The sequence below is a fragment of the Helicobacter muridarum genome (genome assembly GCF_000765805.2).
Taxonomy (GTDB): Bacteria; Campylobacterota; Campylobacteria; order Campylobacterales; family Helicobacteraceae; genus Helicobacter_A; species Helicobacter_A muridarum.
In genome coordinates this window covers 57,672-103,742 of the sequence record NZ_JRPD02000005.1, presented here as the reverse complement: position 1 = coordinate 103,742, position 46,071 = coordinate 57,672, and the positions used below count along the sequence as shown (strand labels likewise).

42 protein-coding genes and 1 pseudogene (1 of these 43 cut by a window edge) are annotated in these 46,071 nt (G+C 31.8%); 33 read left to right on the top strand and 10 right to left on the bottom strand.

Annotation, left to right across the window (positions count from 1 at the left end):
- Nucleotides 1-281: 281 nt before the first annotated feature.
- Complete coding sequence (gene rnhA, locus LS73_RS03945) at nucleotides 282-734, bottom strand: ribonuclease HI (RefSeq protein ID WP_034556787.1); 453 nt, start codon at nucleotides 732-734, stop codon at nucleotides 282-284.
- A gap of 248 nt (nucleotides 735-982) precedes the next feature.
- Here rnhA and LS73_RS03940 point away from each other — a divergent pair, with 248 nt between their 5' ends.
- From LS73_RS03940 to LS73_RS03890, 11 genes and pseudogenes are all read left to right on the top strand, one after another.
- Nucleotides 983-1,579 (top strand): DedA family protein, encoded by a 597-nt coding sequence (locus LS73_RS03940; protein WP_172458493.1) that lies wholly within the window; start codon nucleotides 983-985, stop codon nucleotides 1,577-1,579.
- 18 nt (nucleotides 1,580-1,597) lie between these two features.
- The gene (locus tag LS73_RS03935) at nucleotides 1,598-3,109 is read left to right on the top strand and encodes a leucyl aminopeptidase (RefSeq protein WP_081955479.1); all 1,512 of its coding nucleotides are present in this window, start codon (nucleotides 1,598-1,600) and stop codon (nucleotides 3,107-3,109) included.
- Nucleotides 3,110-3,141: 32 nt separating this feature from the next.
- Nucleotides 3,142-3,666: an adenylyl-sulfate kinase gene (locus LS73_RS03930; protein WP_034557367.1), complete on the top strand. Its 525-nt coding sequence runs from the start codon at nucleotides 3,142-3,144 to the stop codon at nucleotides 3,664-3,666.
- Between the two features lie 48 nt (nucleotides 3,667-3,714).
- The gene (locus LS73_RS03925) at nucleotides 3,715-5,169 is read left to right on the top strand and encodes a DUF2972 domain-containing protein (RefSeq protein ID WP_104692242.1); all 1,455 of its coding nucleotides are present in this window, start codon (nucleotides 3,715-3,717) and stop codon (nucleotides 5,167-5,169) included.
- The gene (locus tag LS73_RS03920; RefSeq protein ID WP_034557974.1) at nucleotides 5,166-5,936 is read left to right on the top strand and encodes a class I SAM-dependent methyltransferase; all 771 of its coding nucleotides are present in this window, start codon (nucleotides 5,166-5,168) and stop codon (nucleotides 5,934-5,936) included. The genes LS73_RS03925 and LS73_RS03920 overlap by 4 nt, the downstream gene beginning before the upstream one ends.
- Nucleotides 5,937-6,134: 198 nt before the next feature.
- A pseudogene (locus LS73_RS03915) lies at nucleotides 6,135-6,963 on the top strand (class I SAM-dependent methyltransferase).
- A 179-nt stretch (nucleotides 6,964-7,142) separates the two neighbouring features.
- Entirely contained in the window at nucleotides 7,143-9,434 is a 2,292-nt protein-coding gene (locus LS73_RS03910; protein WP_114985960.1) for a hypothetical protein, read from the top strand.
- Between the two features lie 88 nt (nucleotides 9,435-9,522).
- A complete protein-coding gene (gene lepB / locus LS73_RS03905; RefSeq protein WP_034556685.1) occupies nucleotides 9,523-10,449 on the top strand; it encodes a signal peptidase I in 927 nt (308 codons plus the stop codon).
- A gap of 18 nt (nucleotides 10,450-10,467) precedes the next feature.
- Nucleotides 10,468-10,851: a DMT family transporter gene (locus LS73_RS03900; protein WP_034556687.1), complete on the top strand. Its 384-nt coding sequence runs from the start codon at nucleotides 10,468-10,470 to the stop codon at nucleotides 10,849-10,851.
- Nucleotides 10,852-10,924: 73 nt separating this feature from the next.
- Complete coding sequence (locus LS73_RS03895; protein WP_034556689.1) at nucleotides 10,925-11,239, top strand: DMT family transporter; 315 nt, start codon at nucleotides 10,925-10,927, stop codon at nucleotides 11,237-11,239.
- Between the two features lie 81 nt (nucleotides 11,240-11,320).
- Nucleotides 11,321-12,862: a DUF6056 family protein gene (locus tag LS73_RS03890; protein ID WP_138069983.1), complete on the top strand. Its 1,542-nt coding sequence runs from the start codon at nucleotides 11,321-11,323 to the stop codon at nucleotides 12,860-12,862.
- 403 nt (nucleotides 12,863-13,265) lie between these two features.
- Here the strand turns inward: LS73_RS03890 and flhA are convergent, their stop codons facing one another.
- Nucleotides 13,266-15,506, bottom strand: coding sequence for a flagellar biosynthesis protein FlhA (gene flhA / locus LS73_RS03885; RefSeq protein WP_034557028.1), 2,241 nt, complete (start codon nucleotides 15,504-15,506; stop codon nucleotides 13,266-13,268).
- Between the two features lie 118 nt (nucleotides 15,507-15,624).
- On the opposite strand from flhA, the gene rpsO reads away from it, so the two are divergent.
- The 12 genes from rpsO (at nucleotide 15,625) to LS73_RS03825 (ending at nucleotide 25,434) form a co-directional block, all read left to right on the top strand.
- Nucleotides 15,625-15,900: a 30S ribosomal protein S15 gene (gene rpsO / locus LS73_RS03880; protein ID WP_034557030.1), complete on the top strand. Its 276-nt coding sequence runs from the start codon at nucleotides 15,625-15,627 to the stop codon at nucleotides 15,898-15,900.
- A 124-nt stretch (nucleotides 15,901-16,024) separates the two neighbouring features.
- Nucleotides 16,025-17,248 (top strand): A24 family peptidase, encoded by a 1,224-nt coding sequence (locus LS73_RS03875; RefSeq protein WP_034557032.1) that lies wholly within the window; start codon nucleotides 16,025-16,027, stop codon nucleotides 17,246-17,248.
- The gene (locus LS73_RS03870; protein WP_052089486.1) at nucleotides 17,238-18,257 is read left to right on the top strand and encodes an LptF/LptG family permease; all 1,020 of its coding nucleotides are present in this window, start codon (nucleotides 17,238-17,240) and stop codon (nucleotides 18,255-18,257) included. The genes LS73_RS03875 and LS73_RS03870 overlap by 11 nt, the downstream gene beginning before the upstream one ends.
- Before the next feature lie 8 nt (nucleotides 18,258-18,265).
- The gene (gene truA / locus LS73_RS03865; RefSeq protein ID WP_052089487.1) at nucleotides 18,266-19,045 is read left to right on the top strand and encodes a tRNA pseudouridine(38-40) synthase TruA; all 780 of its coding nucleotides are present in this window, start codon (nucleotides 18,266-18,268) and stop codon (nucleotides 19,043-19,045) included.
- A gap of 16 nt (nucleotides 19,046-19,061) precedes the next feature.
- Nucleotides 19,062-19,592 carry a hypothetical protein gene (locus LS73_RS03860; protein ID WP_034557033.1) on the top strand — a complete coding sequence of 177 codons (531 nt, stop codon included), beginning with the start codon at nucleotides 19,062-19,064 and terminating at the stop codon, nucleotides 19,590-19,592.
- 10 nt (nucleotides 19,593-19,602) lie between these two features.
- Complete coding sequence (locus LS73_RS09985) at nucleotides 19,603-20,430, top strand: hypothetical protein (protein ID WP_174887589.1); 828 nt, start codon at nucleotides 19,603-19,605, stop codon at nucleotides 20,428-20,430.
- Between the two features lie 186 nt (nucleotides 20,431-20,616).
- A complete protein-coding gene (gene fliQ / locus LS73_RS03850) occupies nucleotides 20,617-20,883 on the top strand; it encodes a flagellar biosynthesis protein FliQ (protein WP_034557034.1) in 267 nt (88 codons plus the stop codon).
- Nucleotides 20,884-20,905: 22 nt separating this feature from the next.
- Nucleotides 20,906-21,886, top strand: coding sequence for a UDP-N-acetylmuramate dehydrogenase (locus tag LS73_RS03845; protein ID WP_034557035.1), 981 nt, complete (start codon nucleotides 20,906-20,908; stop codon nucleotides 21,884-21,886).
- Nucleotides 21,877-22,737, top strand: coding sequence for an rRNA maturation RNase YbeY (ybeY, locus tag LS73_RS03840; protein ID WP_034557036.1), 861 nt, complete (start codon nucleotides 21,877-21,879; stop codon nucleotides 22,735-22,737). Before LS73_RS03845 ends, ybeY begins: the two co-directional genes overlap by 10 nt.
- A 272-nt stretch (nucleotides 22,738-23,009) precedes the next feature.
- On the top strand, nucleotides 23,010-23,558 hold the full coding sequence (gene hslV, locus LS73_RS03835) for an ATP-dependent protease subunit HslV (protein WP_034557037.1): 549 nt from the start codon (nucleotides 23,010-23,012) through the stop codon (nucleotides 23,556-23,558).
- Nucleotides 23,555-24,892 (top strand): HslU--HslV peptidase ATPase subunit, encoded by a 1,338-nt coding sequence (gene hslU / locus LS73_RS03830; protein WP_034557039.1) that lies wholly within the window; start codon nucleotides 23,555-23,557, stop codon nucleotides 24,890-24,892. The genes hslV and hslU overlap by 4 nt, the downstream gene beginning before the upstream one ends.
- 20 nt (nucleotides 24,893-24,912) lie before the next feature.
- Nucleotides 24,913-25,434, top strand: coding sequence for a hypothetical protein (locus LS73_RS03825; RefSeq protein ID WP_034557041.1), 522 nt, complete (start codon nucleotides 24,913-24,915; stop codon nucleotides 25,432-25,434).
- A gap of 199 nt (nucleotides 25,435-25,633) precedes the next feature.
- On the opposite strand, the gene mrdA is transcribed toward LS73_RS03825, so the two are convergent.
- The 7 genes from mrdA to LS73_RS03790 form a co-directional block, all read right to left on the bottom strand.
- Nucleotides 25,634-27,424 carry a penicillin-binding protein 2 gene (mrdA, locus tag LS73_RS03820; protein WP_034557042.1) on the bottom strand — a complete coding sequence of 597 codons (1,791 nt, stop codon included), beginning with the start codon at nucleotides 27,422-27,424 and terminating at the stop codon, nucleotides 25,634-25,636.
- 3 nt (nucleotides 27,425-27,427) lie between these two features.
- Nucleotides 27,428-27,901 (bottom strand): hypothetical protein, encoded by a 474-nt coding sequence (locus tag LS73_RS03815; RefSeq protein WP_052089488.1) that lies wholly within the window; start codon nucleotides 27,899-27,901, stop codon nucleotides 27,428-27,430.
- 673 nt (nucleotides 27,902-28,574) lie between these two features.
- Complete coding sequence (locus LS73_RS03810) at nucleotides 28,575-29,303, bottom strand: FkbM family methyltransferase (RefSeq protein WP_104692165.1); 729 nt, start codon at nucleotides 29,301-29,303, stop codon at nucleotides 28,575-28,577.
- 413 nt (nucleotides 29,304-29,716) lie between these two features.
- Complete coding sequence (locus LS73_RS03805) at nucleotides 29,717-30,043, bottom strand: hypothetical protein (protein ID WP_034556666.1); 327 nt, start codon at nucleotides 30,041-30,043, stop codon at nucleotides 29,717-29,719.
- Between the two features lie 141 nt (nucleotides 30,044-30,184).
- On the bottom strand, nucleotides 30,185-30,880 hold the full coding sequence (locus tag LS73_RS03800; protein WP_034557324.1) for a gamma-glutamyl-CDP-amidate hydrolase: 696 nt from the start codon (nucleotides 30,878-30,880) through the stop codon (nucleotides 30,185-30,187).
- 222 nt (nucleotides 30,881-31,102) lie between these two features.
- Nucleotides 31,103-31,855 carry a HugZ family heme oxygenase gene (locus LS73_RS03795; RefSeq protein ID WP_034556663.1) on the bottom strand — a complete coding sequence of 251 codons (753 nt, stop codon included), beginning with the start codon at nucleotides 31,853-31,855 and terminating at the stop codon, nucleotides 31,103-31,105.
- Between the two features lie 317 nt (nucleotides 31,856-32,172).
- Entirely contained in the window at nucleotides 32,173-35,157 is a 2,985-nt protein-coding gene (locus LS73_RS03790) for a Kae1-like domain-containing protein (protein WP_052089429.1), read from the bottom strand.
- A 148-nt stretch (nucleotides 35,158-35,305) separates the two neighbouring features.
- Here LS73_RS03790 and LS73_RS03785 point away from each other — a divergent pair, with 148 nt between their 5' ends.
- From LS73_RS03785 to nspC, 10 genes are all read left to right on the top strand, one after another.
- The gene (locus LS73_RS03785; RefSeq protein WP_052089428.1) at nucleotides 35,306-36,112 is read left to right on the top strand and encodes a DUF5644 domain-containing protein; all 807 of its coding nucleotides are present in this window, start codon (nucleotides 35,306-35,308) and stop codon (nucleotides 36,110-36,112) included.
- A 40-nt stretch (nucleotides 36,113-36,152) separates the two neighbouring features.
- Entirely contained in the window at nucleotides 36,153-37,115 is a 963-nt protein-coding gene (locus tag LS73_RS03780; RefSeq protein WP_034556662.1) for an HdrB C-terminal domain-containing protein, read from the top strand.
- A gap of 23 nt (nucleotides 37,116-37,138) precedes the next feature.
- On the top strand, nucleotides 37,139-37,447 hold the full coding sequence (locus tag LS73_RS03775) for a hypothetical protein (RefSeq protein ID WP_034556661.1): 309 nt from the start codon (nucleotides 37,139-37,141) through the stop codon (nucleotides 37,445-37,447).
- 11 nt (nucleotides 37,448-37,458) lie between these two features.
- Nucleotides 37,459-38,307, top strand: coding sequence for a TerB family tellurite resistance protein (locus LS73_RS03770; protein WP_081955472.1), 849 nt, complete (start codon nucleotides 37,459-37,461; stop codon nucleotides 38,305-38,307).
- Nucleotides 38,308-38,334: 27 nt separating this feature from the next.
- Nucleotides 38,335-38,928, top strand: a complete 594-nt coding sequence (locus LS73_RS03765; protein ID WP_052089427.1) for a tRNA (cytidine(34)-2'-O)-methyltransferase — start codon at nucleotides 38,335-38,337, stop codon at nucleotides 38,926-38,928.
- A 113-nt stretch (nucleotides 38,929-39,041) separates the two neighbouring features.
- On the top strand, nucleotides 39,042-39,608 hold the full coding sequence (gene dcd, locus LS73_RS03760) for a dCTP deaminase (RefSeq protein WP_034556659.1): 567 nt from the start codon (nucleotides 39,042-39,044) through the stop codon (nucleotides 39,606-39,608).
- A gap of 326 nt (nucleotides 39,609-39,934) precedes the next feature.
- The gene (locus LS73_RS03755) at nucleotides 39,935-41,326 is read left to right on the top strand and encodes a hypothetical protein (protein ID WP_052089426.1); all 1,392 of its coding nucleotides are present in this window, start codon (nucleotides 39,935-39,937) and stop codon (nucleotides 41,324-41,326) included.
- 8 nt (nucleotides 41,327-41,334) lie between these two features.
- Nucleotides 41,335-41,706, top strand: coding sequence for a dihydroneopterin aldolase (locus tag LS73_RS03750; protein ID WP_034556657.1), 372 nt, complete (start codon nucleotides 41,335-41,337; stop codon nucleotides 41,704-41,706).
- Nucleotides 41,707-41,770: 64 nt separating this feature from the next.
- Complete coding sequence (locus tag LS73_RS03745; protein ID WP_034556656.1) at nucleotides 41,771-42,724, top strand: chemotaxis protein; 954 nt, start codon at nucleotides 41,771-41,773, stop codon at nucleotides 42,722-42,724.
- A gap of 29 nt (nucleotides 42,725-42,753) precedes the next feature.
- Nucleotides 42,754-44,325, top strand: coding sequence for a carboxynorspermidine decarboxylase (gene nspC, locus LS73_RS03740; protein WP_233708788.1), 1,572 nt, complete (start codon nucleotides 42,754-42,756; stop codon nucleotides 44,323-44,325).
- A gap of 489 nt (nucleotides 44,326-44,814) precedes the next feature.
- Here the strand turns inward: nspC and murA are convergent, their stop codons facing one another.
- Nucleotides 44,815-46,071: the 3' portion of a UDP-N-acetylglucosamine 1-carboxyvinyltransferase gene (gene murA / locus LS73_RS03735; RefSeq protein WP_034556655.1), read on the bottom strand. 30 nt of this gene lie beyond the right edge of the window; only the last 1,257 of its 1,287 coding nucleotides appear in the window; its start codon lies beyond the right edge, outside the window; it ends in the stop codon at nucleotides 44,815-44,817.

Sequence of the window (46,071 nt, the reverse complement as noted above, 5' to 3'; positions counted from 1 at the left end):
TTTTACTAAAGAAACTTCGTTTTACTAAAGAAACTTCGTTTTACTAAAGAAACTTCGTTTTACTAAAGAAACTTCGTTTTACTAAAGAAACTTCGTTTTGTATTAAGTGGAATATTTAAGTGTAGATAGTGAAACATACATATAATTTAATAAAACTTGAGTAAGCATAGATGATATTTTTAGCTTTATAATCTAAAGCTTTGTTGTGTTAAGAAAAACTGATTATCGCTTATAATGATAAAATATTATATTTGCTAGTTTTGATGTTTTTAAATGGTGCATTAATGATCATTTTCTTGTTTGCTATATTGTTTGGCATTTTCCCTAGCAATTTTATCACAATGTTCATTTTGAGAATGACCGTTATGTGCCTTTACCCATTGCACTTCGATTTCGTGTGATTGGCTTAAATGAACATATTCCCCCCATAAATCAGTGTGTTTTACATCTTTGAATCCTTTATTTAGCCAATTTGGTAAATGGGTTGTTATGGAATCGCAAATATATTTTGAATCACTAATAATAACTACCTCACAAGGCTCTTTTAGCATTTTTAGCCCCTCAATTACTGCTTTAAGCTCCATGCGACCATTTGTGCTATATGGCTCACCGCCACTTACTTGCTTATATAATAATTTTGAATCTTTTGTAGTATATTCTAATAATGCGCAATACCCAGATGGACCAGGATTTCCTAGACTTGAGCCATCTGTGTATAGCTTTATTTTTTTCATTGCCGCTCCCGTATAATTTTAAAAATTTTATCTAAAAATAATAAAAATCTCAAATTATTAATAAAAATTAATTACGATATGAAAATATTTTAGCTTGTATAATTCTAGTTGTCATGTTATTTATTTGTTTATCTAAGGGCAGAGTCATGTATTTAATACGTAACAATTTCAAGACTGTATTTACTGTTGGCTTGATTGTTTTGCTATTTGGTGCATTTTTATTTTATATATCCAAATCTGATTTCTCATTGGAAAATTTTATTATGAATCTTTGGGATACATATGTGGAAGATTGGGGCTATATCATATTATTTTGCTGGAGCATCTTAGAAGGCGAATGGGGCTTATTGCTATCAGGTATAGCTGCACATCAGGGATATTTGAATGTTTATTGGTGTATATTTATTGCTGGGCTTGGCGGTTTTACAGGAGATCAAATCTACTTTTATATTGGTAGGCTAAATAAGGGTTATGTTCAGATAAAATTTAAGAGTCAAAGACGTAAATTTGCCCTTGCAAGCAGCCTTATGAAGAAGTATGGTTGGCCTATTATATTTATCCAACGTTATATGTATGGACTACGAACCATTATTCCAATTAGCATTGGGCTAACGCGTTATTCATCTGTGAAATTTGCAATAATAAATCTTATTTCTGCATGGATATGGGCAGCTGTTACTATTATTCCTGCTTGGTATTTTGGACAAGAGATTTTGGATTTTTTGGCAAGCTTTTCATCAAAAGTCAAAAAAAATCCTCTCGTATTCCTAGCTTTATTTGTTATAATTATGCTCATTATAACCCTTGTTTATTTTTGGGTTAAGAAAAATCAAAAACATACATAATTATAAGGACCAGCAATAATGAGCAATCAACTTTGGGAGGGACACAATATAGATATTAATGTGTTTGATAATAGATATGGCACAGCTGTTGCTTTTGTTAAGAAGAGTATTTTTTCAAGCAATTCTTCTCTCGATGTAGAAGAGGATTTTAAATCCATTAGAGATTTTGAGTTGCTCAAAAGACTAGGTTATAAAGGCAAGGGAACTTTTTACGCTCAAGTTAGCAATATACTTTATGTTGGGTTAGAGGATTTGGATTTGCATGGTTATGCTAATTCTTCTTGTATTGCAATAAAGGCTTTGAAGTCCTTGAATATTAAAGATGCTTATTTTGATTTGGTTGGTTTAGATTCTACATTGCAATGGCATGTAGTAAGAGCAATATTGCTAGGCGAATATGAATATAAGGGGTTTAAAAGAGATGATAACAAGGATTCTAGTTCTAGTATAGATAAACCTAATACAGCAGAAAAACTTAAAATTTCGCTTATTGGTGTTGATGATTCTATTCTCCAAAGAGCTAAGATTATCTGCTCTCGTGTAAATTTCGTTCGTGATATTGTCAATACTCCGCCAAATATTGCAAATTCTATATTTCTATCTAATTTAGCGCAAAATGAAACTATAGCTGTTGCTAAGAGACAAAAAGAGCATGAAATAAAAGCTATTTTGCGTAGTAACTCCTATATGGAAGAGCAAAAAATGGGAGCTTTTCTAGCTGTGAATCAAACTTCTAATTTTCCCGCATTTCTTGCGCATTTAAGCTATAAGCCAAAGCATGCTGGTAGTAGCACAAAAAGGATAGCACTAGTTGGCAAGGGCTTGGTATATGATACAGGTGGGTTAAGTCTGAAGCCTGCAGATTACATGACTACCATGAAAGCCGACAAAAGTGGGGCATGTGCAGTTTTAGGTATTTTTTTAGCTGTGGCAGAGCTTGGATTAGATGTTGAATTGCATGCTATTATGGGTATAACTGATAATGCTATTGGAAGCAATGCTTATAGACCAGATGATGTATTAATCTCTAGAGAGAAAAAGAGCATAGAGGTAAAAAATACAGATGCTGAAGGGCGTTTAGTATTAGTTGATTGTTTAAGTTATGCTCAAGATTTGGAGCCTGATTTGATTGTTGATTTTGCTACTTTGACTGGAGCTTGCGTTGTTGCTCTTGGTGAATATACTAGCGGTGTTATGGGGTATAATGATAGTCTTAAACAGCAATTTGTAGATAGTGCTTTGCGCTCTGGAGAGTTAGCGCATACCTTGCCTTTTAATCCGCATTTAAAAAAGCTTATAGAATCAAAAATAGCAGATGTTAGCAATACTTCTAGTTCTCGCTATGGTGGAGCTATTACAGCGGGTATGTTTTTAGGTGAATTTATACGCGATGAATATAAAGACAAGTGGTTGCATATAGATATAGCTGGACCTGCATTTGTAGAAAAAGAATGGGGAGTAAATCCATATGGTGCAAGTGGAGCTGGTGTATTAGCTTTCATTGAGTTTTTAAGTAGCATTATTAAGTAATAGTAATATAATTGATGTATAAAATTGATTTAATGAAAGAAGGATTTGGACTTGTCATATGGATAACAGGTCTTTCAGGAAGTGGCAAAAGCACAATAGGCAAAGCCCTTTATGCTAGGCTTGCTGGCTGTATAAAAAATGTAATATATCTAGATGGTGATTCCTTACGTGATATTTTGGGGTGTTCTGCCTATGATAGAGCAGGTCGCATTGATATGGCTATGCGAAGAGCAAATTTAGCATATTATCTTTCAAGTCAAGGTATGGTGGTTATTGTTACTACTATTTCTATGTTTAATGAGGTGTATGAATATAATTCTAAGCTTTTTTCACATTATATACAAGTTTATATAGAGTGTAGTATGTCAGAGCTTATTAATAGAAATCAAAAGGATTTATACAAAGGTTTTATAGAAGGTAGAGTAAATCAAGTAGTAGGCATGGATATAGCCTATGATGAGCCTATAATAGATAAGTCAAGTATTATTATTAATAATGATATTTGTGAATGCTTAGACAAAAAAGTTGATTCTATACTTTCGCGTATTGCTGTGTAATTATGAATATTAATAAATTTGATAGTTTAGATTGTATTGGAGATTGCTGTGTCAACCAAGAAACGAGATAGAGAATCAAAGGGTTTGTCAATATTAAAACAACAAGGCTTTGTAGCTTTTTGTAGATACAGAGTTAGAAAGATTATCGATAAATGCCACAATAAGTTTGAAACATATATTTTTTATAACGAGGGTTTGCTTGCATATTACAAATATTTGTATTGGAGATTTATAGTAAAGAGAATATTCTTATGTTTTAGATTTGTTTATATTCCTAAAAATTTTGGCTTTGCTGTATGTGGTGCACATGGTGTTGGGCTTCATTCCTTGTTATACTTTATAAGTAAGTTACATGCTAGGAAAATAAGCCCTACCTCACTATCTACTAGAATAAAAGCTAGATTGCTTAGCTTTTTCTTGCCTAATACCTGTGCTATTTCTAATATATGTAGACATACGGGGGGGGGGGTATTACCACTTGGAATGTTTGCTATGCGCAAAGATGTAACAAAGGACATAGCGTTGCAGGTAAATTATGAACTAAGTCGTAATACAGATTTCTCTATTTGGGGCATTACTCTAGACGGCAGAACAGAAGGTAAGGAAGATTTGTTGTATTATATTGCCCCAGAGCATAAAGTCCCTGTTATATGTATTGTTAGAGATCCAATATTAGCTCTTATATCAGCTGCTAATATTGGGCTAAACTACTGCTGTATAGCTAAAAAAATTACTCCATCTAGCTCTGTTGAAGAAATTAATGCAGCCATTGAAGAGGTAATGTCTGAAAGAATAGAATCATTATACGAAATACAAGCCTTTAACTCTGCTTATACTACTATACTTGATTGGTATTCTAATCTATCTCAAATGTTCCCTTATGCTAGCGAGATTCTCTATATTGATACCTCTGATTTGATTGGATCAAAAACAAAACAACCATACAAAAAATTGCTACATTTATTGCAAATAATCATCAAAAACTTTGACTTGAAAGTGCCAGACAATTTTGATTTTGATTTAAAAGTCAATGATTTTTTAACGCATAATCTTCCCTTAGAATTTGAATTTATGAATCATAAAATTTGTGTTTCTGCATTTAAAGGAGCATTTAAAATAGGGCTTAGACAATGTTATCATTATAGCGATAAGAAGTTTTACATTGATATGGACTACCACTCCAGCTTTTTTCCTAGTAGGAGGCTATTTATTAGCACTAGCTCTAAAAGCTTTCCAGCCTCTTTTGTAGAATCGCTAAAGAAAGAAATTGAGAAGCGATTAGAGGTTATATATAATAAGATACTTCCATACCACTCGTTAAAAATTACTCCCAAAATATTCCTAGACTTCTTAGCTAGAAACTTAAGCAAAGCGGAGATTCTTCGTTCTACATTTGATTACGAGTTACAGCATGTAAAGCAGAATAGACCAGATATTGTTGCTACTTGGGAGTATTACAAAGAATTTCAAAAACTTTTTACACCAACAAAAGGAGATTTATGAAACAAGGTGATTTTACAGAGGTAGCAAAGCATTATCATAATCGTCCAGCATATAGTTCTATGTTATTAGAGAAATTATTGCGCTGTGTAAATGATTCCAACAAACCTGTGCAAACTTTGAGGGTTGTAGATGTTGGAGCTGGCACAGGTAAGCTTACAAAAATGCTTGCTAATTTTGGATTGAAAGTTTATGCTGTTGAGCCTAATGATAATATGAGACAAGAGGGCATTAAATATACACAAAATACATCTATTTGCTGGTCTAAGGGTAGTGGTGAGAATACAGGCATAGAGTCTAACTTTGCCGACTGGGTCATCATGGCTAGTTCATTTCATTGGACAAATCCAAGTAAATCTCTACCTGAGTTCGCCCGTATACTAAAGGATAGGGGATATTTTACAGCAATTTGGAATCCTCGCAATATTCAACCAAATTCTATATTTCACATTATTGAATCTGAAATCAAACGCATAGTTCCAGAGCTCAATAGAGTTAGTAGCGGCACTCAAAACACTAAGAATTGGGAGGAGATTTTAGTTTCAACAGAAGATTTTGAGGAATGTTTTTTTATGGAATGTGATTATGTTGAGATGATGGATAGAGAGCGTTATATAGGTGCTTGGCACTCTGTTAACGATATTCAAGCTCAAGCTGGTAGGGAGCGTTGGCAAAAAATTATAGATATGATTGAATCTCATATTAAAGATTTACAAATCATTGAAATCCCATATAAAATTAGAGCTTGGAGTGTGCGCAAGAAATCTTAATCTCAATCCCATTGTAAATAAGTTGCAATAATCATTGCATTTAAGCAATGTAGCCTATATTAATCATAATTGTATTATTTAAATAAAATTGATTTATTTGTATTCTATATTGCTAATTGGCATAGCATTAAAGACACCTCAATTTTATTGCGTCATTAGTGGTGTGTCTTCACGCACAATTTATTTAAAAGGATATTAATGCAAAAGTTAGTAGAGCAACATTGGGATTATACTAAGCATGCAAAGTTTTATGAATTTAGACCAAATTATGCTGATGTAACAATTGATATGTTAATTTCCCTAGTTCGTGGGCATGCTCACGCTGCGGGGGGGGGGGCAATCCTTCCTCGTAGCCGATATTGGAGCTGGCACAGGAAATCTTAGTATTATGTTATTAGAGCGGGGGTTAAAGGTGGTAGCAGTAGAGCCAAATGATGCCATGCGTGAGATTGGCATAGAACGCACAAAAAACAGTGCGATTGAAGATGTGGATTCTAATGTAAATTTTGAAAATAATATAGAATGGGTACGTGCAACTGGAGTGGATTCTACTCTTAAGAGTGGAGAATATGATTGGGTTACGTTTGGTTCTAGTTTTAATGTCATGGATAGGAATGAAGCACTCAAAGAGGCTCATAGATTATTAAAGCCACAAAGATACTTTTCATGTATGTGGAATCATAGAGATTTACATGATCCAATTCAGGAGATAGCAGAAGAAGTTATCTTAGAACTTGTTCCAAATTATAACCGCGGTGTTAGACGAGAAGACCAAAGACCAATACTAGAACAGAATAAAGAGTTATTTGACAATATTATCTATATAGAATCAGATTTTTATTTTCATCAGAGTATTGATAATTATATTAGTGCGTGGAAGAGCGTAAAAAATCCTTATTGGGATTTGGAAACAATTGATGGTATGGAATTATTTGAAAAGATTGCTTATCAGATGAGGCATAGACTTCCATCACACTTTAATATTAAATATACAACTCGCTGTTGGAGTGCCAAAAAAGTTGGATAATAAAGAGGTTGAATAATAAAGAAGCTAGATAGCAAATTAATGTAGTTGACAATTTTAGATATTAATTTGTAATTTATTAATTCTTGTTACTTTTTTTAATATCTATCCTAATATTAGGAATTAAATTATATATTATGGTTCTGGTTTATATTGTTTGTTATTAGATATAGGGGTTTGTTATGCTAAATAAACTAACTAGGTATATGATTATTATTTGGAGTATCATATTTTTATCTTTATGTGTTACTTGGGTGCTTTTATCTTACATTTCTCATAATAAAACGTATTTAGGGAAGTTAGCTGTATCAAATATATCATTTTCAGAGTTAAGCGTTAATCCAGATAACATTAAATACCTATATACCTTTAAAATAATTTTCCCTAGCAATATTTTTCGCTACCAAACGAATATTTCAGATATAAAAATTTCTTCTTTGCGGCTTGACAATATTGAATGTCAATATGACAATAATACAAACACTTTTACATCTACAAAGTCTAACTCGCTAGATATCTGCAATGGTATTGCAATATCCAAGCTACAAAGATACATTGATATATCTACAAAACAAATAATTGATAAACAGACATCAGGCGAAGTATCTTATAGCGTGCAGTTTTCATTTCGTGCACTTGTTGTAATTGCAATTGGATATATTGTTGGTATAGTATTTATTATTGCATTACGTTTTAATAGTAGCCAGAACTCTTTTTATATTGTAGATTCAACTAATAAGAATCCTAATATTATAGGCAATAATTACCCAAGTCCCATTAAGTCCTTTGTCGTGGTCTTGCTTATTGCTATATGTAGCATGTTTTTATGTTACATGCTAATTGATAGCGGGCATGATTGGGGTGGGGACTTTAGTGCTTATATAAATCAAGCTCTAAGCATTATGAATGGTAATGTAGAAGCTTATAAACTAGAGAATGCTTTTATTATTGACAATACTCATACGTATACTAATGCATTATATGGTCCACCAACATATCCTTGGGGGCTGTCTGTCATGCTTATACCATTTTTGCATGTTTTTGGTTTAAATTTCTTATGGTTGAAATTATTAATGATATTCCATATTGGAATTTTGCTATTTTCTTTATACTATTTCTTGCTGGGTAGATTGCCATATTTTACTCTATGTGTGATTGTTGTATTCTTTGCATGCAATTATAATATTTTAATATATGCAAATTATGTGATTAGCGATTTGACATTTATGGCTTGGTGTATGGTGTCTATTGCATTGTTGGATTCTTTTCTATGCCATTTTCATAAGTTAAATTGTTATTCATCAGCAAATCATATTGATGTTATAAATAAACAAATCAGTAGTAGCTCATTGTTTAAAAATGATTTATTTTGGTTTGTTTTAAAAGGGCTTTTAGCTGGTGTTGCTATGTTTATAGCAATGTCCATACGCACAAATGGTATAATTTTACCAATTAGCTTGTTTTGCTATTATATTTTCTTATTTCTTAAGACTAGATTTACTTCATCTAAATTAAATTTTGTCTTTGGAAAGGATAAGGTAAATTTTAATTCTTCTAATTCAAAACACTTTAAAGCAAAAAGTCAACTTTTACAATCTATGCCCAAATCTATCCCCCCCCCCCCCCATTTAGTTAGAATCTTAAAATCTAAACTAATTCTATTTTATGGTATATTGTTGTTGCCTATACTTATATGTGTGTTGCTTCAGATACTGTTGTTGCTTTGGCTTGGCTTTGGCAATGGTGGGAATCTGGAGTTTCTTAGGTTTGATATTATCTATAATGTAAAAATGTTATTTCGATATATACGAACTTTTGCACAAATTTTTGGAGATACTAGGATAGTTATAGGCATTATTAGTATTCCATTTGTTATTATAGGGATTATTCGCCTATGGGATAGAGAGGCATTATGCCTTATTTTCTTAGTAGGGTATTTGGGTGTTTATATGTTATGGGTTGATATTGGTTTTCGAGCCATGTTGCCCCTCATTCCATTTTACATATATTTCTTTGTTGTTGGGGGTTATGTTTTTAAGCTTAGCAGGATTATTAATATTCTTCTGATTTGCCTTATTGTATACAATATAGCAATTGATATTAGACAAATTATACATAATATTCCAAAAACATGTGATTATGCTTCAACAAGTAAAGATTCTATGGATATATACGAATATGTTAGGAATCACACTAAGCAAAGTGATGTCATTATTTTTATTAAGCCTCGTGTATTGCATTTATTTACGAATAGATTATCGTTCTCTTCTTTCTCTCTTAGTAAAGACGCCTTGAAAAAGGCACAATATATAATCTTTGCTAAGGATTTTGATTATTTTCCACTTAATGAATATTCTTTATCTTCTATTAAAAACAATAATTATTCAGAAGTTGTTAATAATATAAAAGAATTAGAATTTCAATATGCAAATAATTCTTTTATTATCTTTAAGATTAATCATAGCGTGCTCTAAGACTTTAAGCCTATATTTTAATGTTTTATATTAGAATTACAATTTTTTATTTATTGTGAATAAAGTCTCAATGTCAAAGGAACTTTTAATGAATATTCTGCGTGGCATATATAATTTTTTTGCTAGTTGGGTTGGTGCTATTGTTACTGTGCTAATTATTGTGTTTTTCATAGCACAGGGTTTTATTATTCCTAGTCGCTCAATGGTTGGAACACTTTATGAGGGAGACATGATGATTGTTAAGAAGTTTTCCTACGGCATACCAATTCCAAAGATTCCTTGGATTGAGATTCCTGTCTTTCCAGATATACGAGGGGATAGACATCTTATTCCTGGTGATAGACCACAAAGAGGAGATATAGTTGTATTTAATCCACCAGGAGATGATAAGACCTACTATATAAAGCGTAATTTTGCCATTGGTGGGGATAAAGTAATTGTTGCAAGAGATGGTATTTATTTACGACCAGTAGAAGGAGATTCTTATATTAATGAGCATTTCAATGGCTATGATACTAGTATTTTTTTTGGTGAATTATATGTAAAAGAGCCTTATTCTAAGGAATTTTTAGGAATTCACTATGGTGAGAAAGGTGGAGCTATATTGCCCTATATGAGCTACTTTGCCCTGCGTGTTAGAGCGCAGTTTGGAACAACTAACGCTTTCACAGGTGGCAAGGGTATCGCTATGCAGCCAAGAATATTAAATGGTAATGATATCTTTTATATTAATATTCCAGAGGATAGCTTCTTTATGGTTGGAGATAATAGAGATAATAGCGAGGACTCTAGATTTTGGGGACCTGTGCATTATAGTAGAGTTATTGGCAAACCTTGGTTTACATGGCTTAGTATAACCCTTGCTGATAGCATAGAATCAGATGCAGCAGATCCAAAGAATCGCTATAAATTACGTTGGGATAGAATGTTTAAAAGTATAAGTACCCTAGAGAATAATGCAAAGGTCTTTGATGGAGAGTGTCGCTATTATTCTAATAGGATATGCGGGTTATAGTTAGGTTTGGGGATATTTATGAAAAGATTCACTATTACTACAAATTTTGCATGGGGATTGGTAGTATTTGGTGGAATTATTGAATGTTTTTGGGTTAGCGGTTTAAAATACGCTGATAGTTTTATATTTTATACATTAACTGTTATTGGAATAATCATTTCATTTTGCTGTGCAATTATAGCGATGAAGAAAATTGAAGTAAGTATTTGCTATGCTATTTTTGTGGGTATTGGCACGGTAGGTATTGTTATAGCTGAAATACTAGTCTTTGGTGAGCCATTTTCCTTGCTTAAAATGGCACTTATAATAACCTTATTGCTTGGTGTAATTGGATTAAAATTCGTAAGCAAGGAGAGTGATGAAGTTACAAATGAATCAGGGTCTAATTTAGGGCTTGATTGATTATTATGAATATAGTTTGCATATTTTAATGCAAGAGCTAGTATATTTGGACATAGGAAATAAAAGGATATAAATGAGCTGGATTTGCTTAATCTTAGCTGGGTGTGCAGAAATAACTGGAATTATTGCTATGAAAAAGTTTTTGGCAACGGGTAAAAAAATTTTTATTTTATATATTGCCATAATTTTTATAATTAGCTTTCTTTTGCTTTCTTTTGCTATGCAAGATATTTCTATGGCTACTGCCTATGCTATTTGGACTGGTATTGGTGCTGGCGGCGGCGTATGTGTTGGGATTATATTTTTTAAAGAGAGCAAGAGTTTTTTGAAAATATTTTTCCTTTTTTTAATTATTGCCTCTAGTGTTGGTTTAAAGGCTTTGGGGTAGCCCTAATTTTTTAATGGATTGTATATAATATTTTGTTATAATCGCTTATGTATTGATTTCTTAAGATAGTGTATAGCAGTTATGACAAATAGAGTAGTTACCCCCCCCCCCCCCATATCAATATCATCTCATAGCGTAAATATATTTTTACTTATTTATTGCCCCCTCTTATTGCTTAACTTTATGTTCCCCACTCAAAGTGATGATTTGGGTGCTAAAATAGGCGGCATTAGTGCTGCTATATCAAGCTATTTTAATTGGAATGGTAGGTTGGGGGAGTTAATAAAAGTAAGTTTTGGTTCATACTTTTCTACGACTATTTATTACAATTTTATTAATGCATTTGTTGGTGTATGCGTTATATTTCAGATATTTTTCTTAATTTTTGTTCGATTTCCAAGAGGTACATTCTTTGATTATAGCGTTTGTAGTATTATTATTGTAGTTTTGCTATATGATTCTGCATTTGGCTCTATATTTTTGTGGGCTGCTGGTAGTTATAACTATCTATGGGGTTGGTGTCTTATTTTATTTTGGTTAATACCTTATAGATTATTTTGGCATAATATTATAAATAATAATTTATCCACTCAAGATTCTAAAAGCAAATTTAAAATAATTAGTATGCTGCTATTGGGTATTTTAGCTGGTTGGTGTAGTGAATTTGGTATTGCAATTATTTTATTACAAGTTTTTATATTAGTATATGCTTCAATCAGATATAAAGTAAAAGTTCCATTATGGTGCTGGTGGGGTTTAGCTGGATTTTGTATAGGTTGGGTCATACTTTATATAAGTCCGGGACATGCAAAACGATCTATGCTATTTAGCTATTATTTTTCTCTAAGAGATTTATGGAATCTAAGCTTTAAGGATAAAATATATTTATTTTTTACATTTTCTGGGAAGCTTTCTGTTAATAAAGTTTGGTTTTTTATAATAGTTTGGGCTACATATATGATGTGCTTACTTAAACATAAACATATTACATATAAGATACTAGCTATAATCCTTGTTATAGCTTTCTTTTATATTTTTAGAAGCCTTGTTAGTTTGTTTGTGTTCTTATTAATTAACTTTATTTGCATTATGTATTTTGCTTTTGATTCTAAAAGACGTGGCATGTTAGCCGAACAAAAACTATTTTTTGGTGTAGCAATGTTACTATTTGTATATGCACTTTTTACTGCTTGTACAATTCAAATATCAGTTCCACATAGGGCATTATTTCAATCTACGATATTAATGTCCATATTATGTGTAATAGTCTTTAATTATATATGGAATCTATATAAGTTTGTTGGTATGCTGCTTGGTGTTTGCTCCAATGTTGTTTGCATCATTTATGTTATATTTGTGTTTAGTGCTTGCTTGGATATGTATGCTAAATGGAATAATATGTTAGGTTTTATAGATGGACAAAAGGAGTTAGGGCATAAAGATGTCCGAGTAGATAAGAAAACTTTCCAGTCATATTATAGAAATTACGGGAATTGGGCAAATCCTGTTAGCGATGTGCATGTTTGGCCAAATACAGATTATGCAAAATACTTTGGTTTGAATAGCTTTGGAACACGAATAGATAACTTAGAATCTAATGACGAAAAATCCACACAGAAATAAAATCTTTAGCAATAATTTCAACTTATTTTACATAAATTTATATATTTTGTATCTTATGTAAAATTTTTGAATAAGTGTTACTTGTTTGCTATCAGTCGTCTTAAGTTTTATATTTATTCTTTCTTATCATACCTAATTTTGTTTTAGCCCATTTACTTATATTGTAAATCTTTTTATTTTATATTCAGGCTATTATTTTGAGATTCTAATGAAATTTAGAATCTCAAAATTTTTTAAGCTTAACTATTCAGTGAAAAATCTAAGATAAGGTTTTAAATTTCTGCAAGATACCATTTAATACATTCTTTAATAGATTAAATCTCTAGCTTTTTCTTATTTTAGTTTGCTAAAGTAAGGCAGGTAGCTTTAACTACTATTTTGCTTACTAAAGATAAATAACTATTTATTGATGAAATGGTATATCAATTATTCCCATAACTTCAAACGAGGCATTTGGATCTATTTCAGCATGGCTTAGCACAACCACCGAATCAACCCCAAATTGCTCTAGTTGTAAACTTAGTGAAGCCCTAATATTTGAATCTACTACTAGCACAACGGGTGCTATATTTCTTTGAACTAGTTTTAAACTTTCTTGCTTTACAGAATCAATTAACTTTTGCATTTCTGTTGTATTTAGTAATAAAATTTTATTTCCGTGCTGGTCTTTTAGCTTACTCTTTAAAAATTCAGTTGAACTGTCTGAAAATGTTAGGAATTTAAAATTCCCATCTTCAGCTTTAAATACATTTGTAATAACTCTAGCAAGTTTTGCGCGAACATGCTCTACTATTATTGGAATATCATTTTGCACAATAGGTGCTATATCTGTTATAGTTTCTAGTATAGTTAACATATCTTTAATTGGGATTCCCTCATGTAGCAATGCTTGCAATACGCTTCTTATAACACTTGATGGGACTTTTTTCGCTTCTTCAATAGCAGTTGGATAATCGTTTTCGAGTCTATCCATAAGCTTCTTAACCTCATCTTTAGTAATGAATTCCTCTGCATATTTCTTGACTAGTTCTCCCATATGTGTTGCAATTACTGTGGCTGGGTCTATAACTGTGTAACCTTGTATAATGGCATCTTCTTTTAGATTAGAATCTATCCACATACCATCCATACCAAAAGCTGGTTCTTTAGTTGGTATACCATCTATCTCTTTTGTTACCATACCTGTATTCATTGCTAGAAATTTATCGGGCAATACTTCTCCATTACCTATTTCTATGCCTTTTAGAAAGAATTGGTATGTTGTAGGTCCAATGCCAGGATCATCTGTCATTCGGATTTGTGGCATTAAGAATCCATAATCCCTAGCAATCTTCTTTCTTATTCCGCGCACCCTCTCTAGTAAATCACCTCCTTGTTCTGCTGCTGCTAGTCGTATTAAATGATAACCTAGATGTAATTCTAAGAACTCTACTTTTAAGACTTCATTGATTGCTTTTTCTTCTTCTTTTTTTATTTCTTCTTGTGTTTTTGGGACTCTCTTTGGAGCTGGCTCTTGGATTGGAATTTTCTCTTTAGAATCTGTAAGCTTTTTATTTTCTTTTTGTTTTTTCTTACCAAGACTTGTAAATGACTTTATGATTTGAGATATGGAAGAGCTTTCATTATCTCTGCTAATAAGCCATGCAGAAAGCCAAAATAATGATGCAATAAGTATTAAAGGCATTTCAGGGAAGCCTGGGGCAAATGCAAATATAAATAACACAAATCCAACAATAATTAATGTTTTGGACTTATCTGTTAATTGCTGGATTAGACTATTTGCGAAGTTTTCCTCTTCAGCCTTAGTAGTCCTTGTAGCTACGATACCTGTGGCTGTTGCTACAATTAGAGCTGGGATTTGCCCTACGATTCCATCTCCAATGGTAAGTAAAGTAAAAGTTTGGGCTGCATCAAGCATTTTCATATTATTTTGGAAAACCCCAATAGCAAATCCACCTACAATATTTACAATAGTAATAATAATAGCAGCAATGGCATCACCTTTGACAAATTTACTAGCACCATCCATAGCACCATAGAAGTCGGCTTCTTGAGCCAATTGCTCACGTCTATTTTTTGCCTCCTTTTCATCTATTAATCCAGCATTCATATCTGCATCAATTGCCATTTGCTTACCTGGCATACCATCAAGCATAAACCTTGCTCTAACTTCTGTAACACGTGTAGCACCATTTGTGATAACTAGCAAATTGACTATTACTAGTATCACAAATATAATAATTCCAATTACATAATTGCCGCTTGCGACGTATTGTCCAAATGTTTCTACAATCTTGCTTACATGTTGGGCACCATTACTGCCTTCGCTTAATATCATTCTTGTGGTAGCAACATTGAGTGCTAAGCGAAAGGCTGTTACAAATAGCAATAAAGTAGGGAATGTGGAGAAATCCATAGGCTTATTTATATATATTGCTATAAGTATTATTAGCATAGATAACGCCATAGATATAGTAAGTAATAAATCTAGCATAAAAGAGGGCATAGGAACAATAATAACTGCTAAGATTGAAATGACAAAAACTACAATTCCTAAGTCTTTTGATTTACTAATTAATTTTAAAAAAGGAAAAGCTTTTTGCATGACACCGCTTTTTTGCTTGTCATTACTCGCTGCAGCCATTAATGTTGCCTTAATTTCATAATAAATGTTCGATTATAACAAAATATTGTAAAGTTTATGTTAGAATCTCCACTTTAAAACTATTCTAATCTAAAATTTATTAAATAGGAGGGATTATATGGTCCTAAGTTCAGTAGAGAAACAAAAAATCATCGCACAATTTGCAAGGGGTGATAATGATACAGGTTCAAGCGAGGTGCAAATAGCTCTCCTTACACATAGAATTTCAAATCTTACAGAGCATTTGAAAAGCAATCCAAAGGATCACTCAAGTAGATTGGGTCTTTTAAAGCTAGTAGGACAAAGAAAAAGCTTGCTTAGATATTTAAAAAATAAGCAATATGATTTATATATCCATACAATAAAAACGCTTAATATAAAAGACAGAGCATAATAGACTCTAATGGCGGGTATTACAGTGTAATATACTATATAAGGTTGTCTTTTCTATTATTGTTATAGTTAGCATTTACTGCTTAATATCCGCTTATCTAAAAACATACAAATAGGTTAGATTAATGGATAGAGACATCGTAGGTTTAGAAATTAATATATATCCATTTGTTATATTTGCTTTTATATTTGTCGTATCTGTGATGTTTTGGCTATTTATTATGTATTTTTTTAGAAAGACTTTAAAAGATTCGATTCAATCAAAAGCTATTTTGCAAAACAATTTGCATATTTCTGGTAGAGCTAAAGATGAAAATGTGGTAATAAGTTCTAGTATTTATCCTACTGCAAGAGATCAAAAATTAGATGATATTAATGCTAAAGTCTGTGCTAACAACTCAAATAAGAATAATCCAGCTATGGATGGCTTTACGAAAATAAATGCTAAGAGCAATAATATGCCAAACTCCAACAAAGAACCTATGAACGTATTAGATGTTGTATCTAATGCATCTATAAAAATTGGTTCTTCATTAAATGATTATAAAGCAGATTCTGAAAAAATAGATTATAAAAGTCAAACCTCTTCTAGTGTTAATTTTAATCTTAGTATTTTTTTTTCTTTTATTAAACCTATATTTCATTTCTTTGTATTGATTGTGCTAATAGCATTTAGCTTTAAGCTAGTCGCATATTCAAATAGTATTGATAGTAATTCTCGTATATCTAACTTAAGTTTATCTGATATTGATGCGGATATTTTTAGTGGTATAGATATTGCCAAAAAGACAATTAATTATATTGGTAAAGATGTAGGTAGTAGTGTATTTGACAGTGTTGTTATTACTTTTGTTGCTGATAATTATTTTGTTACCCTTTGTCTTTGTGTATGTTGCTTATTGTTATGGTATGCTTTGAGTGTGCTAGATTTTGAGTTTTTTTGTGTTCCAAATATATTGCTTATTGCTTTATTTGTTACAAGCGTTGGAATATATTATTGGCATACAAAATCCTTTGACATATATCCATTTGCTATGTTAGGTATGTTTTATATGTTTTTTTTCATTGTTCATTGTTTTAGTGTTAAACGGCTATTAGGTGAAGGTGATATTTGGGTTCTTGCTGCTATGTTTGTGATGCTTGCTACATTTTTTGAATCAAATTATGCAGTAGGTGCTGAATGTATTGTTGTGGCTTCTTTACTAGGCATTCTTGCTATTTTTAGTATCTATGCATATGCTAGATATAGATATGGAGAACATTTATCTTATATTTATAAATTTAAAATTCCATTTATACCATTCTTATTTATAGCATTTATTCTTGTGAGCTTGTTGTATGTTGCTTAAGAAGTATATATTGCAGGCTGTAGGAGAGATGTTTTTTCCATTTTTCTTTGTGTTATTTTTTATATCTTCAATTGTTTTGCTATTAAATATCTCTGTACTTACAAATGGCATTAAGATTAGTGCATTTGATTTATTATTGCTCTATCTATATGGCATACCGGGTAATGTGTTTTTTGTTATAGCTATTACTTTTTATGCAGCATGTATATTAGGGTTAAGTAGGCTTTCGTATGATTCTGAAATGTTAGTTTTCTTTTCACTTGGTGTTTCTCCTGCAAGCATTATAAGAATCTTATTACCTTTATCAATTATGGTAACTTTTGTGCTATTGATGTTTTCTTTCGTTATGATGCCACTATCTAAGAATGCATATCGTGATTTTATAGGATATAAAAAAAATATAATAGATATTAACTTAAAGCCTGGTGATTTTGGACAAAAGATTGGTGATTGGCTAGTTTACATTGATGAAAAAGAGGAGGGTATATATAAGGGACTGGTGCTTTATTCCAACAATGTAGCAGGTTCTAAAAAGAGTTTTGTAGTAGCAAGGGAGGGTGAGATCTTAAATAAGAATGGTGTCTTAGAGTTATTATTACGTGATGGAAATTCATATATTGGTAATAGTGAAGGTATGCAAAAGATTCATTTTGATTCTATGATTGTTCGAAATACGCTTGCTGATCCCAAGTTTAGTTCAGATAATATATATGAGTATTGGCTTCCTGCGCTAAGGGGAGATTATGGTCGTTTGAGAGCCTTAGTGCAAGCTATTTCTATCTCTTTTTTTCCTGTTGCTAGTATATTTTTTATACTATTTTTTGGCATACGTAATCCTAGATTCCAAAAGAATTTTGCCTATTCTTATGTTATTGTTAGTGGTGGTTTATATTTGATAATCATGTATATATTATCTGTTAAACTCCAGTTAGCTTGCCTTTTTTTGCCTATTATATGGCTAATTGTAGGTAGATATTATTATGTTTCTCGCATTAAGAGATTTTATTAGGTTTTAGCATGAGTTGTAGTATCTTACGTAGGAATATTGCATGTATAATTGCTTATGATGGCTCTAAGTTTTATGGTTTTGCAAGGCAGAATCGCAAAGATACAGATATTGTAACTGTTGTTGAATTCTTTGAGAATGCTTTAAGGAATATTGGAATCTCTACTTATATTATTGGTAGTGGACGCACTGATAGGGGGGTGCATGCTACATATCAAGTTATCAATTTTCATGCTAATTTATATATGTCTTTATCCAAAATGAGAAAATTACTTAATGATAGGCTTTATCCATTTGTGCTAATAAAACAGATTTATGAAGTGGGCTATACTTTTCATGCTAGATTTGATGCTAAGGCTAGATTTTATAAGTATATTTTTACTAAGGAAGATATCTTACCATTTTATACAAATTATATTGCTAGGCTAGATTATGGTGATGTGAATTTATTAAAGTTGGCATTATTACAATTCATGGGTGAGCATGACTTTACTCTTTTTAAAAAGAGTGGAAGCTATACCAAGCATTGCGTTAGAGAAATTATCAAAGCAAATATTTTTCCTGCTAAGATTCATAATATATCTTGCCTCGTAGCACATATTGGAGCAAATGGATTTTTGCGTTCTCAAGTGCGTTTGATATTACAGGCTTGTATATATGTTAGTTTAAATAAAATTCGCTTAAGAGATATTATAAACCAGATTTCAAATAATATGGATTTACAAGATAGAAGATGTGTACGTAAGTTAGTTCCAGCTTGCGGTTTATATCTAACTAAAGTTATTTACTAGGCTGATAAGGATAAGTATGATTGATTTGCAAGGGCGCAATTTAAATAGCGAAGAAGATGTTAGCATATATTTACATTGTGAGAATATCTTTTTATCTATTTCGCTAGGATTCTATCTCAAGGGACACCTAAGTATTGCCGATGAGTCTGACTTTATTATTACTGATATTGATGATTTAGTTACAGAATATGACAAGCCTATTTGCCTAATTGGTAAAGATTTGTATGTGCCTTGTAGTGTTCATGAGATGTTTACACAGCTTCATGATTTTTATAATCAAGTGAATGCAAAGCAGGCAAGTATATTTCATAAACGTTTACAACATATAAATCAAAATGAGAATAAGATGATAACAAGGCAGAATAATATAAAGCAATCTTTATCCCATGAAAAAAAAGAATCACAAAATGACCTTATAGAATCCATAAAAAATGAAAAAATGCGCGAGCTATTAAAGAACACTAGTCCGGAATTAAGCGAGCAAATTGAAATTTTATTTAATGAGCTTTCAAGAAAGATATATGATACTTTAAATACCCAGAAATAAATAGTAAATAATGAAAAGTATATATTATGTTCTCTATCTCTCTATGCCAAGCTGTTTTGGTATTATTGCTAGATATTTGATTTTGTCATGCTTTGTTATAATGTTTATAGCGTGCCATGTTAATAAGCAACTTTTAACATTGCAAGATAGCAAAAAGGCTGGATTTATTAGCGATGGTAGTTATGTTCTGCAAGATCCACCACAAGGAAAATCAAGAATATATGTTTATCGTGATAATGGCTTAGTTGGATCGTATCTAGGCTATACTATACGTATAGAGTATAATCCAAAAACAGACAAAAAAGGTAGACCAAATTATCAAAACTACCAAGATTCACTAGGCTATGTCATGAATGGCAGAACATTTTTTGCAGATATTTGGGCTGGACATACTGTTGCAATTAGTGCTCATACAGAATCAACTTCTTATATACTCTTTACTCCAATGGAAGGGCAGATTTATTGTATAAGGGCAAATATGAAAAATGGCTTTACTATGCCTAGACCAAATTTGAATCTAGTTAATAAGTATATTTGTGAAGAGGCATGGATTGATTATTTTTCAAGTGATAATATAGAGTTTCAAAATAAATGGCGTAAGCATTATAATGAACAAGCAGGCAGGATTTTAATTGAGCCTTCATTTGTTGCAGAGGCTAGAAAGAAACAAGAGTTAGAGGATTCGTTGCGCTTATTGCAGGCTATGGAGGATTCTAACAGTAATAGTAAATTAGGTGAGAATGCTAAAAGCTCTAATGATAAAGATAGCAATAAGAAACCTAGCCTTAAAAAGCCAGCAGTAAAGAAACCTATTGTAAAGAAATCAATAACTAAATAACCTTATTTTGCTTATATTATGGAATTTCATTTTTTTGTAATCTTTTGATATTACCTTATAGATTGACTTTTTATATTGATTAGATTCTATGTAATAACATGCTATAAAAAAGCTATAATTGGATTTTTATTATTCGGGTTTTGTTTTATGCTTGCTAGATTCACATAATTTCATTAAGGGGTATAAATGGAACAGCAACTTATGTCTCTTGCTATCCAGACCTATAAAATCACTTTGTTTCTTTCTTTGCCTGTGTTATTTGTTGCTCTGATTATGGGGCTTTTGATTAGCATTTTTCAAGCTACAACACAGATCAATGAAATGACCTTGTCATTTGTCCCAAAGATTTTAGCTGTTATTGCTATGATTATCTTTACTATGCCATGGATGCTTAATATGCTCATGGATTTTACTAAGTTAGTTATTAATATGATTCCAAAGATCATATCTTAAAGTTTCTACAATAACGCAGAATATGCAGCAAACAGCTATAGACTTTAAGCGATATTCAAGTATTAAGATTGGTTCTAATGTCCTTGTGCATGTTATAGATATGAAAGATATGGCTGCTAGTCTTGTCCCATATAATGATCATATTGCATCTAATATGCCTATTAAAGTAAAAGCCAATTTAAGTGATTGCCTTGTTAATGCTGCTCCTAAGCTATTTCAGAATCTATCCTTGTATATACCAAATATCTTTGATTCTTTAGATGTGTTGAATACAGTTAAAAAGCAATCTATATTTTCTTCTAGCCTTGTATGTCAAGATAAGATGCTGTATATAATAGGTAGGGCTAATAATCTTTTAGTATCACCAAATGCTAGTAATTTAGCCGTATTGGGCAGTAGCTTTAACTATATATCTGATTTAGGTGAATATGTTGAAATGGGAGCTAGTGTAAATAGTTTGCAAGCATTTTTATATTTCAAGAGACACAATTTAAGCGGACTTGAATTTCTTAGGAGTTTACCGGGCAATGTTGGTGCTTTATGTAATATGAATGCTGGCATGAAGAGCTATGAGATGAAAGATTGCATATCAGAGCTAAATATTAATGGTATTTGGGTTAATTTAGAGCAAGCTAGTCTTCATTATAGAGGGCGAGATTCTAGTGGCGTGATATTTGCAGTTAGATTCCATAAATTAGAAGGATTTAGGTGGCATTTGCTTAATATGTTTTCTCTAATGCGCAAATCTCACCCAAATAATCCTAGTTGTGGCAGTTGTTTTAAGAATCCGCTAAATGACTATGCAGGTAGGTTATTGGAGTTGGTTGGACTAAAGGGCTTTCGCATTGGTGATGTGGGATTTAGTCAGAAACATGCTAACTTCCTTGTTAATCTTGGACAAGCGAGATTTGAAGATGCTCTAGCATTGATAGAACTAGCAAAAAAACGCGTATATGAGGAATTTGGAGTTGTGCTTGAGTGCGAGGTTAAGATATGCAAATAGATTTTATTGATCAAAGCAATTTTTTACAAAAAAGTGATATTGTTAATTCTTGGGCTAGATTCCCTAAGAATTTGCAAACTTTAATTGATGATAAAATGCTTGGTGATTCTATTTATAATGATATATTTAAAGATATTAACCTTGATATATGCTATAAGACGTATTTTGGCATCATATCGGAATATATTTTAGTGAATCTTTTCCATGCGATATTTGATTCTAATAAAACTAATAATATTAGTCTAGATTCTATATTTTTTGCAGAATCTACAGATAAAGCTTATAATGAATTCATAGATGAAACTCATGTAAGATATTTGCAATACTTTATATCTAAGCGTGATTTAAGCATTATTGAAAATGTATTTGTCGAGTTTATTCTTGTAGATAATATGGGCATTAGAGAGCTTAATAGAGAATATTTACAAAGGGACTATAGCACTGACGTGCTTAGCTTTCCTCTCTATGTAATGCCATTTTGTAAAATTTCACATATTATAAATAGTTATGTAATTTCAAATATATCGATGCAGCCAATTACTAAGCTAAGCAATAAGCAAAGTGTCATAAAATCATTGGATTCTAAATTAGAAGTTGATTATCAACCTACTCAATGTTTAGGCAGTATTGTCATTAATACTCAAGAAGCACTTAATCAATCAGATTTATTAGGTCATAATGTCCATACTGAAGTTTGTATTTTATTCGTGCATGCTTTGTTGCATTTGCTAGGCTTTAATCATGAGAGTGATTTTGGAGAACAAAGAAGAATTGAGAAAATAATTATAGAGTCTTTACGCTTACCATATGGGCTAATAGAGCGAACATTAGATAGCTCTAAGAGCAATTAGCAATAAAAACTTATGGTTAGATTCTATTATTGGTCAATGTATATAAGTCAAAGGTATAATTAGAATCTTTTTTAGATTGCCTATAAATGTGTTATTGAAGCTAACAGCAGTCTTTAGTTTGGCTTAAGGTAATGAAATATATTTATAGGAATTATGGGATTTTTAGGTTTGTGCGGCGCGTGGAGGTTGTAGATTAGACTCTTAGTAAAACTAATGTTAAATTAAGATATAATTCTCATCTTGATAACTCCGCTTACTTTAAGGAAAGATAAATGTTTCATGCGACAACCATACTTGGCTATGTTGGAACAAAGAATAATAAGCCCTATGGCGTAATAGGTGGTGATGGGCAAGTTAGCTTTGGTAATTGTATTATGAAAGGCAATGCTAATAAAATTCGTTCTTTATATGGCGGTAAAATTTTGAGCGGGTTTGCTGGTAGTACAGCCGATGCTTTTAGCCTATTTGATATATTTGAGAGGATTTTAGAAGGTAAAAAGGGTGATTTGCTAAAGTCTGTGTTAGAGTTTAGCAAGGAATGGCGCAAAGATAAATATTTGCGCAGATTGGAGGCTATGATGATAGTTTTGGATTCTAAGAATATTTATATCCTAAGTGGCACAGGTGATGTAGTGGAGCCAGAGGATGGCAAAATAGCCGCTATTGGTAGTGGTGGCAATTATGCTTTGAGCGCAGCAAGAGCTCTTGATAGATTCTCTAATATGCAACCAAATGATATAGTTTTACAGTCATTGCAAATTGCAGGTGAGATTTGTATTTATACTAATACAAATATTAGGATTTTGGAGGTTACACAATGAATGAAAGCCTATTTACTCAAACGCCAAGGCAAATTGTTGCATATCTTGATGAATATATTATAGGTCAGCATGACGCAAAGAAATCTGTTGCAATCGCGCTTAGAAATCGTTATCGTAGACTTCAGCTACCAGTTGATATACAAGATGAGGTAACACCAAAAAATATTCTAATGATAGGCTCAACAGGTGTTGGAAAAACAGAAATTGCAAGACGCATGGCAAAAATAATGGGACTTCCATTTGTCAAGGTTGAGGCTAGTAAATATACAGAAGTAGGATTTGTCGGTAGAGATGTAGAATCTATGGTTCGAGATTTAGTTAATGCTAGCATCAACCTGTTGCAACATAAAAAAAGAGAAGAATCAAGCGATGTGATACAGGATTATATACTTACAAAAATTACACAAAGACTTTTGCCTCCTTTACCATCAAGTGTTAGTGAGGATAAGAAGCAAGAGTATAATGAGAGCTTTGAGAAGATGAAGCAAAAAGTAGCAGACGGTAAGATGGATTCTATCAAGATTACCGTTGATATTGCTAAGCAAGAGACAAGGGTAGATGATGGACTGCCAGGTGAATTACTTAAGGTGCAAGAATCTCTAATGAAAGCCTTAAATTCCAAGAGCGATAAAGTTAAACGTGAGCTTACTATTAAAGAAGCAAAAGAATCATTACAGGTTGAAGCAGAGAATGCTATACTTGATTCTGAAGCGATAAAAGCAGAGGCATTAAAGTTAGCTGAGCAAAGTGGCATTATATTTATTGATGAGATAGATAAAGTAGCTGTGTCATCAAAAGATTCCAATAAGCAGGATCCAAGCAAAGAGGGAGTTCAGAGAGATTTATTGCCCATTGTGGAGGGAAGTGTGGTGAATACTCGATATGGACAGATTCGCACTGATCATATATTATTTATTGCAGCAGGAGCTTTTCATTTTAGCAAGCCTAGTGATCTAATTCCAGAGTTACAGGGTAGATTCCCTTTACGCGTGGAGTTGCAAACTTTAGATGAAGATGCTTTGTATCAAATCCTTACAAAAACTAAGAATTCAATTATTCGTCAATATCAAGCACTTCTTTCTGTGGAAAATATTACGCTTGAATTTGAGGAGTCTGCATTAAAATCTATTAGCACCCTATCTTCTTATGCAAATGAAAAAACTGAAGATATTGGTGCTAGAAGATTGCATACTACTATTGAACGTGTTTTAGAAGATATTAGCTTTTGTGCAGAAGATTATTCAGGACAGAGAGTTACTATCACAAAACAGATGGTGGAGGAAAAACTTCAAGATCTTGTAGAAAACGTGGATTTAGCTCGCTTTATTTTGTAATTAACCATATTGGAAATGTCATGAGCCTTAAAACTATTAAGACGTTATTCATTACAGGAATGACTATTGTCATTATAGCTTCTGTGCTTGAAGTTTTCTTTATTCAAGATTCATGGAATTTGTTGTTTTATATGTCTATGGTTGGTCATGTTATCTTTGCTGTTGGCTTATGGCTTATGGATAAAATTGCAAGTAGTCCACTTTGTAGGTATTACATTGCTATGATGGCTATAGGTTGCTCTTTGCATTATTTGCAATCATATGAGATAAATGCTCTTGTAGTTATGATTCTAGCTTTGTTTTTGCTATTTCTTGTGTTTAAATATTTGGATATTTTTACAAAAGTAAGTGGCGAGCATTTATTTATAAACAGCTTTTATTGTTTTATTATTTGCTCTATTATTGGATTTTGTATTTTGAAATTTAGCAATATAGTAGAATATTCTAGCACTAGGACATTTATTATTGGATTTATGATATTTCCGGCATTTATTGTATATATTGCTGCTATTTTGAATCTAAGATCAATTAATAGTTTATAATGTTTAATAACTTATTTTCTTTGCTTCTATATTTTATAAAGGCAGTTTATTGCATATATAAAATGTGTTAACTAATAACTAAAAAAGATGGGATAAGAATATAGTAATACTGTAATAATATTTGAAGTGTTATAGTCCATATGTTAATGGAATTATTAAATAAAGGTCTTGATAAATGAAGCAATATCAAATAGCTATATTATTTTACATAGCCTAACCTTTGCATTTCATTTGCAAGTTGCACCAAAAGCGGACCACCGCGCCCACCGCTACCGCCATGCTCTATTAAAATCGTAATCACATATTGAGGTTTATCGTAGGGCAAAAATGCAGTTATCCAGCTTTGTGATCTATGCCAATAATCCATATCTAATTCTTTTTTACGTTTAACTGTATCTTGAGATATTTTTACTATTTGGGCTGTGCCTGTTTTACAAGCAAGCTTCACTTTTGCCCCTCTTGTTGTGCGATAAGCTGTGCCAGATGGATCAGAGCAAACTTGATACATTCCCAAACGTAATGCCGGAAGCTTGGATTTTTCAAAATCTGAAAGAACATTTTCAACCTTGATGTCTGCGGGATTCCCGCCTAGTTCTTTTACAAAGTGTGGTGTTACCATTTTGCCAGAAGCAAGTAGTGCTGTGTAACGTGCTATTTGTATAGGTGTGCTTAGGAATGAGCCTTGTCCTATTGAAGTAGTAATTGTATCTCCTATATACCATTGTTGCGAATGAAATCTCATTTTCCATTCTGGGGTAGGAAATACTCCAGAATTTTCATATGGCAAATCTACTCCTGTTTTTTTACCAAAGCCTAATTTGGACATAACTGCTGCCATATTATCAATGCCTACTACTTTGGAGAGTTTATAAAAATACACATCAACACTTTCTCTAATTGCTTTATACACGTCAGCACTACCATGTCCGCTTGCCTTCCAGTCTCGGAATTTATGACCATTTATATCAATGAAAGGAGGAGTTTGAATGATAGTTGATTCTGTAATATCTGCAAACTCTAAAAAAGACAATGCCATACCCATTTTTGTTACAGAACCTGGCGGATATTGACCACTAATTAACTTATTTATAAGGGGTCTATATGGATTATTTAGCAATGCTTGATATTTTGTGTGCGAGATTCCACCTATAAAGTCATTTATGTTGTATTCAGGATAGCTACCTGCTGCTAAAATTTCACCATTATTCGCATCCATTATGATTGCCGCGCCTTCTAGATTCTGAAAGACTAAATCAAGCTTTTCTTGTAGTCGCATATCAAGGCTAGTGTTTATATCATTGTTGCTTGTTGCCTGCACTTCCTCAATTAGTCTTAGCCGTTGGTTAAGGTTATTTACTTGAATCTTACGATAGCCTAGCTTTCCTTGTAAAAATGAGTTGTATTGTTTCTCTAAGCCTTGTTTGCCAATTACTTTTGTATATTTTGAAATAGGCTCTATTTCTCTATCTCTTGTATCGCTAGCACCGATGTAGCCAATAATATGAGATGCAGATGTATTATAAGGATAGAATCGTCTAGTTGTTGGAGTAATGATTATATTGTTTCTTTGTATCATAGCGGCATAAATGATTTGCATTTGCGCGTATGGGATAAATTCTATTAGAGTTACTGGAGTACGTCTATAATGACTATTGAATCTCTCATATTTTTCTATTAGTTCATCTCTGTTTGTGTCGGCTATGTATGAGATAATAAAGTTAATTTCCTCTTGGTATTGCTCTTTTTTTAGTCTATTTTTTAGTGCTAGACTAAATCCTAAGTCATTAATGGCTAATGGCTCATTATTCCTATCTAGGATTTGTCCTCTTATTGGTACAATAACCTCTGTTTTTATTGTATTATCAACAGATAGTTTATAGTAATATTGATGTTTTGCTACTGATAATACATAAATCTTAACTAGGATAATAAAAAATGTAATTGCAAATACAATATATAGAATCTTAAATGTAAGTGGTATTTTCTTCATTTGCTACTCTTTTAAAACAAAATAGCAATATATAGCAGTGCCAATACAATCTGCTAATAGATAATATATAAAGATAAAAGAAAATTGAAGCATGGGAATATTAAATAGGATATTGCATAGTATAATTCCACCGCAATATAATAGATATAATATTCCTATGTATAGAACCATGAAAGATAAATTTCCACTTAATATAGATTCTAGGCGTCTTGATATAAAAAAATATGTGAAGCAAAACACAATAGGCATAATGCCAAATATTAAGGATTTATCTAGTTCATAAAATGCCAAGCAAAGTAGCACTAATAATGGTACATATAATTGCTTATCATTAGAGTATTTATTAAATAGCGTAAATAGTATTCCAATTAATGGTGGGAGTAATGGATATATATCGCTCATGCTAGTATAAAATACATAAAATCCAACCGCTAGCAATGCAAGAATAAAGGATTTGATTTGCTTTCGTTTGTGCATAATGCTCTCGAGAGATTTTTAGCTAGAATTATACATTAATTATACTATAAGTAAAAAATAAAGTGTAAAATAACCTCTATTTATATGGATAATTAAATGTATTTTGTTTTAAATTTAGCAGCCCTACCTGTAACTTTGATAATATTTTACCTAAGTCTTTTATCTCTTCGTAGCGATGAAATAGCATAGCATCACACATGCTAGACAAGGACTTTTTAATAGCCTTGATGTCAGGTCATAGTTATGAGAATAGGGCATTTCAGAGGTTACTACATTACCGACAATAAAATCACTGTCACTAGAATGTGTAGCATGGCTTACATCTTTCTGCGCCTTCTAAGTTATAATCCTAGAATAACTAGTAAATATATTAGCGTGCAATTGAACTATCTACATTAACAAGTAAAGATTTCATTTAATTTTCTTTAAAACTGGTATATTTGATACATCTTGTTTTTGATGTTGTAGAGGCTATTATTAGAAGAATATTGTGAAATCTTTGGTAGGGAGATATACAGTAATTTAAAATATACTTAAGCCTCCTTTAATTAATGGCTATTGTCTTAGTGTTATAATTGAATAAAGATAAAATATTTATGATGTTAATGATTATATACATAAACTATTACCATTCATCTATACAATTTGCAATCTAAACTTGCATTTATGTATATTAATTTTCTTTAATGTAAAAATCATCAGCACCAAGTTTTAGAATTTTTTTATATCCTCTAACCTTTAAAAAATTATAAATATCATCTGTATTATAGTTATTCTCTATGCCTATAAGTCTAATGTCATAACTATCAAAATCAATGCTTTCTAATATTTTCATCTCACCACCCTCCACATCAATACTTATATAGTCAATTTTCTTTTGCTGCTCTTTCATAATAGTGCTAAAACGCGCCCCTTGCATTTTTATAATTTGATAGCTGCCTCCACACTCGGCTACTTCTCTATCTATGCGCTCTAGATGTCTTTTATCATATTCACTTACTATACCGCTTAGCATTTGTGGTCCTATAATTTGCATAAAAGAGACTTCTCCATCTGTATTACATAGGGCTACATTATATTTTTTAATATTTGGATTTGGTCTGTTTTCAAGGAGTTTTGGGTAGATGTTAGAATCGGCTTCTATGAGCACCCCCCCCCCCCATTTTTTGCTAGAGTCATTCTCTAATAGGTATGTATTGCTAAAGGTTATGCCGTCATTTGCACCAATATCTACAAAAAATAGCGGTCCCTTTTCGTCTTTATAAAAAAATTGCACAAATAGATCTTGTTTATCTTGAGAATAGCTTTCTCTATCTTTTTCTAATAGCCATTTGTTAAAACTATATTCTAATGTAGGAAAAAAGTAGTAGTATATTCTTTTAATATGTTCTTTTAGCTTCATAGCATGCTCCTTGATAAAGCAAAAATTGTATCATGATTTTATTTGTATTTTAGTTACATTAATCCTAGATTATTGCATGATGGTGAATATTAATTTAGTCAGCCAATCTATAGCTCAACTATTATGTATTTGTACTTTACTAATATGATAGAACATTTTATCAATAATGCTATATATATTTTTCAATTTCATTTATAAACGAATAATATTTAAGTCTTGCGGATTGTGATTTAATAATAGATTTAGTTTGTCTTAGTCTGTATATAGTATATTCTTAGATTCTTAACTAGGATTATACATTAACAACACATGAAAACAAACTATATGGCGAGTGTCTATTGTATAAATGTATCTATACAAAAGTTCATATTTAATGATTATTTTTTATGTGGTTATGAAATACTAAAGATAGGCTATTGCGTTTTAAACTTAGCAGCTCTACCTGTAATTTTAATAATATTTTTACCAAACGTTTTGTTTATTATCTCATAGCGAGGAAGTAGTATAGTATCACATTGATGCTCTTTAATAGCCTTATTTAATAGCAATGTCTGTAAGCCCGGTTGTTCAGAGTATGGCATCTCTGAAGTTACTACATCACCTATGATAAAATCACTTCCGCTAAACTGCACAGTAACTTTCACATTTTCATCCACTTTTGAAGCTACAACTTCAGAGCAACCAGTGAGTGTAAGCACTAAGGTAAGACAACTAGATAACGAAACTAACCATGGTTTCATAAATTCTCCTAATAATAAAATTACATTAAACAAGTAATCTGGTTGTATCAAAAAAAAAAAAAAAAACAAAAAGTTAATGAATATATCATACTTTTCATTGCATTAAAGACTATATTTTAGACATGCAGATTCACAGTCTAGCTATTTATCTCTAATATTATTTAGCCATTGTTGCAAAATTATGTTATTTTCTAAGCCATCTTTTCTCTCGATATGCCACATTATCCCATATATAGCATTTTTTTCATGCCTAAAAGCCTCTATACTATTATCTTCACATATTGCTAGCGGCAGGAGACTGTTAGAGAGTTTGCTAATGCAATAATTATGAAAGGAGTTACATGTATTATGTAGCTTTAATTTGGTATTAGATTCTGCTAGTTTTTGCATAGGGCTTATATTTTTGGTATATTTAATCTTATGTGTTCCCACATGATTATTGCATTTTGTAATTTCACTACCAAAATGCCACGCTATCATCTGTGCGCCGCGACAGATTCCAAGCAAAGGAATATTAGATTTCATACATATTTCAATAAGTTCCGCTTCATAGTCATCACGCATAATAGAGAGCTTGCCTTGTTGTGAATTTCTAATATCGGAATCTAAACAACAAGATAAGTCATTTCCTCCGCTAAGAATTACTCCTGCTAATGAATTTTTAAGCATATCAATATAGTGATGAAAGCCTATAGTATAACTAAGCGGCATAGGGATAAACCCATTTAGCGTGCGCCCTGATTGGAATAGTTCACCCCACTGTGTGCTTAATGTTTCTCTTATTTCATAATATTCTGTATGTGCTAATAATCTTTGTGTGATTGCTATGATTCTCATGCTTTTGCCCTTATTATGATAGCATTGAAATCTTTGGATTTTGCTAGCCTTATATTGCGAATTTATCATTATGCCTAGTTAATGATGAGCATTTAGATTCCAGCTAATTGGAATAAAGTTAGCTAATATGAAATATCTAATTAATTATTGTTAGCTTATTACAGTTCTTGCAACAGGCTAGCAATAATAATAAGCATCTAAATTTCAAGATTAGAATAGCAATTATTTCTTATGTGGCATAGCGTGAGGCATGCCTCCCTTGCCTCCACCCATATGAGATACCTCTCCATCTTCAGCAATTTTATAAGCCTGACCAAACCCCTTGACATAGCGACCATTTTTGAAGCTTAGTTTGACTAAATGAAAATCATTCATTTCTCGCACTGTGCCTATACCTCCGCTTTTACCACCCATTCTTTGTTCAAACGCGTCATATACCTTGTCAAAGAAAGAATCTCTTGGCATAAATTCTGCTTGTGTATCATAGATTAGCCTTTTTCTAGCTAATATAGTTTTAGTTTTTGCCTCATCTTCTATAAACATAACCTGAAGTTTTGGGTTGTTTTTTAGATTTGTGTAATGTTCAGCTATTTCGCTGATATATATGAAATAGTTGTTATCATAACGTAGCAATGGTGAATAACTGATGTTTGGGAAATTGCTTGGTGATATAGTAGAAAGCAAAATTGTGTTAAAAGATTCTATAAATTCTGCAATCTCTTGCTTAATGTTATCTGGTTTTTTGCTAATAGCACTACATAAAGCAATTATTGCGTTTTTATAGTCTTTTTCTTCTGTTTTTGTCGGGAAAGGAGCAAATATTTCCTTACTATCTGCTTGTATTGTTAGTCCTGTTGAATTAACATTAATTAAATTTACTTGATTAGCATCAAATCCTCCATATAACTTTACTAATCCCTTTAGCTCTTCTATATGGTGGCTATTCATATGTTCTTTAATGCTCTCAACACTCATTAGAGTCTCCTTAAAATAAAATTTCTTCATTATATTATATTAAAATTAATAGCGATTTTTATCAGTGTAAACATTTCTTGGTGTTTTGATTTTCAAGCCTAGTTGTAATACAAGTATATGTCTTTTGTGGCTATGATGTTTTAGATATGTGACATTTTTTGCAAGGTTATAATGCCGCAATGTAAGTAATTGCAAATCTAATATTCTATTTTGTTATTTTAAGATTTGCAGTATGAATAATCTAAAGCATAAGCTAAACTAAATTTTCATTTCAAGATTTAGACAAAGTTTATAGCCTTTTAGCTGTCTAGCAAAGATTATATCTGTGAGGCAAAGCCTATTTGCCCAATGCTAATGCTATAATCGTTGCATGGTAATCTAGGAAAAAAGCTATTAATGCCAATAGAATCTAAGAGCTGTTTAATCCTAGCGCATAGCACAAAGTTTGCAAATACACCCCCTCCAAATAAAACATAGTCTCCTCCTAGCTTCATTAAAGAATCTTTTATACAAAAGCTTAATGTATCAATAAATCTTAATGCAATAATGCTTTTATCTATATGCCGCAAGGAATCTTCAAACATTTCACAAAAACAAGCTGATATATCAATACCTTGTTGTGTGATTTCATAGGAATAGGGTGAGAAATTAATATATTTTAGTAAATATGCCTTGTGTTCTATGTCATTATATTTTGTGGATAGCTTGTAGGGAGATTCTCTACATTCTGATAATTCTTGCACATTAATAGCCAAAGATGCTATTAGCTCTCCACTTTGCCCTTCATAGCTAATGGAATCTAGTCCGCAAAAAAATCCGGCAATATCAAATAGTCTACCCACAGAGCTAGTATATGTAGAATTTAGTTTATTATTGAATATAGCTTGCAACATATCAAACTCTATTTTTGGCATGTTTTCCTGTAAATATTGCGTAATTATGTCTAGTCCATTTTCTAAGCAATAACTAAGTGTTAGTTTCTTGCAGTCTTTTATATTCCCTTCTCCGCCTAGGATTCTAAATGGTTTGAAAAACAGTTTACGTTCAACACTTTTCAGATTTCCTTGTAAAAATTCACCACCCCAAATACTATTGTCATCTCCTAGCCCACTACCATCAAAGATTGCTCCTATTCCTTCTTTTTGTCTTGCTTCTAGTAGCAATGCATTAAAATGTGCATGATGATGATAAATGCTTTCAACTTGTATAGTGTTGCCTTTAAGACGGCACATATCTGCTATGGAATTGGCTATCTTTGTGCTAGCATATTGATGATGCTTATCGGTGATAAAAATCTCTGGTGTGCCGTAGATGGATTCAAAAAAAGAAAAATTTTCTTTGAAATTTGCACAATTGCTTGCACTAAACAGATCTCCAAGATAAGGGCTAATTATTATTGAATCATTCATTCCAAATGCTATGCTAGATTTTTGCATAGCTCCAAATCCAACACTTAGCTTTTTTATTCTAAGTTCATCTTGTATTATATGTAGGGGCGCAAATCCTCTTGCAAGACGCAGGCTTCGTAGTTTTTTCGCTCCTCTTAATATGGATTTATTTGTTTGCGGGCTAATTTTGCTTAGCTCTTGCTCTTGGCTTTGCGTGTAGTTAGAATTAGAGCTTTTAGAATCTTTTGTCTTTTTTATGTTTGCTAAGTAAGAATTTTTAGGATTTTTGCTAGGCTCATCATTCTTTATGTCTATAGCAAAATCTGGTTTTGCTATATCAATCCCCATAAAAATGCTATCATCGACTCTATGTATTATATCCCTATTATATTCAAACACTACAAGGCTAGATTGTTTTATTTTTGCTATGTATTTTTTATCTATCATACTTTGGTTTGGACTATGAGCTTGTTTTATTTGTGATAATATAAATGCTATATCCAATTCTTTAATATCTGTTGCTATCATGTCTCCTTTTTTATTTGCAGAGGTATAGATTAATACAAAGTCCTTTGGAAGATAGCTAAAAAGTGATAAAAGTGCTGGTGTATATGGGCGCATAATTCCAATTGTAGCAAGATTACTTACCTCATTTGGTAAGTCGTATGATTCACTTTTTAGCGCAATGATAATCGGAGATTCTAAGCTTTGAAGTGCACTTTTGGCTTCATTGTTAAGTATTGCAAGATTATATAGCCTATGCGTATTTGCCATTATCACAAACGGCTTATGTGGACGTGCTTTTATACTTCGCAAGATATTTAATGATTCTATGCTATTGGCATTAGCTAAAAATGCAAATCCACCAAGCCCCTTGTATAGTCCGATTTGATTATTTTGTAGTGATTTTGCTAGCGATATGAATGCTTGTTCTCCATAGCCTTGCTCCTCATATGTTTGATTTTTGCTATTTTGATTCTTTATACTTATGTTTTGTTTGTTGGCTGAATTTTTCTCTTGTATGATAGGGCTTTTGTTGAAGCTTTTTGTGCATTCATTTATTTCGTAGCATCGAGTTAATATAGCACATTTATTGCAGCTTATTGGCTCTGTATGAAATCTTTTATTATTTGGGCTGTTATAATCTATTTTGCAATCATTGCACAAAGTAAATTGTTTCATAGATGTGTTTTTTCTATCGTATGGCAAAGATTCTATTATGCTATATCTTGCTCCGCAATTAATACATGATGTAAATTCATATGAGTAGAATCTAGAATCCTTGTTGTTCATGTCTTTAAGACAATCTTTGCAAATTCCCATGTCTAATGGTAGGCTAATGTTTATTGTTTGTGATTTTGTAGCTATTTTTGATTCTATGATGTGAAAGCCTTTTATATCTCTTTGCTCTATATGGCATGTAATGTAAAAGGAGTTAATGTATGCTAAAGATGGCTTAAATAGCTTACTGCTTATATTTTCATATGTTGTTTTTAGAGTTAATATTTCTTCTTTGTTAGGCTTAGCTTTTTTTATACTGGCTATTTCTTCTTTTTTGCATGCAGTTAGTATGGAAAAAAGCAATATTTCTATTTTTTCATAGTAATTATTATTTGGATTTGTGTCATTGTTTGTAAGTATGATTTCTGTGCAATCTTGCATATTTCTAACAAACCCACTAAGCCTTAATTCGTTTGCTAGTCCAAACACAAATGGTCTAAATCCAACACCTTGAACATTTCCAAAGAATTGTATTTGATAGGTTTGTGTAGATATGTTGTTTTTGTGTAGAATTCTAAGTGATTTTAGAAAATCATGTATATCTTCTTTTGTTTCTTTAGCTTTTTCTTGCAGTATGTGCCATTTACAAAAAAGTTTGTCTTGTGATATAAATGTTAATAATTTATTGCTCACTGTTCTCTCTTTTTGTTTTTTAAAAAAATGCTACGATAATATCCAAAACTTCATAAATCTGACAAAACAATTGTGTTCATGTTGAAAAACTCATGAAATAAGGGTAATATTATTCTTGTTATATTGTAAATTCTAACGAGGGAATATTATGAGACTATGTTTAGATGTGTTTTCATTTGATTCTAGAATAGATTTTCAAAATGGTTATGTACGAGTTGAGCTTCATTGTCCTCCTAAGTCTACATTAAAGAATGTGTTAGAAAAGATTCCATCTAAGTTATTTGGTTATCAAGAATTTGGCGTGGATTTGGATTTTATACATTGTAGGATTAATGGCATAGCTGTATTAGAAGATTTAGCAGTTAAGGATTTGGTTGATAAATTTGGAGTTTTGTGGGTTGTTGAGCCTCTTAGTAAAAGATATGTGAAAAAAGACTTGATTTTGGATTTGGATTTGGCATTTCAGAGATATCAAGGATTTTTTTATATGGCTAATTTTATCTATTCTTCTGAGAGAGAAGAGTTAAAGAAATATTTGCTTATTAACTTCATCGCTACATCTTATGATGATGAATATTATGGTGATGGATTCCTGCTTTATATCAAGTGGCTCATGGGTAGACATCCTATGCAAATTGCCAATCTCTTGCGTTTTATTTCTCATAAAGAAAATGGCGTATTCTCTCATATTCCTGTTGCTAATTTAATTTTTCCAGAAAATCCTATTATTGATGATGAAATACAATCTCTGCAATCACAGCTTATCAATAGCTCTCGTTGTCCCATACACAAAGGAGAATGGGTTTTTTTAGGAAAGCAGCTTGATATGGATTATGGGTTTCAATGTATCAATAAGATTCAAATTGATGAAAATGCTATTTCTCGTTGTCCAATATTTAGTGGTAGTATGGGTAAAATTAATATGAAAGAAATTTTGATAAAACATAATATTTAGCTATTTTAAGTTTTTTATATTAAGATTTAAGGATAGGGAAATGTATTTACTTTATGATTGTTTTACAAATCCAAGCCCATTTAGGGTTGCTTCTCAGTCTGTATTAAAGCATCTAAATATTCCCTATAAGGTGCTTAGTGGTAATGAGAAGTTTAAATATCATGGTGGATACTATGGTCGCATAGGCAAGATTGAATCATTCGTGTTTGCTAATGTATATAACATTTGGTTGGCTGCCAAAGATAATTATATATTACTTGCGTTAGAAGAAGATTCTTATGCAAATATTATTTGTGCTATTAGTTTTATTTATAATAATGAAGCTATTTATGATTTTATTGTTAAGGAAGCCAAGGCTAACAATATGCAACTTGATATTTCTAATCTACATAAGCATATATTATATTTTCCTAGCTTGCTTTCTAAGCATATAGATAATCTAGGAGAACATATTAAGCTACGTTTCATATCTGGCTCTGATATAGATAGTCAAGTTGGCTTAAGGAATGTTTATTCTGTTAGCAATGTTGGCAATATGCCTCGCATATCTGCAAATCAGCTTTATGGGGCTTCTGGGTTTTCTACATGTCTTTATTATTCGAATAGGCATTATGATTGTAATCTAAATTATGAATATGCTTGTTTGAGTAGAATATTTAGCGATATTGGATTACAAGCATTTGAAATGCCGTTTAGTATGCAGTCTTATACTCACTCTTTGTCATACAATGAAAGTATAGCATATCAAAAAAGTGGTGAGATTATGTATGCTGGAATTGATTTGGGTATAGATTTTCTATGTGTATTCTCTCAATCTTCATATAATATATTTGATAAACAATTTAAGCTTTGCACAAAACATTGCAAGCGTGATAAAATTGAAATTCCAAGTTTAAATTTGGCACAGTTATTGCTAGTTTGTATGGATAAATCTCAAGATGCTGGCTTTGATTTACATTCTATAAAGCCCAATTTTGTTTTAGGTGTTATCAAAGCTTCTTAATTTGTAATTTAGTTGGTGATGCTATGATTCCAGTATTAAAGATTTTTTTTGCTTGTTTTGTTGGTGCTGCATGGTATCACTTGAATGGTGAACAACAAGCTCCTGTTGCATTAATTCTATCTGTGATGGTTTTGCTTGCATTTTTTATGAGACCTGTGAAATATCAAGATCCAAAAGAGAGAGATGCTTATAGGTTAAAGATTCAAGAGGCAAGAGAAAGAAAGAGATTGATTGAAGAAAAGCAATTAGAAGAGAAAAAAGCATTGAAGAAGCAGGCAATGGAAGCAGAAGAAGCTCGTAAGCAAGAGCTAAGAAATAAATTAAAAATTTAAAAAGGAAGATTATGGAGCTAATATTGTTTTTTATAGCCGCCGGGATTATTTTTTATCTTGTTAAGAGCTTTAAGGTATATCTTAGTAATCCAATAAGCTCCTTAGATTCAGAGTCTTCTCCTACACAGTGGCAAGACATTCCAACTCAAGAAGTTATGATGACACCAAAAGAAAAGCTAAAGTCTTCAGAGTATGGTATCCTAGTAAGTATGTTAGGCAAATTGAGCTACGCTGACGGTAAGAGTTGTATATTAGAGCAGAAACTAGTTAATAGCATAATAGATGATATGGCTAAGGATTCATTACAGCCTAGGTCTTTGTTTATGGAGATTTATGAGGAATCTAGTAATGATGATATTAGGGATTTAGCTACATTATTTAGAGACGAAACTATTGGTCAATACAAAAAGAGAGTGAAGGTTATTGAGTTTATGTTTGCATTAGCTTATGCTGATGGATATTTTTCTCCTCAAGAGGAGGATTGCATAATAGATGTAGCTGCAATTCTAGAAATTGAAAATGAAGATTTTAACGCTTTATATGACGAGTTCAAGCAAATCAATCAAGATAATTATTCTAATCAAATGAGTGTTGAACGTGCCAAAGAAGTGCTTGGCGTTGACGATGATGTGAGTTTAGCGCAGCTAGATGATATATTTAATGCTCTTTTCCAAGAAAAGCAACAGCATATTCTAGATCATAAGAATCTTAGCAAGCCATATAATCAATCAAGTGCCAAAGAGCTACAAGAGATTTCACAGGCTTATAATGTTTTAACTGAACATTTATCAAATAGCTACCGGTCTCAAAATGCTAATAATAATGAAAGCAAGATAACAAAAACTAGTAGTATAGAATAATATATTGCAATTTATAGAGTATATTAAGTGTTTGACTTAGACTTCATTTCTTATAATATTGTTTTGGTCAATCCTGATATTCCTCAAAACACAGGTAATATTGCTAGGCTTTGTGTGGGTATAAATGCTTGCTTACATCTAATTCATCCCTTAGGATTTAGCCTTGAGTCAAAGTTTGCAAAAAGAGCTGGGCTTGATTATTGGGATAAACTAAAGCTTGCAGAATATAAAAATATAAATGATTTTTTTACTATATTTGATTCTAGAAATACAACCAAATCAAATGAAGCAATAATTTATGGTAATAAAAAATCATTGCATTTTGCTTTTAGTTCTAAGTCTAATAGCATATATTTTAATCATGATTTTTTTGCTAAGCAAAAGTTGTGTAGCTTAGGAGAACATTTTTGTTATTTCTTATACTTTGGTAGTGAGACTAATGGTTTAAGTAGCTTATTTGAATCTTATTTTGCAGATATAAATGGAGTTTATCTTACTATTCCAATGAGTGATGATTGTCGTTGCTTAAATCTATCTAATGCAGTTTCAATTGCTAGCTATGAGTTAATACGCCAATCGCATCTTTATGTAGTAAATTATTACAATAGCAATAATGTTTAATTTATTTTATTAATAGTTTGATATTCCTAAATGTTATGTAAATTAAATGATAATTGAAATGCTTTTTAGCATTCATGCTATAATTTCTAATTTACCATCATGCAAGGAAAGATATGGGTCTTAAATCAGATACATGGATAAGAAAGCAAAGTTTAGAGTTTGGTATGATTGAACCATTTGTTGAAGCTCAAGTTAGCAATGGTGTTATTAGCTATGGTCTAAGTAGTTATGGATATGATGTTCGAGTTAGTTATGAGTTTGTAGAGTTTTCTTGCAAAGATTCTTGTATTATAGATCCAAAGAATTTCAAGCCTGAGTATTCTAACTTTACCGATGTTAGAGATAAAGGGTTTTTTGTTATCCCTCCTAATTCGTTTGTGTTAGCAAGAACAGTAGAATATTTTAGAATCCCAAGAGATGTTTTGTCTATTTGTGTTGGCAAAAGCACTTATGCACGTTGTGGAATTATTGTAAATGTAACCCCATTTGAACCAGAATTTGAAGGGTTTATTACTATTGAAATATCCAATACTACACATTTGCCAGCAAGAGTTTATGCTAATGAAGGTATAGCGCAGGTACTTTTTTTTACAGCCGATGAGACATGCAATATAAGCTATAAGGATAGGGGAGGGAAATATCAACATCAAACAGGTGTTACGCTTCCAAAAATGAGATGATGTAAGCAAATAAAATTATATTTGCACTTATTTATTTGAAATTCTTTATATTCTCTTTAATTATAGTGTCTAGTATGCTGGTAACAATTACTTAGTGTTATAAATTTATTTGCGGTTAGTAATTTATTTATTTGTTGTATTTTTTATAGTATGTCATTGTTGGCTTCATTATCCCATGTTACAAATTTATTGGTAACTGTCGGCTGTTATAATTATTCATTTATATATGAAAAATATTATCTATTTTATGCTTGACTAAAAATAGAAATCTAAGTTTGGATTAGTTTTTGCTGTGAAATTAGGTAAATTTATGTTTTGGGATTTTTATGAAGAGATTTTTTGCAGTTAGAGATTTTAAATTCTTTGAATTTAGTTCTTTTTTGAGAATCTTGCTCGTTAAGATTCTATTTTTATTTTTATGGTGCAGAAATTGGATTTTAATGCTAATTTGCACTTGGATATCTTTACTTTATGTTGGTTTTTGTGCTACACCGCATAGTTACAATCGTAGCACAGATGCGCAAAATATTGTAGATGCTCTTTGGGCTAATGGTTTTCATGATCTATCTGCTTCAATTTTCTACCAACAAGCTTTTGGCGATGATTTAACTATCTTAGATAGCACATTTCTTGGATATTATGAGACAGGTAGAATAAATGGAGTAAAAGGTGGAATAGGTTTTATATTTGCTGCCCCCATTATTACATTACAGAATGGCACTAAGGAGCATTATGAAGATGTAAAGCAAATTTTTCTCTTGGATTCTATTTATGCAGATTATACTAATAAACAATATCATATTAATCTAATTGCTGGTAGATATAAATCAAATGAAGAGTGGAATACCTATAATTCTCAAGGTTTTGCTATAACATATAATGGAATCAAAAATACTTCTCTTCATCTTACAGCATCTTATGGAAGTGCCTTAGTATTAAATGAGTTTGTAACTCCATTTAGGACCGAGCTAAGTAGTTTTGGGGCATATTTGATTCGCGCTAGGATTGCCTTACCGCATCATGTTGATTTAGAACCATATGTGTATGTTACAGGATTCTTTACTGCATTTGGAATCAAAGCTCAAGCTGGCTATCGTATTTCAAGGGAACTTGAGATGGAGACAAAACTGCACATTGCTGCTTATAATAAATATTATAAAGCACCTCATACTTACAAAGTAGGCACTACTGGTCCTAGCCATAAATTTGAACAAGCATCAGATGCTAGCTTTAGGGCTGGCACATCAAAAAGCTTATCAGCCATTGCCTGGGTAGAGCAAGAGATGATATGGAATAAGTTCTTGGAAGTCAAATTAGGTTTGATTGGTGTTACTAACAGTGGGGCAGAATTAATTGATTATTATGGACATAAAGCACCATTTGAATATAATGTAGGCATGTTTTGGGGTGGGGCGTTTACACCTTATGCTGCTTTGGAAGTTAATATAAACCATGATTTTGAGTTAGAAGCTGGTATAAGAGGTACATTTTCAAGTTTTGGCAACATTTTTAGTATAGAGGCAAAGGGCGAATATGAATTTTCTTTATGGAAGAAATATATAAGAGGCAAGATTGGGTTAAGTTTTATAACACTGCATAACAAGACCGCATATCCATCACCAACTAGTGCTAATCCCGCAAATACTATTCCAGCAGCTAATTTCTACGGTGGTAATGCTTATACTCTTATTCGTGGTTTTGTACGAGTTTCAATATAAGTTTTAGTATGGCAAATTATATTAAGTTACATATTGAATCACTCAAGATTAAAGCCGTTATTGGCATATTGCCAAGTGAACGTAAAAGAAAGCAATATTTATTGGTTGATGCTATACTAAGTTATGAATATAGAGGAGAATTTTTGGATTATTTGATTATTAGAGATTCTCTTAAAGATATTGTTTGTCGGGGAAAATATGGTTTACTTGAGGTAGCAACATATGATGTTGCTTTTAGGCTTTTTGCTTTATATCCACTTATACAAAAAATTAAGATAAAATTTACCAAACCAAATGTAAGCAAGAATTGTCGAATAAGAGTTAGCAAAACATTCAAACGTTCTACTTTTGATGTTGAGTTAGCAAGGATTCATAAATGAATTGCCAAATTATGTGCTATGATTTGGCTTATATTCTGCATTAATTATTACTAAAGGCTCTAATATGTCAATGTCTAATATAGATCAAGTAACAAGTTTGCATAAAAATAATGAATTACAACTCCTATGTTTTAGGCTCGAAAAGAATAAGGATTTATATGCGGTTAATGTTTTTAAAATACGCGAAGTTGTTAAATATTCCGGTGCGCTTACTGTTGTAAGTCATGAAAAAAATTCTCTTGTAGAAGGGCTAATTACTATTCGTGAGTTAACTATACCTCTTATTGATATGAGAAAGTGGTTTTTTTATGATTCTAGTCTTCCTAATAAAGATTTACAGAATTTTAGGGTGCAAAGAGATAGAGGAGAGGAAGATATCATAATGATATGCGAGTTTTCACGTTGGACAATTGGTGTAAGAATTTATGAAGCTGATAGGATTTTGAGTAAAAAGTGGACAGAAATAGAACAGAGTGCTGGTGTAGGCGGTAGTAGTGGCAATGGTAAATTAGTGTCTAGGACGAGATATTTTGATGGTAGATTAGTGCAAGTTGTAGATATTGAAAAAATGCTTGTTGATGTTTTTCCATGGATTGAGGAAGAAAAGAATAAAGAAATGCAAAATATTAGACAGGTGAGTTCATCTAAAAAGATTCTACTGGCAGATGATAGTCCAACAGTTTTAAGGACAATGCAGGCAATATTAAATCAACTTGGTGTTGCTCATTTAGATTTTGTAAATGGTCAGAAGTTACTTGATTATATTTTTGATAGTAGCACCGATATAGATGATATAGGTTTGATTATTACAGACTTAGAAATGCCCGAAGCAAGTGGATTTGAAGTTATTAAACAGATAAAAGCGGATGCCAGGACTAAGCATTTGCCAATTGTTGTAAATTCATCTATGAGCGGCAATAGCAACGAGGAGATGGCATTATCCCTTAATGCAGATGAGTTTATATCAAAGTCCAATCCTATTCAAATAGAAAAGGCTGTTAGAGAATTAATGCTCTAGGATTAATATTTTAGATTGGTAAGCATGTTATGCGTCATAGATATATATCAAAGCCAAATAAGGTTTGTTTGCAGGAATATTTTTGTAAATTATTACATATTTATAATGATGAGGATATGGCTAATAAAAATCTGGCTATACATAATATATTTGAAACATCTCCAGATTTACCCTTGAATAAGTTGCCTATTGCATATTCACCTTTAAAAGATCCTATGGTGAATTCTTTTCGTGCTGATTGTAACAAATTAGAATCTAATAAGAGATATTGCGCTAATCTCAATCTTGCTTATAGCTTAATCCATTCTATTCCAAGTCCCTGCTATGTTCTATATTATAATGCCTTGGATTCCAACCTAAAATTGCTAAATCAGATCTCTCAGGCTAGTGGAGCATATATATTGGTTGCCCTTAAGGGATATAGCTTTTGGCGGGAGTTTGATGGTGTGCGTAAATATCTACATGGTGCTACTTGTAGCGGGGCTTGGGAGGCTCGTCTAGCATATGAAGAGATAGTTGCAAAGAGCAATGATTCTGTAGATACAAAACTCAATACCACGAATCTAGACGACAATCATTTATATACTAAGCATGTTTGCGTTTTCTCACCAGCCTATAAAGAGTCTCAAATGCAAGAAATTTTGCAATATGCCACCCATATTATATTTAATTCTTTTGCTCAATGGCATAGATTTAAGGGCATGATTGATTCTAAGAATAAGAAATTAATTGCTAGTAATAGAAGAATTGAGGTTGGATTACGTGTGAATCCTCTTTATAGTGAAGTTAATCCTCCAATTTATAATCCATGCGCACCTAAGAGTAGACTTGGTATTATTCCTATTGAGTTCCACAAGGATATAGAATCATATGCTTCATTATATGGGTATGCAGATGCGCAAAAATTCTTTGCTTCTGAATTTAGCGGTTTACATTTCCATACCCATTGTGAGCAAGATTCTAATGCTCTAGCTAGGACATTGCCACATGTAATAAAGCATTTTGATACATATATAAAGCTTTCTAATTGGATTAACTTTGGTGGTGGACATCATATAACAAGAGAAGATTATGATTGTGATTTGCTTGTTTCCTTGGTTCTAGACTTTAAGGCTAAATATCATAATATAGATGTATTCTTAGAGCCCGGAGAAGCGGTTGGTTGGCAATGTGGCGATTTGATTGGCACTGTTGTGGATATAATACAGAATGATGGTGAGATAGCTATTTTGGATATAAGTGCTAGTTGTCATACTCCAGATTGTCTTGAGATGCCATATCGACCTGCATGTTATAAGATCTCTATTGATACTGGAACTGGTTCTTTGCATATAGAAAGCGACTTAGGAGAGAATGCTGGGAAGTATCACTATCGTTTCGGTGGTCCTACTTGTTTGGCTGGAGATGTTTTTGGTGATTATAGCTTTGATAGTAAGCTTAATGTTGGGGATAGGATAGCTTTTTGCGACATGATGCACTATACTATAGTAAAAAATACTACATTTAATGGCGTTGAGTTACCAAAGCTTGGTGTAATTAAAGATGATAGATTCACTCTTTTAAAAGACTTTGATTATAGTTACTTCAAAAATAGAAATTAGTTGCCGCATATAATTTTTTAGGATTAGCTGCTCATACTAAAGAATCTAGCTTTATAATAATTTAGCCTGTTAGTGTTTATTATTAAATATTAAAAATCATATTACTATTTATTTTTATAGTTTTAACTATATTAGAAAACAAAGTTTAATAATCAGTTTAGTTATATATTTTTAGTTTTTAAAACTTAATCATTACTTAGAAATTATTATATTGTAAATCTCCAAAAAAGAATGGTAGCAAGTATTAAGTTAGTATTATTTACTTATAATTTGGTTTTAAAGTAGGCTTATTATTTTGTAAAGAGCTATATAGCATGGAATAAACCTTAAAAATGCATAAAAGAATTTGGGATTTGTTTAAATATTTTTCATTGCTTTAGCTTAAGTAATATTTATAGAATTTATATTGATTCTATACTATATAATTGAGTATTAATTGCTGAATATATTATAGTTATATACTGTATTTTATTCTGTTATAGTAGATATTTAATTTTTTAGCCTATTAATCTTTGCCCCAAGTCTTCCTAATTTGTCTTCTAGCTTCTCGTAGCCCCTATCTAGGTGATAGATTCTATGAATCCTGCTTACTCCCTTTGCTACAAGTGCTGCTAGTACCAATGCAGAAGATGCGCGTAAGTCAGTTGCCATGACATCTGCGCCAATAAGCTCACTTTTTCCTTTAATTTGTGCTAGATTACCATCAATGCTAATGTCAGCCCCAAGCCTTTGCAATTCACTAGCATGCATAAAACGATTTTCAAACAATGTTTCTTTTATGGAGCTAGAACCATTACATTGAGTGCTTAATGCCATGAATTGGGCTTGCATATCAGTTGGAAAGCCTGGATATTCTGTTGTTGTGATTCTAAATGCCTTTGGTAGCTTTTCTGTTGGGAATATTTCAATTGATTGTTGCTCGCAATCATTATGATAGGCAATTTGGAATCCTATCTCTTTTAGTTTCTCGCTTATGCTTTCTGTATGCTCAATATTAACATTTTTTACACATATATTAGAGTTAGTAATCGCTCCAATACATAGATATGTCCCAGCTTCAATTCTATCAGGTATTATTTTTATTGATTTGAAATTTAGTAACTCACCATTACTTCCTTCTATTTCTATCTCTGATGTGCCAATTCCATTTATGTTTATTCCAGAATCATGTAATGCTTTGCACACCTGTATTACTTCTGGCTCTTTTGCTGCATTTATTATTTTTGTTTTTCCTTTAGCTAGAGCAGCTGCCATGATAATATTGCTTGTGCCTGTAACAGTTATTTTGTCAAATACTATATCTTTGCCACTTAGTCCGTGTTTAGCATTGGCTATAATATATCCACCTTTTACCTCTATATCTGCACCCAATTTCTGAAGTGCTTTAATATGTAGATCTACAGGTCTAGCCCCAATAGCACAACCTCCAGGTAGACTTACTTCACAATGTCCAAATCTAGCAAGTAGTGGTCCTAGCACAAGTATTGAAGCGCGCATTTTTCTAACGATATCATATATAGCTTTAGTGCTATTTATATTAGAAGTGTTAATAGTGAGTAGTTTTGTATCATTAGCGATATTTGATACCTTAGCACCTAGCATATTTAACAATTTTGTAAATGTAACAATGTCTGCAACATTTGGTACATTTTGCAGATTTATATCATTTTTAGCTAATAATGAGAGGGCTAGTAATGGTAAAGTGGCATTTTTTGCCCCAGAAATTTCAACATCACCCTTTAATCT

Bases quoted from the DNA above. Each gene is read 5' to 3' on its own strand.
- rnhA (WP_034556787.1), bottom strand. From the start codon at position 734: ATGAAAAAAATAAAGCTATACACAGATGGCTCAAGTCTAGGAAATCCT.
- LS73_RS03935 (WP_081955479.1), top strand. From the start codon at position 1,598: ATGAGCAATCAACTTTGGGAGGGACACAATATAGATATTAATGTGTTT.
- LS73_RS03930 (WP_034557367.1), top strand. From the start codon at position 3,142: ATGAAAGAAGGATTTGGACTTGTCATATGGATAACAGGTCTTTCAGGA.
- LS73_RS03920 (WP_034557974.1), top strand. From the start codon at position 5,166: ATGAAACAAGGTGATTTTACAGAGGTAGCAAAGCATTATCATAATCGT.
- LS73_RS03910 (WP_114985960.1), top strand. From the start codon at position 7,143: ATGCTAAATAAACTAACTAGGTATATGATTATTATTTGGAGTATCATA.
- lepB (WP_034556685.1), top strand. From the start codon at position 9,523: ATGAATATTCTGCGTGGCATATATAATTTTTTTGCTAGTTGGGTTGGT.
- LS73_RS03900 (WP_034556687.1), top strand. From the start codon at position 10,468: ATGAAAAGATTCACTATTACTACAAATTTTGCATGGGGATTGGTAGTA.
- LS73_RS03895 (WP_034556689.1), top strand. From the start codon at position 10,925: ATGAGCTGGATTTGCTTAATCTTAGCTGGGTGTGCAGAAATAACTGGA.
- LS73_RS03890 (WP_138069983.1), top strand. From the start codon at position 11,321: ATGACAAATAGAGTAGTTACCCCCCCCCCCCCCATATCAATATCATCT.
- flhA (WP_034557028.1), bottom strand. From the start codon at position 15,506: ATGGCTGCAGCGAGTAATGACAAGCAAAAAAGCGGTGTCATGCAAAAA.
- rpsO (WP_034557030.1), top strand. From the start codon at position 15,625: ATGGTCCTAAGTTCAGTAGAGAAACAAAAAATCATCGCACAATTTGCA.
- LS73_RS03875 (WP_034557032.1), top strand. From the start codon at position 16,025: ATGGATAGAGACATCGTAGGTTTAGAAATTAATATATATCCATTTGTT.
- LS73_RS03870 (WP_052089486.1), top strand. From the start codon at position 17,238: ATGTTGCTTAAGAAGTATATATTGCAGGCTGTAGGAGAGATGTTTTTT.
- truA (WP_052089487.1), top strand. From the start codon at position 18,266: ATGAGTTGTAGTATCTTACGTAGGAATATTGCATGTATAATTGCTTAT.
- LS73_RS03860 (WP_034557033.1), top strand. From the start codon at position 19,062: ATGATTGATTTGCAAGGGCGCAATTTAAATAGCGAAGAAGATGTTAGC.
- LS73_RS09985 (WP_174887589.1), top strand. From the start codon at position 19,603: ATGAAAAGTATATATTATGTTCTCTATCTCTCTATGCCAAGCTGTTTT.
- fliQ (WP_034557034.1), top strand. From the start codon at position 20,617: ATGGAACAGCAACTTATGTCTCTTGCTATCCAGACCTATAAAATCACT.
- LS73_RS03845 (WP_034557035.1), top strand. From the start codon at position 20,906: ATGCAGCAAACAGCTATAGACTTTAAGCGATATTCAAGTATTAAGATT.
- ybeY (WP_034557036.1), top strand. From the start codon at position 21,877: ATGCAAATAGATTTTATTGATCAAAGCAATTTTTTACAAAAAAGTGAT.
- hslV (WP_034557037.1), top strand. From the start codon at position 23,010: ATGTTTCATGCGACAACCATACTTGGCTATGTTGGAACAAAGAATAAT.
- hslU (WP_034557039.1), top strand. From the start codon at position 23,555: ATGAATGAAAGCCTATTTACTCAAACGCCAAGGCAAATTGTTGCATAT.
- LS73_RS03825 (WP_034557041.1), top strand. From the start codon at position 24,913: ATGAGCCTTAAAACTATTAAGACGTTATTCATTACAGGAATGACTATT.
- mrdA (WP_034557042.1), bottom strand. From the start codon at position 27,424: ATGAAGAAAATACCACTTACATTTAAGATTCTATATATTGTATTTGCA.
- LS73_RS03815 (WP_052089488.1), bottom strand. From the start codon at position 27,901: ATGCACAAACGAAAGCAAATCAAATCCTTTATTCTTGCATTGCTAGCG.
- LS73_RS03810 (WP_104692165.1), bottom strand. From the start codon at position 29,303: ATGAAGCTAAAAGAACATATTAAAAGAATATACTACTACTTTTTTCCT.
- LS73_RS03805 (WP_034556666.1), bottom strand. From the start codon at position 30,043: ATGAAACCATGGTTAGTTTCGTTATCTAGTTGTCTTACCTTAGTGCTT.
- LS73_RS03800 (WP_034557324.1), bottom strand. From the start codon at position 30,880: ATGAGAATCATAGCAATCACACAAAGATTATTAGCACATACAGAATAT.
- LS73_RS03795 (WP_034556663.1), bottom strand. From the start codon at position 31,855: ATGAGTGTTGAGAGCATTAAAGAACATATGAATAGCCACCATATAGAA.
- LS73_RS03785 (WP_052089428.1), top strand. From the start codon at position 35,306: ATGAGACTATGTTTAGATGTGTTTTCATTTGATTCTAGAATAGATTTT.
- LS73_RS03780 (WP_034556662.1), top strand. From the start codon at position 36,153: ATGTATTTACTTTATGATTGTTTTACAAATCCAAGCCCATTTAGGGTT.
- LS73_RS03775 (WP_034556661.1), top strand. From the start codon at position 37,139: ATGATTCCAGTATTAAAGATTTTTTTTGCTTGTTTTGTTGGTGCTGCA.
- LS73_RS03770 (WP_081955472.1), top strand. From the start codon at position 37,459: ATGGAGCTAATATTGTTTTTTATAGCCGCCGGGATTATTTTTTATCTT.
- dcd (WP_034556659.1), top strand. From the start codon at position 39,042: ATGGGTCTTAAATCAGATACATGGATAAGAAAGCAAAGTTTAGAGTTT.
- LS73_RS03755 (WP_052089426.1), top strand. From the start codon at position 39,935: ATGAAGAGATTTTTTGCAGTTAGAGATTTTAAATTCTTTGAATTTAGT.
- LS73_RS03750 (WP_034556657.1), top strand. From the start codon at position 41,335: ATGGCAAATTATATTAAGTTACATATTGAATCACTCAAGATTAAAGCC.
- LS73_RS03745 (WP_034556656.1), top strand. From the start codon at position 41,771: ATGTCAATGTCTAATATAGATCAAGTAACAAGTTTGCATAAAAATAAT.
- nspC (WP_233708788.1), top strand. From the start codon at position 42,754: ATGCGTCATAGATATATATCAAAGCCAAATAAGGTTTGTTTGCAGGAA.